The sequence below is a fragment of the Pseudonocardia alaniniphila genome, from assembly GCF_022524485.1.
GTDB lineage: Bacteria > Actinomycetota > Actinomycetes > Mycobacteriales > Pseudonocardiaceae > Pseudonocardia > Pseudonocardia alaniniphila.
Map to the genome: position 1 here is coordinate 57,672 of NZ_JAKXMK010000004.1, position 57,671 is coordinate 115,342.

Annotated in this window: 42 protein-coding genes (1 of these 42 only partly in view); 22 read left to right on the forward strand and 20 right to left on the reverse strand. The window is 71.1% G+C overall.

Annotation, left to right across the window (positions count from 1 at the left end; genetic code table 11):
* The first annotated feature begins 22 nt into the window (after positions 1-22).
* The gene (locus MMF94_RS05140) at positions 23-871 is read left to right on the forward strand and encodes an MBL fold metallo-hydrolase (protein ID WP_241035098.1); all 849 of its coding nucleotides are present in this window, start codon (positions 23-25) and stop codon (positions 869-871) included.
* Positions 872-902: 31 nt separating this feature from the next.
* Here the strand turns inward: MMF94_RS05140 and MMF94_RS05145 are convergent, their stop codons facing one another.
* The 4 genes from MMF94_RS05145 to MMF94_RS05160 form a co-directional block, all read right to left on the reverse strand.
* Positions 903-1,652, reverse strand: a complete 750-nt coding sequence (locus MMF94_RS05145) for an SDR family NAD(P)-dependent oxidoreductase (RefSeq protein ID WP_241035099.1) — start codon at positions 1,650-1,652, stop codon at positions 903-905.
* A gap of 89 nt (positions 1,653-1,741) precedes the next feature.
* On the reverse strand, positions 1,742-3,835 hold the full coding sequence (locus MMF94_RS05150; RefSeq protein ID WP_241035100.1) for an iron ABC transporter permease: 2,094 nt from the start codon (positions 3,833-3,835) through the stop codon (positions 1,742-1,744).
* Between the two features lie 4 nt (positions 3,836-3,839).
* A complete protein-coding gene (locus tag MMF94_RS05155) occupies positions 3,840-4,835 on the reverse strand; it encodes an ABC transporter substrate-binding protein (RefSeq protein ID WP_241035101.1) in 996 nt (331 codons plus the stop codon).
* The gene (locus MMF94_RS05160; RefSeq protein ID WP_379660260.1) at positions 4,832-5,719 is read right to left on the reverse strand and encodes an ABC transporter ATP-binding protein; all 888 of its coding nucleotides are present in this window, start codon (positions 5,717-5,719) and stop codon (positions 4,832-4,834) included. The genes MMF94_RS05155 and MMF94_RS05160 overlap by 4 nt, the downstream gene beginning before the upstream one ends.
* A gap of 97 nt (positions 5,720-5,816) precedes the next feature.
* Here MMF94_RS05160 and MMF94_RS05165 point away from each other — a divergent pair, with 97 nt between their 5' ends.
* The 6 genes from MMF94_RS05165 to MMF94_RS05190 all read left to right on the forward strand — a co-directional run bounded on the left by MMF94_RS05165 (position 5,817) and on the right by MMF94_RS05190 (position 14,521).
* On the forward strand, positions 5,817-6,431 hold the full coding sequence (locus tag MMF94_RS05165) for an MSMEG_1061 family FMN-dependent PPOX-type flavoprotein (protein ID WP_241035102.1): 615 nt from the start codon (positions 5,817-5,819) through the stop codon (positions 6,429-6,431).
* A gap of 44 nt (positions 6,432-6,475) precedes the next feature.
* Positions 6,476-7,981, forward strand: coding sequence for an amidohydrolase (locus MMF94_RS05170; RefSeq protein ID WP_241035103.1), 1,506 nt, complete (start codon positions 6,476-6,478; stop codon positions 7,979-7,981).
* 142 nt (positions 7,982-8,123) lie between these two features.
* A complete protein-coding gene (locus MMF94_RS05175; protein WP_241035104.1) occupies positions 8,124-10,049 on the forward strand; it encodes a molybdopterin oxidoreductase family protein in 1,926 nt (641 codons plus the stop codon).
* Positions 10,050-10,052: 3 nt separating this feature from the next.
* Positions 10,053-12,002 carry an NAD(P)H-dependent oxidoreductase subunit E gene (locus MMF94_RS05180; protein ID WP_241035105.1) on the forward strand — a complete coding sequence of 650 codons (1,950 nt, stop codon included), beginning with the start codon at positions 10,053-10,055 and terminating at the stop codon, positions 12,000-12,002.
* Positions 11,999-12,952 carry a 2Fe-2S iron-sulfur cluster-binding protein gene (locus MMF94_RS05185; RefSeq protein ID WP_241035106.1) on the forward strand — a complete coding sequence of 318 codons (954 nt, stop codon included), beginning with the start codon at positions 11,999-12,001 and terminating at the stop codon, positions 12,950-12,952. Before MMF94_RS05180 ends, MMF94_RS05185 begins: the two co-directional genes overlap by 4 nt.
* Positions 12,953-13,075: 123 nt before the next feature.
* Entirely contained in the window at positions 13,076-14,521 is a 1,446-nt protein-coding gene (locus MMF94_RS05190; RefSeq protein ID WP_241035107.1) for an FAD-binding monooxygenase, read from the forward strand.
* 19 nt (positions 14,522-14,540) lie between these two features.
* Here MMF94_RS05190 and MMF94_RS05195 read toward each other — a convergent pair whose 3' ends face one another.
* Positions 14,541-15,197 carry a hydrolase gene (locus tag MMF94_RS05195; protein ID WP_241035108.1) on the reverse strand — a complete coding sequence of 219 codons (657 nt, stop codon included), beginning with the start codon at positions 15,195-15,197 and terminating at the stop codon, positions 14,541-14,543.
* Between the two features lie 656 nt (positions 15,198-15,853).
* Here MMF94_RS05195 and MMF94_RS05200 point away from each other — a divergent pair.
* The 3 genes from MMF94_RS05200 to MMF94_RS05210 all read left to right on the forward strand — a co-directional run bounded on the left by MMF94_RS05200 (position 15,854) and on the right by MMF94_RS05210 (position 20,820).
* A complete protein-coding gene (locus tag MMF94_RS05200) occupies positions 15,854-17,812 on the forward strand; it encodes an ABC transporter ATP-binding protein (RefSeq protein ID WP_241035109.1) in 1,959 nt (652 codons plus the stop codon).
* A 183-nt stretch (positions 17,813-17,995) separates the two neighbouring features.
* Positions 17,996-19,060: an alkene reductase gene (locus tag MMF94_RS05205; RefSeq protein WP_241035110.1), complete on the forward strand. Its 1,065-nt coding sequence runs from the start codon at positions 17,996-17,998 to the stop codon at positions 19,058-19,060.
* A gap of 131 nt (positions 19,061-19,191) precedes the next feature.
* The gene (locus MMF94_RS05210; RefSeq protein WP_277398652.1) at positions 19,192-20,820 is read left to right on the forward strand and encodes an MFS transporter; all 1,629 of its coding nucleotides are present in this window, start codon (positions 19,192-19,194) and stop codon (positions 20,818-20,820) included.
* Positions 20,821-20,878: 58 nt separating this feature from the next.
* Here MMF94_RS05210 and MMF94_RS05215 read toward each other — a convergent pair whose 3' ends face one another.
* On the reverse strand, positions 20,879-21,553 hold the full coding sequence (locus tag MMF94_RS05215; protein ID WP_241035112.1) for a TetR/AcrR family transcriptional regulator: 675 nt from the start codon (positions 21,551-21,553) through the stop codon (positions 20,879-20,881).
* A gap of 181 nt (positions 21,554-21,734) precedes the next feature.
* On the opposite strand from MMF94_RS05215, the gene MMF94_RS05220 reads away from it, so the two are divergent.
* From MMF94_RS05220 to MMF94_RS05230, 3 genes are all read left to right on the forward strand, one after another.
* Positions 21,735-22,763, forward strand: a complete 1,029-nt coding sequence (locus MMF94_RS05220) for an aldo/keto reductase (RefSeq protein ID WP_241035113.1) — start codon at positions 21,735-21,737, stop codon at positions 22,761-22,763.
* Between the two features lie 60 nt (positions 22,764-22,823).
* Complete coding sequence (locus tag MMF94_RS05225) at positions 22,824-23,234, forward strand: carboxymuconolactone decarboxylase family protein (RefSeq protein ID WP_241035114.1); 411 nt, start codon at positions 22,824-22,826, stop codon at positions 23,232-23,234.
* A gap of 504 nt (positions 23,235-23,738) precedes the next feature.
* Positions 23,739-25,142, forward strand: coding sequence for an FAD-binding oxidoreductase (locus MMF94_RS05230; protein WP_241035115.1), 1,404 nt, complete (start codon positions 23,739-23,741; stop codon positions 25,140-25,142).
* Positions 25,143-25,224: 82 nt separating this feature from the next.
* Here the strand turns inward: MMF94_RS05230 and MMF94_RS05235 are convergent, their stop codons facing one another.
* The 3 genes from MMF94_RS05235 to MMF94_RS05245 form a co-directional block, all read right to left on the reverse strand.
* Positions 25,225-25,731, reverse strand: coding sequence for a hypothetical protein (locus tag MMF94_RS05235; RefSeq protein WP_241035116.1), 507 nt, complete (start codon positions 25,729-25,731; stop codon positions 25,225-25,227).
* 332 nt (positions 25,732-26,063) lie between these two features.
* Positions 26,064-26,960: an alpha/beta fold hydrolase gene (locus tag MMF94_RS05240; protein ID WP_241035117.1), complete on the reverse strand. Its 897-nt coding sequence runs from the start codon at positions 26,958-26,960 to the stop codon at positions 26,064-26,066.
* Between the two features lie 205 nt (positions 26,961-27,165).
* A complete protein-coding gene (locus MMF94_RS05245) occupies positions 27,166-28,161 on the reverse strand; it encodes an aldo/keto reductase (protein ID WP_241035118.1) in 996 nt (331 codons plus the stop codon).
* A 125-nt stretch (positions 28,162-28,286) separates the two neighbouring features.
* Here MMF94_RS05245 and MMF94_RS05250 point away from each other — a divergent pair, with 125 nt between their 5' ends.
* From MMF94_RS05250 to MMF94_RS05265, 4 genes are all read left to right on the forward strand, one after another.
* On the forward strand, positions 28,287-29,186 hold the full coding sequence (locus tag MMF94_RS05250; protein ID WP_241035119.1) for a helix-turn-helix transcriptional regulator: 900 nt from the start codon (positions 28,287-28,289) through the stop codon (positions 29,184-29,186).
* Positions 29,187-29,290: 104 nt separating this feature from the next.
* A complete protein-coding gene (locus MMF94_RS05255) occupies positions 29,291-30,262 on the forward strand; it encodes a helix-turn-helix domain-containing protein (protein WP_241035120.1) in 972 nt (323 codons plus the stop codon).
* A 203-nt stretch (positions 30,263-30,465) separates the two neighbouring features.
* The gene (locus MMF94_RS05260) at positions 30,466-31,155 is read left to right on the forward strand and encodes a hemerythrin domain-containing protein (RefSeq protein WP_241035121.1); all 690 of its coding nucleotides are present in this window, start codon (positions 30,466-30,468) and stop codon (positions 31,153-31,155) included.
* 169 nt (positions 31,156-31,324) lie between these two features.
* Positions 31,325-32,179 (forward strand): LLM class flavin-dependent oxidoreductase, encoded by an 855-nt coding sequence (locus MMF94_RS05265; RefSeq protein WP_241035122.1) that lies wholly within the window; start codon positions 31,325-31,327, stop codon positions 32,177-32,179.
* Between the two features lie 23 nt (positions 32,180-32,202).
* On the opposite strand, the gene MMF94_RS05270 is transcribed toward MMF94_RS05265, so the two are convergent.
* Both MMF94_RS05270 and MMF94_RS05275 read right to left on the reverse strand, forming a co-directional pair.
* Entirely contained in the window at positions 32,203-33,600 is a 1,398-nt protein-coding gene (locus MMF94_RS05270; RefSeq protein ID WP_241035123.1) for an MFS transporter, read from the reverse strand.
* A 197-nt stretch (positions 33,601-33,797) separates the two neighbouring features.
* Complete coding sequence (locus MMF94_RS05275; RefSeq protein WP_241035124.1) at positions 33,798-34,574, reverse strand: IclR family transcriptional regulator; 777 nt, start codon at positions 34,572-34,574, stop codon at positions 33,798-33,800.
* Between the two features lie 86 nt (positions 34,575-34,660).
* On the opposite strand from MMF94_RS05275, the gene MMF94_RS05280 reads away from it, so the two are divergent.
* Positions 34,661-35,428, forward strand: a complete 768-nt coding sequence (locus tag MMF94_RS05280; RefSeq protein ID WP_241035125.1) for an SDR family NAD(P)-dependent oxidoreductase — start codon at positions 34,661-34,663, stop codon at positions 35,426-35,428.
* Positions 35,429-35,631: 203 nt separating this feature from the next.
* Here the strand turns inward: MMF94_RS05280 and MMF94_RS05285 are convergent, their stop codons facing one another.
* The 3 genes from MMF94_RS05285 to MMF94_RS05295 are packed head-to-tail and all read right to left on the reverse strand — an operon-like array spanning position 35,632 to position 39,500.
* Positions 35,632-35,910: a hypothetical protein gene (locus tag MMF94_RS05285; protein ID WP_241035126.1), complete on the reverse strand. Its 279-nt coding sequence runs from the start codon at positions 35,908-35,910 to the stop codon at positions 35,632-35,634.
* Between the two features lie 54 nt (positions 35,911-35,964).
* Positions 35,965-36,750: a thioesterase II family protein gene (locus MMF94_RS05290; RefSeq protein ID WP_241035127.1), complete on the reverse strand. Its 786-nt coding sequence runs from the start codon at positions 36,748-36,750 to the stop codon at positions 35,965-35,967.
* A 14-nt stretch (positions 36,751-36,764) separates the two neighbouring features.
* Positions 36,765-39,500 (reverse strand): helix-turn-helix transcriptional regulator, encoded by a 2,736-nt coding sequence (locus MMF94_RS05295; protein ID WP_241035128.1) that lies wholly within the window; start codon positions 39,498-39,500, stop codon positions 36,765-36,767.
* A gap of 347 nt (positions 39,501-39,847) precedes the next feature.
* Between MMF94_RS05295 and MMF94_RS05300 the strand changes: the two genes are divergently transcribed.
* Positions 39,848-40,447 carry a TetR/AcrR family transcriptional regulator gene (locus MMF94_RS05300; RefSeq protein WP_241035129.1) on the forward strand — a complete coding sequence of 200 codons (600 nt, stop codon included), beginning with the start codon at positions 39,848-39,850 and terminating at the stop codon, positions 40,445-40,447.
* A gap of 6 nt (positions 40,448-40,453) precedes the next feature.
* Here the strand turns inward: MMF94_RS05300 and MMF94_RS05305 are convergent, their stop codons facing one another.
* A complete protein-coding gene (locus MMF94_RS05305; protein ID WP_241035130.1) occupies positions 40,454-41,002 on the reverse strand; it encodes a TetR/AcrR family transcriptional regulator in 549 nt (182 codons plus the stop codon).
* Between the two features lie 157 nt (positions 41,003-41,159).
* Between MMF94_RS05305 and MMF94_RS05310 the strand changes: the two genes are divergently transcribed.
* From MMF94_RS05310 to MMF94_RS05320, 3 genes are all read left to right on the forward strand, one after another.
* The gene (locus MMF94_RS05310) at positions 41,160-43,376 is read left to right on the forward strand and encodes an MMPL family transporter (protein WP_241035131.1); all 2,217 of its coding nucleotides are present in this window, start codon (positions 41,160-41,162) and stop codon (positions 43,374-43,376) included.
* Positions 43,377-43,469: 93 nt separating this feature from the next.
* The gene (locus MMF94_RS05315) at positions 43,470-44,792 is read left to right on the forward strand and encodes a glycosyltransferase (protein ID WP_241035132.1); all 1,323 of its coding nucleotides are present in this window, start codon (positions 43,470-43,472) and stop codon (positions 44,790-44,792) included.
* Positions 44,792-46,225, forward strand: coding sequence for a DHA2 family efflux MFS transporter permease subunit (locus MMF94_RS05320; protein WP_241035133.1), 1,434 nt, complete (start codon positions 44,792-44,794; stop codon positions 46,223-46,225). Before MMF94_RS05315 ends, MMF94_RS05320 begins: the two co-directional genes overlap by 1 nt.
* 72 nt (positions 46,226-46,297) lie before the next feature.
* On the opposite strand, the gene MMF94_RS05325 is transcribed toward MMF94_RS05320, so the two are convergent.
* The 5 genes in view from MMF94_RS05325 to MMF94_RS05345 are tightly spaced (at most 29 nt apart) and all read right to left on the reverse strand, a layout consistent with a single transcriptional unit that may run on beyond the window.
* Positions 46,298-46,579 carry an acyl carrier protein gene (locus MMF94_RS05325; RefSeq protein WP_241035134.1) on the reverse strand — a complete coding sequence of 94 codons (282 nt, stop codon included), beginning with the start codon at positions 46,577-46,579 and terminating at the stop codon, positions 46,298-46,300.
* Positions 46,576-48,351 carry a fatty acyl-AMP ligase gene (locus tag MMF94_RS05330; protein ID WP_241035135.1) on the reverse strand — a complete coding sequence of 592 codons (1,776 nt, stop codon included), beginning with the start codon at positions 48,349-48,351 and terminating at the stop codon, positions 46,576-46,578. Before MMF94_RS05330 ends, MMF94_RS05325 begins: the two co-directional genes overlap by 4 nt.
* Positions 48,352-48,380: 29 nt before the next feature.
* Positions 48,381-49,571, reverse strand: a complete 1,191-nt coding sequence (locus MMF94_RS05335; protein ID WP_241035136.1) for a cytochrome P450 — start codon at positions 49,569-49,571, stop codon at positions 48,381-48,383.
* Between the two features lie 23 nt (positions 49,572-49,594).
* On the reverse strand, positions 49,595-54,481 hold the full coding sequence (locus MMF94_RS05340) for a type I polyketide synthase (protein ID WP_241035137.1): 4,887 nt from the start codon (positions 54,479-54,481) through the stop codon (positions 49,595-49,597).
* Positions 54,478-57,671, reverse strand: partial view of a type I polyketide synthase gene (locus MMF94_RS05345; RefSeq protein WP_241035138.1) — the 3' end only. 4,330 nt of this gene lie beyond the right edge of the window; 3,194 of the gene's 7,524 nt are visible here — the last part of the coding sequence; the start codon falls outside the window, past its right edge — the gene reads right to left on this strand; it ends in the stop codon at positions 54,478-54,480. The genes MMF94_RS05340 and MMF94_RS05345 overlap by 4 nt, the downstream gene beginning before the upstream one ends.

Genomic DNA, 57,671 nt, shown 5'->3' on the forward strand with positions numbered 1-57,671 from the left:
CGCGTTGGGTAGGTTCGGGCAGATGTTGTGGAATGTCGACGGCGTCCGGATCACCCGAGTGGTCGAGCACGTGATGCCGTTCGCGGTCGACTTCTTCGCCGAGGCCACACCGGCGCACGTTGCTGCGGAGCCGTGGCTGGTGCCCGACTTCGTCGATTCCCGCGGCTGGTATCTGATGAGCTTCCACACGTTCGTCATCGAGGCCGGCGGGCGTTGCATCGTCGTCGACACCTGCACCGGCAACTCCAAGGACCGCCCGCTGATCCCGGAGTTCGACCACCAGCGTCGCCCGTTTCTCGCGGACCTTGCCGCGGCCGGCTTCGTCCCGGAGTCCGTCGACATGGTGGTCTGCACGCACCTGCACGTCGATCACGTCGGCTGGAACACCTGCCTCGAGGACGGCAGATGGATTCCGACGTTCCCCCGTGCGCGTTATCTGTTCGGAGCTGCTGATATCGATCATTGGTCGAATTCGGAAGATCCTTTGCATGCGTCCGCCTTCGCCGACTCGGTGCAGCCGGTGATCGATGCCGGGCTGGTCGAGCCCGTGGTGGCGGACACGAGTCTCACCGCCGAGGTCCGGATCCGGACATCACCGGGACACACGCCGGGGCACCTGAGTGTGTGGATCGGCGACAGCTGTGTGATCACCGGCGACGTCGTGCACCACCCGATTCAGCTCCGCTATCCGGAGTGGACGGCGAGCGGCGACCTCGACCCGGACGCCGCCCGGGCGACTCGCAGGGAACTGCTGGCCGCGGCGGCGTCGACGAATGCGCTGGTGCTCGGCACGCACTTCGCCGGCACCAGCGCCGGGCGGGTGCTCCTCACCGAGGACGGCTACCGCTTCGCGCCCGAAACCGCCGGCTGACCCTGTGCGGAGCACCTGGCGTCGGTCCGGATCAACGAAGGTAGAGCCCACCGTTGACGTCCCAGCAGGCGCCGGTGACCGAGGAGGCGTCCCGGCTCGCGAGCAGGGCGACGACCTGCGCGACGAAGCCGGGCGAGCCCAGCCGGCCGACCGGGATCGTGGCGATCAGCGACTCCATCCGCTCCGGCGGGACGAGACGGTGCACGACCGGCAGGTCCAGCGGGCCAGGAGCGACGGCGTTGACCGTCACACCGGACGCCGCGAGTTCGCGGGCGAACACTTTGGTCAGCGTGTGGATGCCGCCCTTCGAGGCTGCATAGTGCGCGCCGGTGGCGGTGCCGCCGTTCTGCCCGGCCAGTGAGCCGATATTGACGATCCGGCCGTAGCCGCGCTCGGCGAGGTGGGCGCCGAGGATCTGGCAGGCGTTGAAGGTGCCGGACAGGTTCACCCCGACGACCGAGTCGAACTCCTCGGCACTGATCTGCATGACCGGCGTCGCCTGAGTGCCGGCGGCGTTGTTGACCACGACGTGCAGCCCGCCCCAGACGGCGACGACGCCGGCCAGGAGATCGTGGAAGGAGGCGCGCTCGCGGACGTCGAGGGCGAACGCGCGCGCCGTGGCACGTGACGGATCGAGGTGACGCGCGACCTCGGCCGCCTTCTCGACGTCGACGTCGGCGAGTGCGACCCGCAGGCCGTGGCCGTGCAGCCGAGCCGCGATCACCGCGCCCAGCCCCCGAGCGGCGCCGGTGACGACGGCGACGTCGCTCTCGGCGGTCACCTCACGGACGTCCTTTCGACGAGAGGCGTGCCCATCCGCGCCTCGACCGACGGGATCGGGCGGACCAGGCGCCCGGCTCGCCCGAACCGTCAGCTCGAGGGGTGTTGGGAGCGCCAGAGTAGCCACGCGAAGTACGGCGTGCCGATCAGCGATGTGAGCGCGCCGGCGGGTAGTTGGGCCGGCGCGATGACACTGCGGCCGATGGTGTCGGCGAGCCCGACGAGCAGTGCGCCGAGCAGAGCGGCGACCGGGAGCACGCGGGCGTGCCGGGCACCGACGAGGGCGCGCGCGGCGTGTGGCGCGACGAGGCCGACGAACGCGAGCACCCCGATCGCGGCGACGGCGGTGGCGGTGAGCAGCGCCGCGGCGGCGAGGAGCAGCACCCGGGTCTGCGTGAGCCGGATGCCGAGCACCTGCGGGGTGTCGTCGTCGACCGCGAGGAGGTCGAGTTCGTTGCGCCTGCCGACGAACAGCGCGAGGGCGAGCAGCAACGCGCCGACCACGGGCAGCACCTGCGGGAACGTGCGCCCGTACGTCGAACCGGCCAGCCAGGTGAGCGCCTTCGTCTCGTTGAACGGATCGGTGGCCACGACCATGACGGTGATCAGCGCCATGGCCCCGTACGAGACCCCGACACCGATCAGGACGAGCCGGTCGGACGCCATGCCGCCACGCACGGCCAGCCCGAACACGAGGGTGGCGGCGAGCAGCGCCCCGAGCGCGGCGCTGCCGGCGAGCGCCCAGACCCCGACGGCCGGGACGAACGTGATCACGGCGACGGCCGCGACCCCCGCACCGCCGCTGACACCGAGGAGCGCGGGTTCGGCGAGCGGATTGCGGCAGACCGCCTGCACGGCCGTGCCGGCCACCGCGAGCGCGGCTCCCGCGAACAGGGCCGCGATCACCCGCGGCACCCGCGTGTCCAGCACGAACGTGGTGATCGGGCCGGCGCGGCCGGTCAGCCAGTTGAGGACGTCGCCGGTGAGCAGCAGCGTGTCGCCGAGCAGCAGTCCGGCGACCGCCACGGCCGTGGTGGCGGCGAGCGTCACGCCCGTCACGACCAGGAAGCCCCTGCGGTCGCGCAGCCGCCCCGAGTGCGCGGCGGCAACCTGTCGCGCCGGGCCCGACTCACGGAACCGGCGGGCCACGGCCACCAGGACGACCGCGCCGAACACGGTGGTCACCACCCCCGTCGGTACCTCGACGCCTGCCTGCCCGCCGAGCACGAGCCGGACCAGCACGTCGGCGGCGAGCACCACGCCGACCCCGGCGAGCGCGGACATCGGCAGCAGCACCCGATGCCTGCGCAGTCCGGGGACGAGCGGCGCGACGAGCCGGAGAGCGGCGGGTGCGCACAGGCCCACGAACCCGATCGGGCCCGCCACCGTCACCGCCGCCGCGGAGAGCAGCACCGCGAGCACGATCACGAGCAGACGCGTGCTGCGGACCGGGACGCCCAGTACCGACGCGGTGTCGTCGCCGAGGCCGAGGACGTCGAGACGGCGGCCGAGCACGACGAGCCCTGCGACGGCGAGCAGCACGAGCGGGCTCATCCGGGCGACCGCCTCCAGCCCGATCTGGGCCAGCTGACCGCTACCCCACGCGTAGAGCCCCGTGGTCTCCTGCGAGAACAGCAGCAGGAGCACGCTTGTGAGCGCGAAGAACGCGAGCGCCACCGCGGACCCTGCGAGCACGAGCCGGGTCGGGCCCGTGCCGCCGCCCGACAGCGCGAAGACGAGCGCCGCGGCGGCGAGGCCTCCGGCGAACGCCAGCAGGGCGGACAGCTCGACGGGCACGGCCAGGCCGAACGCCGCCGCGGCGACGACCGCGAAGTATGCACCGGCGTTGACGCCGAGAGTGTCCGGTGCGGCGAGCGCGTTGCGGCTGACGGACTGCAGCGCGGCACCGGCCACACCCAGCGCCGCCCCGACCACGAGGGCGGCGAGCAGCCGCGGCACGCGCGAGGCGACCAGCACCGCGGCCGTCCCGTCGGCGTCGGACCCGGTCAACAGGCCTAGTAACTGGTCGATACCGACACCCGACGTGCCTTGCGTCAGGTGCACGGCGGCGAGCAGCACCACCCCGCCGACACCCAGCGCTGCGGCGGCAGCGACGCGCGACGGCGCAGCACTCGACGTCGTGCGCGGGACGGCGGAGACCTCCGAGACCCCGGCCTCGCTCACCGCCTCAGCCGGCCAGAGCCGCGGTGACGGCGTCGACGTACTGCACCATCGACGCCGGCCCGCCGAACATCCAGATCCCGTCCGGAAGCCGCGTGACGTTCTGGGCCTGCACGAACGGCAGCGATGCCCACACCGCGTTTCCCGCGAGCCCGTCGACGAAGGGATCAGGGCCGTCGGCGTCGTTGGCGTAGTAGACGAACTCGACGTCACCGAGCGTCGTCAGCCCTTCGACGTCGGTGCTCGCGAGGCCGTAGTCGCTGTCGCCGGTGAGCGGCCACGCGTTGACGAGACCGAGCTCCTGCGACACCGACTCGACCAGCGACCCTTCGGTGAACGGCCGGATCGAGAGGCGGCCGCCGTCGAGGTAGCCGTCGGCGAAGGCAAACCGGCGCCCGTCCAGCCCGGCCGCCGTCAGCCGCGCGGCGCCGTCGGTGAGGGTGGTGTCGAAGTCGGCGAGCAGGCGCTGCGCGGCGGCCTCGGCACCGGTCAGCGTGGCGACCAGTTGGACGTTGCGGCGCATCTGCCCGATGCCGTCGGAGGCGTCGGCCGCACGCACGAGCACCACGGGCGCGATCGCCTCCAGCTGTGTGACCGCTCCCTCGGGCAGGTCGGTGGTGGCGAGGACGAGGTCAGGGCGCAGGGCGGCGATCGCCTCGACGCTCGGCTCGCCCCGCACGCCGACGTCGGTGACATCGCCCGGGAGCGGCGCGGCCTTCACCCAGTTGCCATAGCCCTCGACGTCCGCCACGCCGACCGGCCGCACACCCAGCGAGACCAGGTGTTCGACGACGTTCCACTCGAGCCCGACCGGCCTGGTCGCCGGACCGTCGAGGGTGATCTGCCGGCCGCGCGCATCGGTGACGGTGATGGGCGCGCCGCTGCCGGCGGTGGGTGCGGCACCAGGGTCGCTCGGCGCCTCCGTGGTGCCACAAGCGGCGAGCAGCAGGGTGACCAGGCCGGTCACCGCCGCCCATTGACCGCGCCGCCTGGATCGTCTCATCTCGACTCCTCCGCACTTGCCGTCACCACTGTTTGCTTTCTGCGCCTGCTGTGCCGGCCCACCGGCCGGATGCGCAGGGACTCCGTCACGGGGTCGTGGTCGACCGCGACCTCGATCCCGTACGCCGCTGTGAGGATCTCGCCGGTGAGCACGGCCTCCGGCGGGCCGACGGCGCGCACGCGCCCGTCGGCGAGCAGCGCGACCTCGTCGGCGACGGCCGCGGCGTGCTCCAGGTCGTGCAGCACCACGCCGACGGCAACCTGGTCGTCGTCGGCGAGATCGCGCAGCAGTTCGAGCATCTCGACCTGGTAGCGCAGATCGAGATGGTTGGTCGGCTCGTCGAGCAACAGGACGCCCGTGTCCTGGGCCAGGCAGCAGGCGAGCCAGACGCGCTGCAGTTGGCCACCGGACAGCTCGTCGACCGGGCGGTCGGCGATGTCCGCCACCCTGGTTGCCTCCATCGACAACGCCACGACGGCCGGCCCGTCGACGTCCTCGCGGCCGAACCGGCCCCGGTAGGGGTGGCGGCCGAAGCCGACCACGTCGCGCACCGAGAGCCCGACCGGTACCGGCCGGCTCTGCGCGAGCAGCGTGACGCGACGGGCGAACTCACGGCGGGTCAGGGCGAGCGCATCCAGCGCTTCGGCGGTCCCGCCGCGCTCATCGAGAGGGCCGCCGATCAGGATCTGCCCGTTCCGTGGACTGTGCAGCCGAGCGAGCGCCCGCAGCAAAGTCGATTTGCCGCTGCCGTTCGGTCCGACCAACGCCGTGACGAAACCGGAGCGCAGCCGGACACCGGCGGCGTGCACGACGTCGACGCCGTGGTAACCGAGGTCCAGGCCGACGCCGCGCAGCTCGGTTGCCGGCCGGGGAGTGGGGAGCACGAACGGAGGATAGGCTATCTTTACTTCGTGGCAAGGGGTCGATTACACAACTGCACCGTCACGTACCGGCGGACGATCACGTGAGGACCTGACAGGGATGCGCACGATCTGCGATGAGTCCGAACTCCGCGAGTACGTGCAGGCCCCCTCGGCTGCGATCGCCGAGAAGGCGATCGATCACATCGACGAGGTCTCCGCGCGGTTCATCGCGGCCAGCCCGCTGTTCATGCTCGCCACCAGTGGGGCCGACGGATCGTGTGACGTCTCGCCGCGTGGCGACCCTGCCGGCAGTGTGCTCGTACTCGACAGCAGGACGCTGGCCTTCGGCGACCGCAAGGGCAATCGGCGCCTGGACAGCATGCGCAACATCCTCGGCAACTCGGCCGTGGGAATGCTCTTCATCGTGCCCGGGGTCGGCGACACACTCCGGCTGAACGGCACCGCCCGGGTGGTCGCGGATGCCCCGTACCTTCCGCGGCTGACGGTCTCGGGAGTCACCCCGGACCTCGCGATCGAGGTCATCGTCGAGGAGCTGTTCCTGCACTGCACGAAGGCATTCGCGCGCTCGGCGCTCTGGGATCCGGCCACGTGGCCCGCAGCGGACGGGGTGCCCTCGGCCGGGGAGATCGTGCGAGGCCAGCACGGCACTCCCGTGCCCGCCCATGTCATCGACGAGGCATTGCGCCACGACGCGCGTGTCAACCGCTACTGAACGCATGCGCGCCGACAGGATCTCCTCTCGTGATGGCCGAATCGATGTCTGACCACGCCGGCGCGGGGCGGGGCGAGCTTGTGCTGCGCTCGGCCCGGATGGGCGGCCGGATCGTGGACATCACGATCGAGGCCGGCGTCGTGACCGCGATCGGTCCGGAGCTGACCGCGTCCCGTGATGCCGAGGTGGTGGCGCTCGACGGCCGGAGCGTCCTGCCCGGCTTGTGGGACAACCACGTGCATTTCGATCAGTGGACGCTGGCGCGCAAGCGACTCGATCTCGGCTCGGCGCGGTCTGCCGACGAGGTGGTGGCGCTGGTAGCCCGGCGAATGCGCACCGATCCGCCTGCACAGGGCGCCGCACTCGTCGGTGCCGGGTTCCGGGATGCGCTCTGGCCCGACGTCCCGCACCGCGACCTGCTCGATCCGGTGACCGGTGGCACGCCGGTCGTTCTCGTCTCCGCTGATCTGCACTGCTGCTGGTTGAACTCTGCCGCCGCGCGGACGTACGGGTGGGCCACTCATCCCACCGGCGTGCTCCGGGAGACCGACTGGCATCCCATCATGGAGGACACCAGGAAGGTGCCGGTGACTCAGCTCGATGTCTGGGCGGGTGAGGCCGCGCAGGCGGCATCGGCGCGAGGGGTTGTCGGCGTCGTCGACTTCGAGGCACCGTTTCAGCTCGACGCGTGGGCCGGCCGGATCTCCCGCGGCTGCACCGCCCTGCGCGTCGTGTCGTCGGTGTGGCCGTCTCATCTCGATCAGGCGATCTCCCGCGGACTGCGCACCGGCGACCCGATCCCCGGAACGGCCGGACTCCTCACCATGGGTCCGCTCAAGGTCGTGAGCGACGGGTCCCTCAACACGCGCACCGCCTACTGCCAGGACCCCTACCCCGGGCTCGAGGCAACGGCGCACCCGTGCGGCGTTCTGCTCGTCGCGCCCGAGGACCTCGTGCCGCTGCTGCGCAAGGCCGCTGCCGCCGGGATCGACGCCGCGGTGCATGCGATCGGCGACAAGGCGAACACGTTCGCGCTCGATGCATTCGCCGCCAGCGGCGTACGTGGCCGTATCGAGCACGCCCAGCTGTTGTCCGAACCGGACGTCGCCCGGTTCGCCGAGCTCGGGGTCGTCGCGAGTGTGCAGCCCGAGCACGCCATCGACGATCGTGACGTCGCCGACCGCTATTGGAAGGGGCGGACCAGCCGCGCTTTTCCCTACCGTTCGCTGCGTGATGCCGGCGCCGAGCTCGTGCTCGGATCGGATGCCCCGGTCGCCCCACTCGACCCGTGGGTCAGCATCGCCGCCGCTGTCCGTCGCAGCGCGGACGATCGCCCCAGCTGGCACGGTGAGCAGGAGATCCCCTTCGACGTCGCGCTCGCCGCGTCGGCCGGGCCGGACGGTCCGATCCGCGTCGGCAGAAGGGCCGACATGATCGTCACCGAGGACGTCCCCGCTGAACTGGATCCCTTGGCCCTCCGTACCTTGCCGGTGGCGGGGACGATGGTCGGCGGCCGCTGGACCCATCGAGCGGGCCTGGGGTCACCGTGATCCGGCGGGCAGCCTCTCGCCGGGCGTGCGGCGGTGTACTGTATACACGGACGTGATATGATCGTCTTTCAAACTTTCGCCTGTCACCAACGGGTCGTATCGTAAGTCTGTTGCGATCTGTGGGTAACGGAAGGAGACGCCGATGCGAGGCCTGCGCACGCCGAGGCACGTTCGGCTCACCGAGCCGCTGGTCAGGGACGGGGGCCGGTTGCGGCCCGCCACCTGGGACGAGGCGCTCGACCGGGCAGCCGCCGGCTTCGCGCCCCACCGCGGCGACGCGTTCGGCATGTTCAGCTGCTCCAAGGCGACGAACGAGATGAACTACGCCGCCCAGAAGTTCGCCCGCGTGGTGATGGGCAGCAACAACGTCGACTCCTGTAACCGAACTTGACACGCTCCCTCCGTCGTCGGTCTGACGACAGTGTTCGGTGCGGGTGGCGGCACCTCGGCGTACGTGGAGGCCGAGCACGCTGACCTGTTGGTGCTCTGGGGCTCCAACGCGCGTGAGACGCACCCGATCTTCTTCCACCACGTGCTGCAGGGACTCAAGTCGGGTACGCGGATGTACTCGGTCGATCCGCGGCGCACGTCCACGGCGCAGTGGGCCGACGCATGGCTCGGCCTCGACGTCGGCACCGACATCGCGCTGGCCAATGCGATCGGCCGGGAGATCATCCACGCCGGGCTGGTGAACGAGCCGTTCGTCCGCAGGGCGACCAACGGCTTCGAGGACTACCGCGCGTCCGTCGAGCCCTACACGCTCGAGCGGGCCGAGGAGATCACCAAGGTCCCGGCAGCGCTGATCCGCGAGCTGGCGCACGCCTACGCCCGCGCCGATCGCGCGCAGATCTGCTGGACGCTCGGGATCACCGAGCACCACAACGCGGCCGACTACGTGTTCGCGCTGATCAACCTGGCGCTGCTCACGGGGCACGTCGGCCGCTACGGCTCGGGCCTGGTCCCGCTGCGCGGGCAGAACAACGTGCAGGGCGGCGGCGACATGGGCTCCATCCCGGCGAAGCTGCCCGGTGGCTACGACCTCGGTGACGACGAGGCGCGGGCCCGCTTCGAAGCCGTGTGGGGCGCCACGATCTCGCCGAAGCCAGGGATGCATCTCTCGGAGATGTTCGAGGCCATGCAGGCGGGCACGCTGCGGTCGCTGTACTGCATCGGCGAGAACCCGGCGGAGTCCGAGGCCAACGCCACCCACGCCCGGCACATGCTGGAGGGCCTGGAGCACCTCGTCGTCCAGGACATCTTCCGAACCGCCACCGCGGAGCTCGCCGATGTCGTGCTGCCCGCGGCGGCCGACTGGTGCGAGTACGAGGGCACGGTCACCAACTCCGAGCGCCGTGTGCAGCGCGTGCGCAAGGCGATCGACCCGCCCGGACTGGCACGGCCGGACACGCACATCATCTGCGATATCGCCAACCACATGGGCTACGGCTGGGGCGAGCCGACAGCCGAGCAGGTGTGGGACGAGCTGCGGTCGGTGTCGCTGAACTGGCACCACGGCATGTCCTACAAGCGGCTGGACGAGCTCGGCGGACTGCAGTGGCCGTGCCCGGACGAGGAGCACCCCGGCACGCCGCTGCTGCACGACCGGCTGTGGGCGGACAACGAGGCCGAGCGCGGCGTGCCCGCGCCGTTCATGCCCGTCGAGCACGTGCCGCCGGTGGACGTGCTGACCGAGGAGTTCCCCATCCGGCTCACCACGGTGCGTGTGCTCGACGGCTACAACTCCGGGGTGCAGACCGGCGGGTACGCCTCGCCGCTGCGTCGCCGGGAGTCGCTGCGGATGGACGCCACCGACGCGGCCGAGCTCGGCATCGCCGATGGCGAGCGGGTGCGGGTCACCTCGCGGCGTGGGTCGGTCGAGGCCCCGGTCTGGTTCGACCCGTCGCTGCGTCCGGGCCTCGCGTCGTTCACACCGCATTTCTCCGAGGAGGTCGACGTCAACGTTCTGACCAACGACGCGTGGGACCCGAAGTCGGGCACGTCGGAGTTCAAGGCGACTGCCGTGCGGATCGAGAAGCTGCGGGTGCCCGCGGCGGCGGCAGGGGAGTAGCGCGTGGATCTGCGCCTGTCGAACGCCGAGGCGTCGCCCGCCGAACAGGAGGCCGTCGCCGCCGTGCTGCGCGAGCACGGCCGGGTCACCGGCGACGAGATCCGCGAGCACGCGTACTTCGCCGACTCCGGGCACGCCGCTCGGGGACGGCGGCACCTGCTGCTGCCCGCCCTGCATGCGGTGATGGAAGAGGTCGGCTGGATCAGCCCCGGCGCGCTCAACCACGTCGCGCGTGTGCTGTCGGTCCCGCCCGCCGACGTGTACGGGGTGGCCACCTTCTACGCGATGTTCGCGGTCGAGCAGCGCGCGCCGGACGTCGTGCACGTCTGCGACGACATCGCCTGCGGCCCGCGGGGCGGCGAGGAGATCGCCGCCCGGCTCACCGATGAGCTGGGCCCCGAGGGCAAGGGCGACGACGCCTGCTGGGTGCGCAGCCCGTGCCTGGGCCTCTGCGAGCGGGCACCCGCGGTGCTGTTGCAGCGGACCCGCCGCCCGGACGTCAGCCTGGCGCCTGCCACGGCAGAGGCCGTGGCAGGCGAGCTGGCGCGGCCCGTCGGCGCGGACACCGGGGTCGCGGCGGACCTGCCCGCCGACCTCGCCTTCGCCGACACCACCGTGAGCGCCCCGCAGACCGGCGGCGACCGCGTTCTCGCCTCAGGCCGGCAGGGCAGGGCAGGCCTGCGCCTCCTGCGCCGCGTCGGGCTCGTCGACCCGGAGAGCCTCGACGACTACCGCGCCCATGGCGGCTACACGGCGCTGCGCCGGGCAATCGAGTTCGGGCCGACGCGGGTGATCAAAGAGGTCACCGACGCATCGCTCACCGGCCGTGGCGGGGCCGCGTTCCCCACCGGCGTGAAGTGGGACGGCGTCGCGCGTGCGCCCGAGCGGCCGCACTACCTGGTCTGCAACGCCGACGAGTCCGAGCCGGGCACGTTCAAGGACCGCGTGCTCATGGAGAGCGATCCGTTCGGCCTGATCGAGGCGATGACGATCGCCGGGTACGCCAGCGGCTGCGAGCGCGGTTACCTCTACATCCGCGGCGAGTACCCGCTCGCCACACGCAGGCTGCAGCGCGCGATCGAGGCCGCCAGGGCCCGCGGGTACCTCGGCGACGACGTGCTCGGAGCGGGCTTCGCGTTCGACATCGAGCTGCGCCGCGGCGCGGGCGCCTACATCTGCGGCGAAGAGACCGCGCTGCTCAACTCGCTGGAGGGCCTGCGCGGCGAACCGCGCAACAAGCCCCCGTTCCCCAGCGTCAAGGGCCTCTTCGGCAAGCCCACCGTGATCAACAACGTGGAGACGCTCTACAACGTCCTCGAGGTCCTCGCGATCGGCGGCCCGGCGTTCGCGTCGATCGGCGGGCAGCGCTCCACCGGCACGAAGCTGTTCTGCGTCGCGGGCGCGGTGCAGACCCCAGGCGTCTACGAGGTGGACTTCGGCACCACCCTCCGCGAGCTGCTGATGCTCGCCGGCGGGGTGCGCGGGGAGCTGCGTGCGGTGCTTCTCGGCGGCGCGGCCGGCGGGTTCGTGCTGCCCGACCGGCTCGACGTGCCGCTCACTCTGGAGGGCACCCGTGAGATCGGGTCCACGCTCGGGTCGGGCGTCGTGCTCGCCATCGACACGTCGGCCGACATGCCGGGGATGCTGCGGCGGATCGCCGCGTTCTTCCGCGACGAGTCGTGCGGGCAGTGCGTGCCCTGCCGGGTCGGCACCGTCCGACAGGAAGAGGCGCTGGCCCGGCTGGCCCGCGGTGTGCCGCTGGGCTCACGGGAGACCGAGCTCGCCCTGATCGACGACCTCGCCCGAGTCATGGTGGACGCATCGATCTGCGGGCTCGGGCAGACCGCGCCCTCGGCCGTCCGGTCGGCGCTCGACCTCGGGTTGCTCGACGCGCCGATGAGCACTAACGGGGCGAACAGCAACGGGGCGAGCAGGAACGGGAGAGCAACATGACCACCACCGCGGAACCGGTGCTGCTCGGCGGCATCCGCAGGCTCGTCACGCTGACCGTCGACGGCGAGGAGGTCCGGGTCCCGGAGGGCGCCACGATCCTCGACGCCCTGCACGACATGGGCGGTGCCCAGGCGGACACCCCCACGCTGTGTTGGGGCGCCAACCTCACCCCGATCAACGCGTGCCGCGTCTGCGTCGTCGAGGTCGAGGGCAGCCGGGTGCTCGCGCCGTCGTGCGCGCGCAAGGCCGAGGACGGCATGGCGGTCCGCACCGACACCGAGCGCGTCCGGCACAGCAGGCGCATGGTGCTGGAGCTGCTCGCGTCCTCGGCCGACCTCTCGCAGGCGAGCGCGGACGTGCAGCGCTGGATGGCCGACTACGGCGTCGACGCCGACCGCTACGGCCCGCCCGCGCCGCCGTCCACCGACCGCGACACCCGCCACCCCGGCCACCACCACGCCCCGGACGGATCCACTGCGGAGACCGTCGCGCAGCCGGTGAAGGTCGACAATGACCTCTACGTGCGCGACTACGGCCGCTGCATCATGTGCTACAAGTGCGTCAAGGCGTGCGGCACCGACGCGCAGTTCACGTTCGCGATCTCCGCCGCCGGGCGCGGGTTCGACGCCCGCATCGCCACCGAGCTGAACAACCCGCTGCCCGACTCCGCTTGCGTCTACTGCGGCAACTGCATCGGGGTGTGCCCGACGGGCGCGCTGAAGTCCGTGCGGGAGCACGAGCTGCGCGAGGCGGATGAGTGGAAGCCGGAGGACGAGACCGTCACCACCACGATCTGCTCGTTCTGTGGGGTCGGCTGCAACCTCGAACTCCATGTGCAGCAGGGGCAGATCGTCAACGTCACCTCGCCCTCGGACCACTCCGTGACGCACGGACACCTGTGCATCAAGGGCCGGTTCGGGTTCCAGCACGTCCAGAACCTGCCCGACTGAACGCTCTGAGGAGCCTGCCACCGGCCCGCCGAACCCGCGGGTCCACGCGGGAAGAACCGGCTTTCTCGGCGTCTCGGGTTGGGCTGCTCCGATCGCGGCTGTAATCTGATTGTCGAGAATTCTGTGCCCGACCGCCTGTCGGAATTCGGCGAAATCGGGCATGTGCGACGTTTGCCGGTGTGCGCACAGCAGCGGGGCGCTGCGCACAGATCCTTGAGGGGTTCGATGGGATTGTCGCGTCAGCATGCCATTGTCATCGGTGCATCGATCGCGGGTCTGTGCGCGGCGCGGGCGTTAAGTGAGTTCTTCGAGCGCGTGACGGTGATCGATCGTGACGAATTGCCCGCGGAGCCGGTCGCGCGGCGCGGTGTGCCGCAGAGTCGTCAGCTGCACTTTCTGCTCGCCCGGGGTCGAGAGGCGTTCGACGAGCTCTTTCCCGGAATGAGCGATGAGCTGATCGGGGCAGGCGCGGTGGCTGCCGACATGCAGGCTGCTGTCAACTGGAACTTCGCCGGTCATCGGCTGCGGAAGGCGGAATCCGGTCTGATCGGGATCGGGTTGAGCCGTTCGTTGCTCGAGTTCACCGTGCGGTCTCGGGTCACGCAGCTGCCCCCGGTGACGCTGGTCGAGCGCTGCGATGTGATGGATCTGCTGGTCGATCCTGATCTGCGCCGCGTCACCGGGGTGCGCGCCCGGAGGCATGCGGACGGGAGCGTCGGCTCCGCGCTGGACGCGGACCTGGTGGTCGATGCCTCCGGGCGCGGCACGCGTGGCGCGACGTGGCTCGAGGCGCTGGGCTATCAGCGGGCACCCGAGGAGCGCCTCCGCATTCAACTCGCCTACCAGACGCGGTCCTACAGCCGTGAGCCCGAGGATCTCGCGGCGGACTTCGGCTCGGTCTATGCCCCTTATCCCGAGCAGACCCGCAGCGCGGCCATCAACGCTGTGGCAGTTGATCGCTTCATGGTCGTTCTCAGCACCTGCGGCGGTGAGGACCTGCCCGCCCGGGAGGAGGCGATGGTCGAGTTCGCCGAGAGCGTCGGCGGCCACGACATCGCCGAGGTCATCCGTACGGCGCCGCCACTGACGGAACCTGTGCTCATGCGCTTCCCGGAAAGCATCCGACGGCGCTATGAACAGCTCGATCGGTTCCCGGAGGGGTACCTCGTGGTCGGGGATGCCCTGTGCAGCTTCAACCCTCTCTACGGGCAAGGTATGACCGTGGCGGCGCTGGAGGCACTGCTGCTGATGAGCCTGCTGCGGGAGCAGGCCGACGATCTCGCTCATCGCTTCTTCTCGGCGGCGTCCGGCCTGCTCGACACTCCGTGGAACCTGACGACCTCGGGCGATATGCAGTTCGCCCATGTCGAGGGCGAGCCGAGCGCGGAGATGCTCGAAATGGAGGAGTACTTCCAGCGGTATCGGGAGGCGGCGGCCAACGACGCCGTGCTCACCGGCGCGTTGCTGCGAGTCTTCAACCTGCTCGACGAGCCGTCCCGGCTGTCCGAGCCCGATCTCAGAGCGCGAGTGCTGCAGGCGACCGGACGGGCCACCGCCCCTTCCTCGTGAGGTCATCGACTGTGACGGCCTACTTCATCATCGCCCGAACGTAGTTCACCCCTTGTCCCCAGGCCCCCATGTGCTCGCGGATGATCTCGTTGACCGGGCCGTAGGTCTCCTCGCGTGCCCAGTCGCGCTGCCATTCCGAGAGCAGGTTGGCGACGCTGACCGGCACAACGCCCTTCTGCGCCATCCGGACGACCGCGGCGTCGTGTGCTGCGGTGCTGGATCCGGCTGAGGCGTCCACCACGGCGAACACGTCGTAGCCGGCCTCGATCGCCGAGAGTGCGGGGAACGTCAGGCAGACCTCTGTCCACAGCCCGGCGATCACGAGCCGGCGACGGCCCGTGGCCTCCACGGCTCCCCTGAACACGCCGTCCTGCCAGGCGTTGATGTAGCTACGGTCGATCACCGGTGTAGCCGGGAACACGTCCGTGATCTCGGGGATGAGCGGCCCTGCGAACGAGGTTGCGGCAATCGACGCCAGCACCGTCGGGATCTCGAACAGCTTGGCGAGCTTGGCCAGTGCGGTGACATTGTTGATCACGACCTGCGGATCCGCACTCCGCGCCCCGAAAATCATCTGGGGCTGGTGGTCGATCAACAGGACCGCTGTGTCCGTGGCGGTGCTCAGCGCCTTGATCTCGCTGTCCGCCAGGTCCGGCAGCTGGCGTGGCTGTGTCATTTTCTCTCCCTTGTGTGTGTTTCCCGGGTGCGCGCCGACTGAGCCAATTGCGCGGTCCACCTCGGAGCAGCACCTGATGCACGCCCGATCCCTGTCCGGGATTTCCGGGCGGGACTCGTCGCTCATGCTGTTTCGGAATTCGGACGACCCTGCGCTTGTCGCACGATACGAGTTCGTATGATCACTGAAGCTGATAGTCAGTTGATCTGACAATGTGAAAGTAGTCAGTTGCGCAGTCGGAAGCAACCGGCTCGGAGCTGAGATCTCGATCTCGTTGCGTGCGTGGCCGGGCGAAAGGTCGGAATCGTCCTCCAGGTGCACTGCCCGGTCTTCGTGATCCGGCCGGTGGCTTCGCGCGCTTGCCGTTGTTGTCTCGGTCGGGCTAGCCTGAGATCTCGTCACTAAGCATGACAATCATCATCAGTGGTCAGTTTCTCGGGCAGATGGGGAAAGTGACGCTGCACGCGGCTGCCGGGACAACTCGGTGTCGCTCCGCCATCCGGCCGCCTGCCAACAGGCCGGCCCGCGAGTCCCCGGTGGAGCTGCCGAACAGCCCGACGCCGGCCACCCATCCAGCGTCCGGGCCGTCGCCACCACCACCGCCGGGCGGGCGATCAACCCGCCGGCCATTGACGCAGCTCATCCGAGGAGGAGCGATGACGAGCACGGAGTCCGACCAGCTGGGTCGGCGGGTGTGGTCGCTCTTCACCCCCTACCGCACGAGTCTGGTGGTCATCGCCGTTGCTGTTCTGCTCAGCAGTGGGCTGGGGATCATCACCCCGTTCCTCACGCAGGCCGCGTTCGACCAGGCGTTGTTCCCGGCGGACGGCAGCGGTGTGCACATCGAGCTGCTGGCGTGGCTGGTGGGTGGGATGGTGGCGGTGCCGGTGGTGTCGGCGCTGATCGGGGTGTATCAGACCTACCGCACCACCTTGCTGGGCAACCGCGTGATGGCTGACCTGCGTGGGCGCTTGTTCGAGCACCTGCAGCGGATGGACCTGGCCTTCTTCACCGCCACGCGCACCGGGGTGATCCAGTCGCGGCTCGCCAACGACGTGGGCGGCGTGCAGTCGGTGCTGTCGGAGACTGCGAGCTCGATTCTCGGCAACGTGGTGACGGTCGCTGCCGCCCTGATCGCGATGGTGGTGCTGAGCTGGCAGCTGACGCTCGTCGCGGTGGCGATGACGCCGCTGTTCCTGCTGCTCCAGGTTCGGGTGGGCCGGGTCCGGCGCAAGCTCGCCGCGCGCACCCAGGAGTCGCTCTCGGACATGACGGCGATCACCGAGGAGTCGCTGTCGGTGTCCGGGGTGCTTCTGGCCAAGGTCTTCAACCGGCAGGCCGACGAGGTGGCCCGTTACCGCGAGGAGAACAGCCGCCAGGTGGATCTGCAGGTACGCCAGGCGATGTCGGGGCAGTCGTTCTTCGCCGTGGTGCAGACGTTCATGGGCATCACCCCGGCACTGGTGTATCTGGTGGCGGGATTCCTCATCGCCGCAGGGATCGGGGTCAGCGCCGGCACCATCGTCGCGTTCAGCACCCTCCAGTCACGGTTGCTCTTCCCCACGGTGAACCTGCTGCGCGTCTCGCTGGACGTGCAGACCTCGCTGGCGCTCTTCGGCCGGATCTTCGCCTACCTGGACCTGCGGCCGCGGATCGTCGACGCACCGTCCGCGCGCACGCTCGAGACCGCCACCGTCACCGGGCGCGTCGAGCTGGATCGCGTGTGGTTCGCCTACCCACCTGCGCCGGAGCCGGCTGCCGTGCCGGACGGCACCGAGCCGGTGGCGGAGCCCGCGCCGGGCGACGGGTCCGGCGGGGACGGCGGCGTGGCGTGGGCCGTGCGCGACATCTCGTTCACCGTCGAGCCGGGACAGCTGGCCGCGATCGTCGGGCCGAGCGGGTCGGGCAAGACGACGATCTCCTACCTCGTCCCACGGCTCTACGACGTCGACCGCGGCCGCGTGCTGATCGACGGACGTGACGTTCGCGGGCTCACGCAGGCGTCGGTGGCGGATGCGGTCGGGATGGTCACGCAGGACACGTACCTGTTGCACTCGACCGTCCGTGACAACCTGCGGTACGCGAAGCCCGACGCCGATCAGGCCGAGATCGAGGAAGCCGCCAAGGCGGCCAACATCCACGACCGCATCCTGTCTTTCGCCGATGGCTACGACACGGTGGTGGGGGAGCGGGGTTACCGGCTCTCCGGCGGGGAGAAGCAGCGGCTCGCGATCGCACGGGTGCTGCTCAAGGATCCGCGCATCCTCATCCTCGACGAGGCCACCAGCGCGTTGGACACCACCAGTGAGCGGCTCGTGCAGCAGGCCCTGGAGAACGCGACGAGGCGGCGCACCACGATCGCGATCGCACACCGGCTCTCCACCATCCTCGGCGCCGACCTGATCCTTGCCGTGGAGGCGGGGCGGGTGGTGGAGCGCGGTACGCATACCGAGTTGCTCGCGAAGGGCGGGCTGTACGCGCGCCTCTACACCGAGCAGTTCGCCGGTGGGAAGGTCGAGTGCCGCTGCGCCGACGGCGTGCGCTTCAGCGACGGGGCAACGCTTCTCACCGGACACGCCGACGGCCGGGCCGTTACCGGAAGGGACGCCGCATAGCTCACGCCATCGATGCTCGATGGTCTTCCTCGCCGGCTTCGCGCAAGCCTCGCGTCATCCAGTGTTCGTGTAGCGCTGGTCACTCCACCAGGCTCGGCGTCGCCTCGATGTAGTAATAACTAGTGATAGTCCGCTTGGCTGACTAATTCTGCGGACTGCCGCCACAGTCGAGGAGAAGCGTCCATGCCCAGCCCGTTCGATCCCGTCACCGTCGGCGGCCTCGTCCTGCCGCACCGCATCGCGATGTCCCCGATGACGCGCAACCGCGCCCCGGGGCAGGTTCCCAACGACCTGATGGCGCGGTACTACGCACAACGGGCCGGCGCCGGGCTCATCATCACCGAAGGCACCCAGCCATCCGTCGTCGGACAGGGCTACTTGAACACCCCGGGCATCCACAGCACCGAACAGATCATCGGTTGGCGCAAGGTCACCGACGCCGTGCACGAGCGCGGCGGCCGGATCTTCGTCCAACTCATGCACAGCGGCCGGGTCGGACACGCCAGCCTGCTTCCCGCCGGCATGCGTTACGTCGCGCCCTCGGCGGTACCCGCCGACATCCAGATCTTCATCGGCGACGGCATGGGCGACGCGCCCGTGCCCGTCGAACTGACCGAAGACGGCATCGCCGCCACGATCCAGGACCACGCACAGGCCGCGGCCAACGCGATCGACGCAGGCTTCGACGGCGTGGAACTGCACGGCGGCAATGGCTACCTCATCCACCAGTTCCTCTCGACCAATGCGAACCTGCGCACCGACCGTTGGGGCGGCTCACAACACAACCGCGCCCGATTCGCGGTCGAGACCGCCAGAGCGGTCGCCGAGCGGATCGGCGCACACCGCGTCGGCCTGCGTATCTCTCCCGGGGTGACCAACAACGACATCCACGAGGACGACCCCCACGACACCTACGCCGCCCTCGTCGACGGCCTGAGGCCGATCGGCCTGGCCTATCTGCACATCTTCGAAGGCCCCTACCGGGACATCACCCTCCATCTGCGCAAAGAGTTCGACGGCGCATTCATCCTCAACCCCTCCACCCCAGGCTCCTTCACCAACAGGGAACAACTGGGTCTGATCGAGGACGGCACCACCGACATCATCACCTTCGGCGCTCTGTTCCTCGCCAACCCCGACCTGCCCGCCCGCCTGGCCGGCAACGAACCCCTCAACACCCCCGAGCCGGCCACCTTCTACGGCGGCGACCACCACGGCTACACCGACTACCCCGCACTCGAGGACTGACAACCGCAGCCCGACCGGGCTTTCGGGGCGGCCGCGTTACGCGGCTCGCGGCAGCGCGGCTTTCACGCCATTTCCGGCAACAGCGCCGCCCGGTCGGTTCCGGTGAGCGCACACGTCGTTGGGACTCATCAATGTCTTCCACCAGCCCGTCCACGGAAACAGTGCCACCGACGCCGGGGTCGGCGTGGGCTCCGTTCCGCCATCGCGCATTCGCCGGGATGTGGAGCGCACAGTTCGTGAGCAACGTCGGCGGCTGGATGCAGACCGTCGGCGCGCAGTGGCTGATGCTCATGCTCACGGGTTCGGCGACCTATGTCGCGCTGGTCCAGACCGCGTCGAGCCTGCCGGTGATGTTGTTCGCGGTGTTCGCCGGGGCGATCGGCGATGTCGTGGATCGGCGGCGGTTCCTGCTGGTGTCGCAAGCGTTCATGCTGCTCGCTGCGGCGGCGCTGGGCGTGCTCGCGCTCGCCGGCCTCGTCACGCCCTGGCTGCTGCTCGCCTTGATCTTCGCGGTGGGCAGCGGCGGGGCGATGACCGCGTCCACCTGGCAGACGCTCCAACCCGAGCTCGTCTCCCCGGCCGAACGCCCTCAGGCGATCTCTCTCGGCGCCGTGAACCAGAACCTCGCCCGCGCGGTGGGTCCGGCGATCGGCGGCATCGTGCTCGCGGCGTCGAGCGCAGGCACCCTCTTCCTGATCAATGCGGTCACCTTCGTCGCCGTCATCGGAGTCATCGCATGGTGGCGCGGTGACAAGCCCTCCACCCATGTGCTCCCGCGTGAGCATGTCGGCGAGGCGATCCGGGCCGGTGCCCGCTACGTCATGGCCAGCCCGACGCTGCGCGTCATCCTGCTTCGTGCGGGGCTGTTCATCTTCTTCGCCAGCTTGATCTGGGCCCTGCTCCCGCTCGTCGCGCAGTCGGAGCTGCGGCTCGGTTCGGGCGGCTACGGGCTGCTGCTGGCGTGCGTCGGCGTCGGCGCAGTCGTCGGTGCCGCCGTGCTGCCACACCTGTTGCTTCGGACGAGCGCGGGTTTCCTGTTGGCAGCCGCTTCGTTCGGCCTCGCCGCCGTGGCGATCGTCCTGGCCTATGTGCCCCTCGTCGCGCCTGTCGCCGTTGCGCTCGTGATCGGTGGGTTCGCCTGGATTCTTGCGCTGTCGGTGCTGAACTCGGCCTACCAGCTGATGCTGCCCGATTGGGCGAAGAGCCGTGGAATGGCGTACTACCTGGTTGTGTTCCAGGGCGGCAACGCCGTCGGCAGCGCGATCCTCGGGGTCGTCGCCCAACGTCTCGGGTTCTCGTCCACGCTGCTCGTCGTCGCCGTGGGATTGGTGTTGGGCGCGCTCGTCGAACTGCGCCACCGATTTCAGACCATTCCTCCGGAAGAGCTCGTGTCGGCAGACGAGTGGTCCCAGCCGACACTGACGACCGCGGCGCTCCCCGGCGGACCCGTCATGGTGACCATCGAGTACCGCCCTTGTGACGGAGCCGATGCGGAACTGCTCGCGGCTCTCCGGGACGTCCGGTTCAGTCGGCGGCGCAGCGGAGCGACGTCATGGCGGGTCTGGCAGGACGCGGCCGAACCACACCGGATCGTCGAGCAGTTCGTCGTCGCTTCCTGGGAGGAGCATCTTCGCCAGCACGAGCGGGTCAGCGAGCGGGATCAGAAACGGCTGGCCAGGATCTGGGCGATGACCGACCCCGATCGCCCACCGACGGTGACGCACTGGCTGGCCGCGCAACCGGGCCGAACCGCCCGGTGAACAGGATCGTGGGATGCGTTCGGTGCAACTCCCGGAGTTGATCGGGAACCGACGCTGGTCAACGATTGACGTGTGCGCGGGCGAGTAGGCCGGCGAGCGTGGTTTGAAGGATCTCGCCGTACATGGCGGCGAACTCCACCCGGGAGCCCGCGAGCCGGGCGTCGGCGGTGGCTTCGAGGAGCGTCGGGGTCGGGTTGCTGAACGGCCACAGGCCCACCAGCGAGACGACGGCGTATCGCGTCAGCGTGAACGCGTCGTCCGCGCCGAGGGCCGGCACTCGGTCGCTGATCAGGTTGGCCAGTGTGGTGCGCTGTTCCAGGTCGGTGAGTTTGTAGGCGCGCACGGTGTCGGCCGAGACGTTCCGCTCCAGGACGCTCGGCAGCAGGCTCCACAGCTGGCACAGAACCGGCCGTGCGGCGAGGGAGTCGGCCCAGGCCTGCATCACGTGGTCGGGCTCGCAGGGCGGGCTCGGCCACTCGTTCACCAGAGCCTCGATCCAGGACAGCCGCTGCCGATTGAGGAGCTCAAGGAAGACGCCCTCGCGGCTCTCGAAGTACCGCACCACGTGCGTCTTGGACACGCCCAGGCGGCGCCCGAGCTCTCGGAGGCTGATCTCCTCCGCTGGCATCTCGGCCAGCAGATCCTCCGCGGCGTCCAGGATCTTCTGCCGGCGCAGGTCTCGCTGCTCGGGCCGCCTGGCCCGCTGGAAGGCCGGCACCTCTACGTCGTCCATCGACCCTCCTCGCGCGCCGTTGCGCAGCCCGCTCCAGCGTATCGGCCCACCGGACACTTGATAGGTGTCCGGCGGACCGATACGGTGGGCAATAAAGGTCCAGTGGACACCAATTATTCGGTCGCCTGCGGATCGCGGCGCCGGCGACCACCGCCATCCGAGATCTCAGAGTAGGAGCACCGTGCGGGAGGCCCGTGTCGCTCTCGGACACACCGACATCTCCGTCCGGCCGATCGGCCTCGGTTGCATGGGGATGTCCCAGTTCTACGGCGACGCAGACGAGCACGAGTCCGTCGCCACGATCCACGCCGCCATCGACGCCGGCACCGACTTCTTCGACACCTCCGACATCTACGGCGCGGCGGGTGCGGCCACCGGCCAGCCCCAGAAGGGGTTCGGCCACAACGAGGAGTTGCTCGGTCGCGCCGTTCGCGGCCGGCGCGACCAAGTGGTCCTGGCCACCAAGTTCGGTGCGCGGCTCGCCCCGGAGGGCGGGGTGGCCGTCGACGGACGCCCGGAGTACGTGGCCGCCGCCTGCGACGCCAGCCTGCGCCGCCTCGGAGTCGACCACATCGACCTCTACTACTGCCATCGCCTGACGCTCGACCCCGCCGTGCCGATCGAGGTCACCGTCGGCGCGATGGCCGACCTGGTGACCGCAGGGAAGGTACGCGCGATCGGGCTCAGCGCGGTCGGGCCGGACCTGCTGCACCGGGCTGCCGCGGTGGCGCCGATCTCGGCCCTGCAGAGCGAGTACTCGCTCTGGGCCCGCGAGGTGGAGCAGGAGGTGCTTCCCACCTGCCGTGAGCTCGGCATCACCTTCGTCCCGTACAGCCCGCTGGGACGGGCCGCGCTCGCCGGCCGCTTCACCAGCGCCACGTCGTTCACCAGTGACGACTTCCGCGCCACGCTCCCCAAATTCCAAGAAGAGAACTTCGCGGAGAACCTCCGCCTCATCGAGCGGCTGAAGGAATTCGCCGACGAGCGGGGCCACGCCCCGGGGCAGATCGCACTGGCCTGGCTGCTCGCTCAGCCCTACGACATCGCCCCCATCCCCGGCACGAAGCGGGCGGAGTACGCACGTCAGAACGCCGCCGCCACGGCCGTTCCGCTCAGCGCGGACGACGTCGCCTTCCTCGCCGACCTGTTCGACCCCACGAGTGTGCGCGGCGGGCAGTACGGCGTCATGAATGTTCGCCCCCAACGGTAACCCCCGCGTTCACGGCATCCGAGCATTCCTCCGGATCGAAAGGCGAATGAGGAACCGCCAGTGACCGGCAACGAGGAGAAGGAACCGGGCTACGCAGCCGCACTCGACATCGCCGCTCGACTGCGCGGCAGCCGGCTGGAACAGATCCTGGAACCCAGCCGAGGCGAGCCCGCCAACGCCGCGGACTTCAAGCGCCTGGCCACAGTGCACACCTTCGGTGATACATGGTCACGCACCGACGTACTCGACACGCGTACCCGCTCTCTCATCTCCGTGACGATCGCCGCCACCTTGGGCGCACACCTGCGCGGGCAACTCCACATCGCACTCAACAACGGAGTGACCCCTGAAGAGATCGTCGAGACGTTCATCCACATCGCGGCGTACGCCGGCGCAGGTCGTGCCTTCGATGGTTATCAGGTCGCCCAGCAGGTCTTCCAGGAGACCGACACGGCCGAAGAATCCCGGTGAGAGCGAGGCGTTTCCCGTGGTGGGAAAGGAGGCGCGCCGTCGCCTCCCTCCGACTCAGTGTTTGATCGCCCTGTCCGGCGACGCCGAGGCGGTGTCGCTGCCGCGCGGGCCGCGGCCGCCGGGTCCGACGGCGCCGGTGTGGGCAATAGTGCTAGTGCTGATGATGTTCCTGGCACCAACTCGTCGGGTATATCCGCGGAATGCATGCCCGTATCGTGACCAGTCGCTACGCCGCTCGCGGCAGGTCGCTGCCGTCGCTGTCCGGTCACCTGGACCATTTCCCAACCTTTGTCGCAAATTCCGAGTCCGGTGGGCGCCGCAAGCGTGAGCCCCCTCCCAATTGACCCTGGACTCCGGCCTGTCCCGGGGCGGCTGCGCACGTTTCATGTCGGAGCGATTACGAAGACCATGGAATGAGCAGGATGTAATCTGGGGTAGGTTCGACTGATCCGACAAGGATGTCGCCGACCGCAAACAATTTGTGTACGACGGAGGTCCTCGTAGATGTCCAGCACAATCGCCGGCGACGTCACCGCTCTGCGCGCCACGTTGGCCGGATCGCTCATCACTCCCGAGTCGCCCGACTACGACGAATTCAGACGCGTGTGGAACGGCGACAAGGACGGACACCCGGCGGTGATCGTCTGCTGCGAGTCCGACGCGGACGTGGCTGCCGCCATCACGTTCGCCCGCGACGCCGGATTCGAGATCGCGGTGCGCGGGGGCGGCCACAGCTTCGCCGGCCTCTCCGCCGTGGACGACGGGCTGGTGATCGACCTGCGACGGATGAACAGCGTGCACGTCGACCCGTCGGCCCGGCGCGTGAAGGTGGGCGGAGGCGCCCTGCTGAGCGACATGGACGTCGCCACCCAGAAGCACGGGCTCGCCACACCGGCCGGGATGATCAGTCATACCGGTGTGGGCGGGCTGACCCTCGGCGGCGGCATCGGCTGGCAGGCGAGGAAGTCAGGGCTGGGCCTGGACAATGTGGTGTCGGCCCGCGTCGTCACCGCCGACGGGCAGGTGCGACGCGCCGCCGACGACGAGAACCCGGACCTGCTCTGGGCGATCCGCGGCGGCGGCGGCAACTTCGGAGTGATCACCGAGTTCGAGTTCCGGCTGCACGAGGTCGGCCCCACCGTCCAGTTCGCCTTGCTGTTCTACGGCCAGGACCAGGCCGTCGAGATGTTCCGGCTCGGCCAGGCGCTGCTCGAGGAGCTGCCCCGCCAGTTCGCTCTGGCGATGGGCGCCATCACGGCTCCGGACGCCCCGTTCGTGCCCGAGCAGTACCAGCACCAGCCCGGCTACGTCCTCATGCTCGCCGACCTCGGCCCCGAGGACGCCGGTGGCGAGCTGCACGCCCAGCTGGTCGAGCGGATCAGCCGGCAACTGCCGCCCCTGTTCGACACGGTCACCCCGACGCCCTTCGTCGAGCTGCAACAGCTCTTCGACGAGGCAACTCGATGGGGCCTGCACTGCTATGAGAAGGGCACCTACATCGAGGAGCTCACCGAGGAGGTCATCTCCGTCCTCGTCGAGCAGGCGCCGCTGCGCACGTCACCGCACTCCGTGATGCTGTTCCTTCGGATGGACGGCGCCTACTGCGACACCGCCGACGCCGACACCGCGTTCGGCGGGGCCCGCGTGCCCCATTTCGCCTTCTTCATCACGGCTGTGTGCGAGGCCCCGGAGCTGTTGGCCGCCGAACGGGACTGGGTACGGAACTTCTGGCATGCGCTGCAGCCGTACTCCATCGGCACCGGCAGCTACATCAACGCGATGTCGGAGGTCGAGGACGACCGGGTGCGGGCGACCTACGGTGAGAAGTACCCGCGGCTGGCCCGGATCAAGGCCGAGTACGACCCGCAGAACCTGTTCCACCGCAACCTCAATATCCTTCCCGCCTGACCACGGGCTCGGCAGCGCCCGGCACCACCTCCCGGGCGCTGTCGAGCCGCAGCCGTGCTCCCCCGCGGAACGGTTCGCGGGCCTAGGTGGCGTTTTCAGAACCCGAGCCGAACGTGGCCGTGTCGGTCGTCTTCCGGCGGGTTGCTGCGGCGTGCCGCGCGGCGAAGATGAGTCTCGGGCGCGTCGCGGTGATCAACGCGAACGCGAATATCGCGAGAGCTCCGATCCCGTGCAGGATGCCCAGCACGGGAAGGCCGATGGGGAAGGTGCCCAGGTAGATCTGCACTGCCACCGTGGCCGCCAGCGCCGCGGTCCAGATCACTCCGCGTCGCACCGCCGTGAAGAACGAACAGATCAGCAGCAGGATCGCGATCAGTGGTATGACGATCTCGCCGTTCTTCTGGTGCAGCAGGAACCCGATCTGCCCGGTGTACGCCGGTTCGCCACGCAGGGAACGCCCTTCCAGCGTCCCGCCGTCCACGATGACCCAGTTCCGCAAACCGAACACCGCGAATGCGATCACCGAAGCCTGGAAGACCACCGCGAGCACCATCAAGTACGCCAGAAAGCGATAGACGGATATCATCATTCATAAACTCCTCATCACCGCAGAGATCGTTCGAAACGACGATCACGCGCAGCTCCGCTGCCGGGACGACACCTGGTTCGGGACGGCCCGGGTGATTCGTCGTGTCCCCCGCGGCGCTGCGGCGGAACGCGAGGCTCGTTCCCCCGGCACCCAGCCTAGCGATCCGTCGGCCAGGGTTGGGAAAGCTGTCGAGATCTCGCGTTCCGCGGGAAAGGGTGAGGAGTGTCCGAATGTCGATAAGGTCGGGTATCGTGGTGCATCGGGCTATTGACGCCGGCGGCCGGATTGCCTGCGGCGCCCCAGGGGCCAGCGCCTCGCCGGCGACCGTCCGGCTACCCGGCAGTTCCAGGCCGACCGTCGAGGAAGTCGTTCACGACCCGAGCGAATTCCTGGGGATCCTCGAGGTGTGCCATGTGGCCGCTTTCCTCCAGGATGACGAGGGTGGATTCGTTGATCTCCTCATGTATTTCCTGGGACCAGCGTGGTGGGGAGACGACATCGAAGCGACCAGTCGTGACGAGGGTCGGGGTGACGATGGCGGAGAGCTGTCCGCGATAATCGTTGGGGCGTCCGTCGTCGATGACGTATGCGCGCCGCGCCTCCTGGCGGAGCGGGCCGAACTCGTGCTCGCATCGCCAGTAGTCGGCGAAGTAGATGGGGAGGACCTGGCGGAAGATCGCTGTCACGGACTCGTCGTCATGAGTGCTGGCGCCGCCCCTGTAGCCCTGCATGTACGCCTGCTTGACGTCGTCGAGATCGGGTGCGTCCGAATGCCTACGGAGAAACTCCTGAAAATTGGGCTCGACTTCGGCGTAGAAGTCGTCGCCGTCTGTGGTCACGGTGGCGTAGAGGATGAGGCCGCTGAGCTTTTCCGAGCGGGTCAAGGCGTATTTCTGTGCTATCAGACCACCGTATGAGTGGCCGAGCAGGATCACACTGCGTTGGCCGATATCGTCGATGACCCCATCGATATGGGCGATGTAACGGTCGATCGTGTAGCCATGTGGATGCTGAGGCAGCCTACCTGACTTCCCGGTTCCGATCGGCTCGACGTACACCATCGTCAGAAATTCTTCCAGGTGTGGCATGCGCAGATACTCCCACTCGACTCCCGGCCCTCCGGAGTGTGCAATGCACACCGGTCCGGAGCCGGCAACGTGGTAGTGCTGTGGCACGCCGTGGATATCGACGATGTGCTCGCCGGGACTGGGCACACTCAGGGAATTCATCGGTGCTTCTCTCATGAAGGTGTGGGTGCCGCTGAGCTTCCCTGCAACGTACTGCCGAGCTTGCGCCGTGGACTTGTCGGATGAGTCACATCGAAGACAAGGAAGATGTAGCCGCCTCCAAGTTTTCGATCGCTGCCATGGAAAAGTCCATTGGTTTGTATCCGGTCTACGGCGTATGCGCCGCAGGCCGATTCACGTGCCCCGCTCAGTTCCTTACGCCGAGGCTGGACATGAACGCCGGCGGGTAACGGTCACCGCGCGCGGCTCCTGCCGGCACGGCCTTCTCGATCTCGGCGAGGTCGTTCGCGGTGAGGTCCAGCTCCGTCGCGGGCAGCGCCTCGGCCAGCCGCTCGCGGGTGCGGGCGCCCACCAGCGGCACGATGTCGTCGCCCTGCGCGGCCACCCAGGCAATGGCCAGTTGGGCGACCGTGCAGCCCTTCGCGTCGGCGACCCGGCGCAGCGCCTCCACCAGAGCGAGGTTGTGCTCCACGTTCCCGCTCGAGAACCGCGGGCTGAAGCCGCGGAGATCGCCGGGGCCGCCGACGTGGCCTGCGCTCCAATGACCCGAGATGAGGCCGCGGCCGAGGACCCCGTACGCGGTCAGTCCGATGCCCAGCTCCCGCAGCGTCGGCAGAATGTCCGCCTCCACCGCGCGAGACAGGAGCGAGTACTCGATCTGCAGGTCAGCGATCGGGTGCACGGCGTGTGCCCGGCGGATCGTCGCGGCGTCGACCTCCGAGAGGCCGACATGCCGCACGTACCCTGCTTCGACCATCTCCTTGATCGCGCCCACCGTCTCCTCGATCGGCACCGCGGGGTCCAGCCGGGCCGGACGGTAGATGTCGATGTGATCGGTGCGCAGCCGGGTCAGCGAGTACGCGAGGAAGTTCTTCACCGCCTCGGGACGAGCGTCGACCCCGCCGAACTCGGGGCCCGGGCCTCGCAGCATGCCGAACTTGACGCTCAGCACGTAGCTGTCCCGATCTCGGCCGCGCAGCGCCTCGGCGAGCAGTACCTCGTTGTGGCCCATGGCGTAGAAGTCGGCGGTGTCGATCAGCGTGACCCCGGCCTCCATCGCGGCGTGGACGGTGGCGATGCTCTCCGTACGGTCGGTCGCGCCGTAAGCGCCCGACATGGCCATCGCGCCCAGGCCCAGCGCGGAAACGGCCGGGCCGGTGTTGCCCAGGGTTCGTGTGTGCATCACGTTCTCCTTCGTCGTCGATCTGTCAGCCACTCTGACCCGCGCCACGACGTGCGGGAGCGGAGCGTTGATCGTGGGAGAGCCGCTCCCTGGATCGGCCCGCCGACCGCGAGGAACATGTGGTCATGCAGCGTGACCAGCTCGCCGACTTCCTGCGCCGCCGTCGCGCGGCGATCGGCCCGGCCCAGGCCGGCATCGCCGACGGCCCGCGCCGCCGTACCTCCGGCCTGCGCCGCGAAGAGGTGGCCATGCTCGCCGGCATGTCGGTCGACTACGTCGTACGTCTCGAGCAGGGCCGCAGCAGCCAGCCCTCCACTCAACTGCTCGGCGCCCTGGCCCGTGCCCTGCGCTTATCCGACGACGAGCGCGACCACTTGTTCCACCTGGCAGGCCACCAGCCCCCGCCGGCCGACGGGGTGGCCCGCCTGGCCCGCGCCGGCCTGCTGCGCATGCTCGACCGGCTCGGCGACACCCCGGCCCTCGTGCTGTCCGACCTGGGCGAGGTCCTCGCCCAGAACTGGGCGGCCGTGCTGCTGACGGGCGACCTCACCGACTTCTCCGGCGACCGGCGCTACGTCGTGCACCGCTGGTTCACCGATCCTGCGGCCCGCGCCGTCTGCCCGCCCGAGGAGCAGGAGTACCACGCCCGTCAGCTCGTGGCCGACCTGCGCGCGGCCGCAGGCCGCCGGTCCGGCGACCCCACGGTCGCCGGGCTCGTCCACCGGTTGCGGGCCGCGAGCGCGGACTTCCGCCGGCTCTGGGCCGAGCACGAGGTGGCGGTCCGGCGGGCCGACCGCAAAACTTTCGTGAACCCGCGGGTGGGTCGTCTGCTGATGGACTGCGAGACTCTGGTCACTCCCGATCACCGGCAGCAGCTCCTGGTGCTCACGCCGGCCGACGACGAGGCACGCGAGCGGCTGGAGCTTCTGCGGGTGCTCGGCGTCGAGGAGTTCCCCTCGCGGGCTACGGGCGCGCCCGACCACGAGGGCGCGGAGAAGTCATCGCCCGAGGGCATCGCCGGGTAGCCCTTGCAGGTGCGCCGATCACCCGGTCGCGTTGTACCAAGCCCGCGACATCAGCCGGATGGCACGCCCCTACCTGGGCGGATGGCCACAGCTAGCCTCGGGTCGTGCGGATCCACGAGTACTCCGGCGCGGAGCTGGAAGATGTCGCCGGTGAGGTCTTTGTGCCGATGATCGCCCAGACGGCTCCCGGCTATCGCGGGCGGATGGCGCTCCACGAGCTCGGCGACACCATGGCGCTCTCCCGGTCGCACTGGGGACCGATGTCGGCGGTCCGGACCGCCCAGATGGCGGCGAGGGCGTCGGAGGACGATCTGATGCTCTTCTGCATCCAGACAGCGGGTGAGTGCAACGTCTACCAGAACGACCGCTTCGTCGCGGTGACCGCAGGAACGGGGCTCCTGGCCGAGGCGTGCAGCCCCTCCGAGCGGGTCTCGTCGACCGAGACCCGGACGCTGACCTTGCGATTCTCACGCGGGCTGCTCCCGCTGCGTGCCGCGGAGATCACCGAGGGATGCGCACGCCGTATGCGCCCCACGGCGCCGGCCATGCAGATGCTCTCCGGCTACCTCGGTCGACTTTTCACGGTTGCCGACGACCTCACGGCGCCGCAGCGGCTCGACGCGGGGCAGGCCGCCATCGATCTGCTCGCGATGGTGCTGCGGGACATCGCACCCTCCGTGCCGAGTGGGAACGGATCCGGGGGCGTCTTGCTCGACATGATGCAGGCGCATGTCCGTGAACACCTGGCCGACCCGAATCTGGGGGTCGAAGAGCTGGCGCGCCGCCACCACATGTCGGTCCGCCGTACGTACACCCTGTTCGAACGGATCGGGACGACGCCCGGTGCCTACCTTCGCCAGCAGCGGCTGCTCGCGGCCCAGGTGATGTTGTCCGATCAGAGGTACGCGCGCGTGGGGATGTCGCGCATCGCGGCCGCCGTCGGGTTCCTCGACCTCAGGACGTTCGAACGGGCGTTCCTGCGGCTGTACGGGATGACTCCGGCCGGCTGGCGGCGCGAGCACAGCCGTGCCGGTGCCGCCCCTGTACCCGTGCCGCAGGAACTGCCTCCACGGTGAGCAGGAATCACCGTGTCCCGCTGGGGGTCCGGTGCGGTCGACTGGCTCGGCACAGCGACTCCGCAGAAAGGGAACCATGCCGCCGGACCGATGGACCCGTTCGTTCTCATCGTCTGTCCGGTTCGTCCCCGGAGGCGGAGAACGGAGCGCGTCGCTCCGTGCCCTGTGGCTTCTTGACGTTCATCTCGCGAAAGGTTCTGGAAATGGCAGGCGCCGGGCAGTTCTTCGACGCGCGCGAAATGTACACGTTGCACCGGATGTTTCGGCGCGAGTTCTCCCTCATGCCCCAGGTGGTCCAGTCCACAGGAAACAGCGGTCGGGAGCGCGTGGAGACCGTCGCCCGCCATATCGACTTCGTGACCAATGCCCTGCACGGTCACCACGAGTTCGAGGACGCGCAGGTCTGGCCGATCCTGCGGGAACGCGGTGCGGCCGACATCGTGCCGCACGTGCGTCACGTGGAGGAGCAGCACGAGGAGATCGACCGGGCTGCTGCGGAGCTCGAGGAATCGGTCACGTACTGGCGAGGCGACGCGACTGCCGGTGCACGCGAGCGGGTGAGCGCCGCCCTCGACCGCATGCTTCCCGTGCTCCTGGAGCACATGCGCTTCGAGGAGGAGAACGTGGTGCCGGTCATGGAGAAGTGCATCACGCTCGCCGAGTGGAACCAGATGATCCAGGCCTCGGCGGCCGAGCACCTGGCCCCCACGGAGATGCCGCTCATGTTCGGCATGACGATGTACGAGGGTGACCCGGAGATCGTGGACGCCGCCATCTCCAACATGCCCGCCGAAATAGGTCCGATCATTCGACGGACGGCAGCGCAGGCCTTTGCGATGCACGCCGAGAAAATCCACGGTATGGCCACGCCGCCGCGCAGTACCCAAGTCTGAGCCAAGAGCGCGTTCGAGAAGTTGATGCCGGTTCTGAGAAGTCGCGTCGTGGACGTCCGATCCAGCGGCGTCGACCTCGCAGGCGAGGAGTCGTGCGCTGGGGCGGCTAGGATTTCGTCGGTGGCCCGCCGGCCCTTGCGCACTTTATGATCTGTCATAGGAGATCTGCATGAAAATTGGTATCGGGCTCCCCAACCAGGTCCACAATGTCCGGCCCGAGATGATTCCGCAATGGGCGGCCAAGGCCGAGGAGGCCGGGTTCTCCTCGCTCGGCACCGTCGGTCGTTATGCCTTCCCAGGAGTGAGCGACACGGTCGCGCTCGCGGCGGCGGCGGGTGCCACCAGCAGGATCGGGCTGCTCAGCCACGTCATGCTCGCGCCGGTGTGGCCCGGGGAGCTGTTGGCCAAGGAGCTTGCCGGCATCGACGGCGTGTCCGGCCATCGGCTCACGGTCGGGATCGGTGTCGGTGGGCGCCCTGACGACTTCGTCGTGGACGGGTTCGGTGTGGCCGGCCGCGGCAAGCGGATGGACCGCGATCTCGAGGTCTACCGCAAGATCTGGAACGGTGAGTCCGTCGGAGGCGGGACCAACCCCGCCGTGCCCGCCGGCACCCGCCAGGTGCCGATGCTCTTCGGAGCCAACAGCGCGCCGGCGTACGCCCGCATGGCGCGCGAAGGGGTGGGTTACGTCGGCGGTGCGGTTCCGGCGCCCATGGTCGCCCCGTTCTTCGACGCGGCTCGGGCCGCATGGAAGGACGCGGGCCGCGAGGGTGACCCGCGGCTCGTTGCGCTCGGCTACTTCGCCCTCGGCGACGTGGAGCAGGGGCGCGCCAACGTCAAGCACTACTACGACGTCACCGGTGAGGACTTCGCGAAGATCGTCGTGGACGGCGTGAGCGGCTCACGCGGAGCTGTGAAGGATGCCGTGCAGGCCTACACCGACCTCGGCGCCGACGAGTTCATCCTCATCGGCTCGACCGACGATGTGGACGAAGTCTCCCGCCTGGCCGAGATCGTTCTCTGAGTCGTCGAGGGGGATCGGTCGGCTCACCGGCCGGCAGTCGCGGCGTCGATATTGCACGCCTCGCGCGAGACCAGGGCGCGGTCGCGGTGTTTGAAGATGCCGATCGTCTCCCGGGTGAACAGCGCCATCAGGATCGCGGCCAGTAGTTGCAGGGCGGCGAGGAAGTAGAGCCCGTAGTCGAACCCTCGGGCGCTGGCGAACCCCCCGCCGACGCCGATCAGCCAGCCCAGCAGGATCGGGGACAGGCCGCCGATTCCCTGGCCGACCATCTGCAGCCCGTTGCCGATCGCGACCGCGCCCTTCTCGCTGGAGTCGGACGACAGCGCGTACAGCACCGGGTAGATGCCGTTGGTGGCCATGCCCAGAAACAGCTGCACGCCGATGAGCCAGCCGAGGCTGATACCGATCTGCTGCAGCAGGATCAGCGCCACGGTCAGCCACAGGAAGCAGATGATCAGCGTGTATTTGCGCCCGATGCGGTCGGAGACGGTTCCCCAGAGGATCTGGCCGATCCCACCGGTGATGGTGAACATCACGCTGTAGGCGGCCACCTGGGCGAAGTCGTAGTGGGCGACGAACGCGAGGTAGAGCGGGATCCAGAAGTTGATCCCGGTGTAGATCGCCAGGCCGAGCCCGGACGCTATCGCGCTCACCAGCACGTTCGGGTTGCGCAGCGCACGGCCGACTGCCCCTGGCGCGGATCCGGCTGCATCCCGGTCGGCCGTGTCGCCTGCGACCGGGACGGTGAGGCCACGGCCGCGGGTGTCCGCGACGAAGGCGTCGAACCGGCCCTTGCTCGAGACCACCCAGTAGAAGATCAGAATCGGGATGGTGGCCAGCGGCAGCAACAGGAACACCAGGCGCCAGTTCGAGCTGCCGAAACTGGCCAGGATGGCGGCCACCGCCCAGCCGCCGATCAGCGATCCCCACGGGAACGCCGTGTGGTGCAGGCCCTGGGCGAACCCGCGGCGTTCCACCGGCCACCATTCCGCCACCGCGGTGACCTCGAGCGACTCGCCCGCCCCGCTGAATGCGTTCTTGACCGCCTGCAGGGTGAACAGGCTGACGAAGCTATGGGTCAGCCCGCCGATCCCGGTGAGCAGCGAGAACACCAGATAGCCGAGGGCCACCGGCAGCTCGCGGAACTTCCGCGCCCAGCCGTGCCCACCCCGGTCGGACCAGATCGACAGGGGGAGGACCAGGACGGCCTGGGCAAGCGTGAGGAATCCGGTGAACAGCCCGAGCTCGCCGGGTGTGATCCGAAATTCCTGGACGATGGACGGCTGGACGGCGAACACCAATTGGCGCATATTGCCGTTCATCGCGTAGACGAGCCACAGTGCGACCAGTGCGAGCCACGAGTATTTGAAGCCGATCCTGCCGCGACGCCGGCGCGGAGGTGCGAACTCGTCAAGTGCCATGCATGCAACCCCAATGTGACATGCCGCGGACAACCCCCAGCTCGAGCCGGGGTCGGAGAGTCACTGCGACGTTGGGCTCAAACTAAGCGAGGCGATCCGCGAATTGCAATCCTGTGCCGTATAGCGAAACGAGCTCCGGAAATGAGTGAACCACTGGCCACGCTCCGCAGCCGGGGGCGCCAGGTTCTCGGCGAGTGTCAGCCGGCTGCCGTGACGGGCCGCCAGCCGAGATGATGGCTTGCGCGATCGGCCACCGCGCACACGGTCTGGCTGAGTGTCTCCACCCCGGTCTCGCGCAGGCGCAACTCCGGCAGCATCACCGACAGGGCGGCCACCGCTTCGCCGGACGGCTTGCGCACCACCGCGCCGATCGCGCAGACGCCCGGGCGGAGGTAGTTGTCGTTCACCGCGTAGCCGACCCTGCGTGTCTCGACGAGGACGTCCCGGAGCGCCGAGGGATCGGTGATCGTGTCAGGTGCGTGACTGGTCAACGGTTCGGCCAGGTACTCGTCACGCAACTCGTCGTCCTCTGCCAGGATGGCCAGCCCTCCGGAGACCGCGTGCGGCGGCCAGACCGTGCCGATCTGCGCGACGCTGACGACCGCATGGCTCGACGGAATCGAGTCCAGGCAGACCGCGAACCGGCCGGCCATGACCGTCAGCAGGACCGTCTCCTGGGTTCTGGCGTACAGCTCTTCCTCGGCCCCGCGCAGTTCCTGGCGCAGGTCGATCTCGCTGGACACCCGGGCGCCGAGGACCAGGCAGCGAGGGCCGAGCCGGTAGCGCGCGTCCTCCAGCTGTTCCAGGTAACCGTTGGCCTGCAGAGTGCGAGCGAGGCGGAACGCGGTGGCCTTCGAAGTGGTGAGCCGTGCGGCGAGCTCGGTGGCCCCCAGGGGCGGCCCTTCCGCGACGGCTTCGAGTAATCGGAGGGCGCGCCCCACGGACGACAGGCCCGACTCGGTCGATGGTGGCACTTGTCAAGAATACGTGGCGCGGCAGGGGTAATTGCTAAGCTGCGCGAGGCGCATTTAGCATACCGAAATATGTGAAAGTGGGAGCAATGGACGATTTGCGACAGCTCGTCGGAAAGCGCGTGGTTCTCACGGGTGGCGCGACGAACATCGGCCGGGCGACCGCATTGCTGTTCGCCGAGCACGGAGCGCGCCTGGTGATCGGTGATCTCAACGCCGAGGGGGCTGACGAGACCGTCCGTGCGATCACCGACAAGGGTGGCGAGGCATCCTTCGTGCACACCGACGTCGCCGACGAGGAGTCGGTGGCCCGGCTGATCGAGACGAGTGCCGAGCGTCTTTCCGGTGTCGACGCGGCCTTCTTCAACGCGGGACTGCAGCGTTCCGGCCCCGTGACGGAGTTCAGCACCGACGACTGGGACGCCCTGTTCCGGGTCAATCCGCGACACTGCTTCCTGGGCGCCAAGTATGTGACGCCCCACCTCGAGGCAGCGGGCGGCGGCGTGATCGTCTTCACGGCCTCGCTGGCCGCGGTGAAGGGTGGTCCGGGGCTCACCGCGTACTCGGCTTCCAAGGGAGCGATCGTCGCCTTCGGCAGGGCTCTGGCAATGGAGCTCGCCCCGGCAGGCATCCGGGTGAACACCATCTGCCCCGGTTGGGTGGACACCCCGTTCAACGATCCGGCCGTCGACTTCATGGGCGGGCGCGAGGCCCAGGACGAGCTGGTCCGGCGGATGGTGCCGCTGGGCCGGCAGGCGACGCCGGAAGAGATCGCGTCGAGCGTGCTGTACCTGGTCTCGGATGCGTCCTCGTACATGACCGGCCAGATCCTGCTGGTGGACGGCGGCGTGGCGTAGCGGCCCCCACCCTCCGGGGATCGGGGCGGTGTCGTTTGTCCGGTGTTGATCATCACGCGGCCACGTCAACGCCACGGCATACCGACGTGACGGCTGCGAGAGGCAGACGGCGCGCCGGAACGCCGGTCAGCGCGACGTGGTTCGACGTCCGGCGACCAGCTCACGAGCGGCGGCGGCAAGGCTCGCGAGGTTGCACGGCCACCTCATCCATCCGGCCTGCGGCGTTGCCACCGTGTCAACACCGCGCCGGGCACCAGGCCGGGCAGGATCGCTGCTTGCCCCGGGAAGTCGCTGATGTCGGCCAGCCGCTCCAGCTCGACGAGCTGCGCCCGTGCCTGCTCCCAGGTGATCGGCTCGCGGCCTGGGGTGGCCTCGCCCAGATCGATGTCGGTCAGCGCCAGCTCGACGGCCGGCACCCCGGACCACGCCTGCTCCAGGTCCCGGTCGCCGACCGTGTCGGGGAAGCTCGCGCGACTCTCCAACCGGGCCACCCGTCGCCCTCGCCTACGCCCCCGTCGTGACCGGAGAGCCACGGCTCATGTCGATGAACGGGGAGGGATGCGATCGCTCGGCGCCCGCGAGAAGAGCTCGTGCCTGATCGCGGCGAGGACCTGGTCTGTTCGCGAGTCGAGGTAGAAGTGGCCGCCCGGATGCCGGGTGAGGGTGCAGATCCCGGTCGTGTGCGCGGCCCAGGCGCGCGCCTCGTCCTCCGTCACCCGGGGGTCGTCGTCGCCGACGTGAACGTGCAGCGGTGAGCTGATCGGTCCGCTGCCCCGCCAGCGGTAGGTCTCCGCGGCCCGGAAGTCCGCGCGCACCGCCGGCAGGGCCAGGCGCAGGAGCTCCTTCTCGGCCAGTACCCGCGGGTCGGTGCCGCCGAGCTTCCCGATCTCGGCGACGAGCGCGTCGTCGCCGAGGCTGTGCACGCTGTCGTCACGGGGCCGGGAGGGGGCCCGGCGACCGCTGACGAACACCGCGAGCGGCGCCCGGCCGAGTCCCTCCAGCCGGCAGGCGACCTCGAACGCGACCGACGCGCCCAGGCTGTGGCCGAACAGGGCCACCGGCCGGTCGTCGGCTGCCGTCATCGGCCCGACGACCGCATCGGCGAGCTCGTCGACCGAGGACAAGCAGGGTTCCCGGAAGCGGTCTTGACGGCCGGGGTACTGGATGGCCGTCACCTCCACAGCGGGCGCCGAGGCCCGCGCGAGCGGGCCGAAGTAGCTCGCCGTCCCGCCCGCGTGGGGGAAGCAGACGAGACGCACGGGTGCGTCCGGCGCGGGGTGGAACACCCGGGCCCACTGTCGCCGCTCGGCGTCCTGCGGCATCACACGCTCCCGTTCTACGACGTCAGGCTGAGCATCGCGGTGGAGCGGCAGAGCCTGGCCAGCTCGCGCCGCCGCTTGACCTCCAGCTTCCGGTACACGCTGGTGAGGTGCTGTTCCACGGTGCTGACCGTGACGAACAGCCGGTCGGAGATCTCGCGGTTGGTGCGGCCCTGCACCACGAGCTCCACCACCCGCGACTCCGCCCAGGTGAGCACCGCTGTGCCGCCCGACGGCGTGGTCATGCTGAGGATCTCCGGTTGCTGCTCGGTGCTGGGGGCGGGCGTGAGCTGCTCGACGAGCTGCCGGGCGCCGCACTCCTGGGCGAGCCGTCGTGCACGAGACCGCTTATCCCTGGCCGCGCCGCTCTCACCACGGCGTTCGTGGCACTCGCTGATCCGGGCCAGCGTGCGGGCGGACTCCAGGTCGTTGCCGGCCTCGTCGAACAGGGCGAGTGCCTCGTCGAGCAGCCGAAGAGTGGTGTCGGAGAAGGTGAGCGACGCCGTCAGCCGCAGGGCGAGCCCGCGGGCCACGCCGCTGTCGGAGTCGTCGAGCTGCTCGCGCAGCAGCGCGCGCGCCTCGGCCTCGCGGCCCAGCGCCAGCAGGGCCTGCGCCGCGCCGTACCGCCAGGCGACCCCGTCGTGGTTCAGGCCCCATCGGGCGATGAGCCGGCCACAGGTGCGGAAGTCCTCCAGCGCCGCCGCGCACTGCCCCAGCGCCAGCTGGTGGCCGCCCCGCGCGAACAGGTAGGCCAGGCCGAACACCGACTCGTACAGCGCGTCGGGCACCGGGACGGCGGCCAGCTCCGCGGCCGCGGCGTCCCGGCCGGCCTCCGTGGTGGCCCGGATCAGGGTGGCCAGCGGCCGCCCGATGCCGACCCCCCACGCATCGGTGGGGACCGCGTCGAGCGCGTCGCGCGCGTCGCGTTCGGCGTCGGCGATCCGGCCGCGGCTCAGGTGGGAGTCGGCCCGGGCGGCCAGGAACACGGCTGTCTGGCCCGGGGAGCTGCGGGCCGTGGCGGCGTCGACGAGCCGGTCGAACACCGACGGTGACGGGAGCCGGTCGGCCCATGCCATCGCCGTCAGCGCGACGAACACGGCGCGGGCGTCGCGGGCGGGCAGCACGGTCGGCCGCAGCAGCAGGTTGTGCGCCATCTCGGCCGTGGCGGCCGTCCAGCCCTCCTGGAGCAACGAGTGGGCGAAGGCGAGCATCTCCACCCGGAAGCGCGCGGGGAAGCGGCGGGGACCGAGGTCCGGTCCGGGGCCCGCCACGCGGCCGGGTTCACCGGCGAGATCGGGGAAGACGGTGGTGAGCAGCATGCGACAGCTGTCCAGCTCGACTGCGCCGCGCCCGGTGGCGGCGGGCCCGCCCGTCACCCGGTTCATCAGCTCGCTGCACGCCTCGGGTCCACCGTGCCAGCCGATGATCTCCACCAGCTCGGCGATCTCGTGCGGCCGCAGCCGGCGCTCCAGTATCGCGGAGGTCACCGAGGGGAGCCTCCGGACCGCCGACGCCGGGACGACCTGCAGCTCCACGCGCATCAACGCGAGGTCGATGTCGGCGCGCAGGTCGGGGTCCCGTGCCCAGCGGCGGGCGAGGTCCAGGCACCGTCGCGCCTCGTGGGTGTCGTCGTCGGCCAGGTGCTCGGAGGTCTCCACCAGTGCCTCCACCATCTCGCGGTCGGGGGCGCGGCCGGCGCGCATGGCGTGGCCGGCCACGGCCGAGGCCGGTGCCCGCCGCCGCAACAGGTGACGCGCTGCCCGCAGGTGCCAGTCGACCTGCTCCTCCTCGTTCATGTCCGCCTCGACCTCGTCGCGCACGGTCGCATCGCGGAACGCGCCGGCGCGGAGCAGCCCGACGCTCTCGAGGTCGTCGACGACCCGGCCGAGGGAGGCGGGCGGGACGCCCAGCATGTCCGGCAGGTCGGCGACCTCCAGGTGGTCACCCAGCACGGCGGCCGCGCGCAGCACGTGGACGGTGGGCGGGTCCAGCGATCGGAGCATCCCCCGGACGACGGCGTGGAACTCGGGCGACGGCCGGTCGTCGCGGGCGGCGATCGAGGGGGCCAGCGCCCGGAGCAGAAGGGGGTTCCCCGCGGTGACCCGCCAACACTCCTCGACGCCCGGGGCGTGCGGCGGCACCCGGTACTCGACGTCGAGCAGCTCGCGGACGGCGTCGCGGGAGAGGTTGGCCGTGCCGACGGTGCGGGCGCCCGAGCTGTGGAGGAGCTCGTCGAGCAGTTCGGAGCGGCGCCGCCCGGTGGCTGTGCGCTCGGTCAGCACCACGAGGATGCGGACCCATGGCGCCTGGCTCGCGATCCGCAGCAGGTGACGTATCGACCACTGGTCCGCGCGGTGGACGTCGTCCACCGCGATCACGACGGGCCGAACCCGGGCGAGTGCGGTGATCGCTCCGGCCGGGATCGTCACATCCGGCTCGGCCGGAGCCCCCCCGACGTCGTCGTCGGGTTCCGGATCGACCCCTGCCGGCAGGTCGTCCCAGACGCCGGCCTGCGCCGACCTCAGCAGGCGCCCCATCGCGGCCAGTGGCATCTCCTGTTCGGCTCGGGTGCAGGACACGGAGAGCACCGCGGCCCCCGTGGCCTCGGCCATGGCGCAGAACTCCTGCAGCAGCGCCGACTTCCCGCTCCCCGCGGGTCCGTGGACGTGGACGACACCCCCGTTCCCACCACGGCATTCGTCCCACAGCGCCCGAAGGCGATCGGTCTGTACGGTCCGTTCGAACAGAATCATCGTCTGCCCGTTCCTGGTGTGGCCCCCACGAGCCGGCACGTCGGTGACGTGCCGGCTCCCATCGGATCGATCGGACCCGTGCCCAGCCCCCTGGCGCGGGCGTCGTGCCGGCTCGGTCGGGGTGCAGCACGCCGGTCGGTCGCGTCGCCCGTGGACTTCGGCGGTGATCACGGGGAACGCGCTTGCCGGGGGCTCCCACTGCGCTGTGAGCGTCTCGACCGTGGTCCGGATGGTTTCAGGTAGTAATGTCCGTTCTGCCCGAAAAATATGAGGGCAGCCTCGCATCTGTCAACGTCATCCCGGTCACGTATCAGGACCGGTCAGGCGGCCCGTACCCCGGAGGTCCGATGCGCAAGACGCCGAGTCAGGCGCGCGGGCGCGAACGGGTGGACCGCATCCTCGTCGCGGCCGCCGAGGAGTTCGCGGTCAACGGGTTCGACGTGGCCACGGTGAGCGCGATCGCGACCAGGGCGGGCGCGTCCATCGGCTCGGTGTACCAGTTCTTCGGCGACAAGGAGTCGATCCTCGACGCGCTGCTGCAGCGCTACCGCGCCGATCTTTCCGAGATGGGCGCCGACGTCGCCGCGGCCGCAGCCGCAAGGCAGGCTGCCGGCACCGGTGAGGGGCCCGGCCTGGAGGAGAGCCTCGGTCCCGTGGTGGATCGGCTGGTGTTCTATTGCCGCCGCAACCCGGCGTTCCCGACGCTGCTGGCGCGGGCGTCGCGGCACACTCTGGCGGGGGAGAGCGTGCACCGAACCTTGCGGGACGTGGTGGCCCGGATCCTGGCGGTGAAGCAGCCGGACCCGCAGGTGGTCGCCCGCATGGCGGCGGTGTTGACCGACATCGTGGCGGGCCTGCTGCCCTCGGCGACGGCGGACGACGAACTGGTGCTGCACCTCAAGGCGGCGATGGTCGGCTACCTCGGGCAGATCACCGCGGGGGATTGATCGCCGTCAGGCGGGCGCCGGTACCGCCGCGGCGAGGTGCCCGAGCAGGTCGTCGACGAGCGTGGCCGGCTCGGCCCCGCCCTTGCCGTCGGCCGCGAGGTGTCCGGACAGTGCCAGGTCGACGGCCCCGTGGGTGAGTGAGCGGAGCAGCGATGCCATCCGCTCCGGGTCGCCGGGCGGCAGGGAGCCGCTGCGCTGGGCTGCGGCGACCACGTCGACCAGGCCGCTCCAGCCAGTGCGTGCCTCGTCGGCGAGCTCGTCGCTCGCGACGCTCCATGATGAGAAGACGAGCTTGAACCGGGCCGGATGCGCGAGTGCCCACTCGATGTAGCCGTGCAACAGGAGCCGTACGGCGTCGACGGAACCGGTGGCCGCGCCGATGCCCGCCTGCATCTCGCTCAGCCGTCGCAGCTCGCGTGCCGCCACCGCGGCCAGCAGGGCTTCCTTGTCCGCGAAGTGCTTGTAGGGCGCATTGTGTGACACGCCTGACCGGTGTCCCACCTCGCGCAGGGTGACCGCGTCCACGCCCCCGGAATCGAGCAGTGTGGTTGCCACGTCGATCAACGTGGCTCGGGTCCCTGGCGGCATCACTCCACGATAACGGCAGTGGACGCCGTCAACCAGGCGCCGCCGGTTCTGGTTGACGATGTCAACTCGACGTTGATAGCGTCGCGTTGACATCGTCAACCCCAGCTTCGGGAGTGCACCTGCCATGTTCGCCGCCCTGGGCCGCTTCGCCTTCCGTCGACGTCGGGTTGTGCTCGGCCTGACGGGGCTGTTCGTCATCTTTGCGGTGGTCTGGGGGTCAGGTGTCTTCGGCGCGCTCGGTAGCGGTGGCTACACCCCGCCCGGTGTGGAGGCGAACCGCACCGAGGAGCTGCTCGAGTCCGCCTTCGGCCGGGACGCCGAGGACGTCGACGCGATAGCCGTCTACGTGAACCCGGCGGGCGTCGGTAACGTCGAGGACCCGGCGTTCGCCGGCCCGGTCACCGCGGCACTCGACGGACTCGACGACGCCGACGTGCTGGCCGTGTCCAGCTACTGGACCCCAGGGCTGCGCCCCGCGGAGCGTGCCGAGTTCGTCTCGGCCGACGGCAACGCCACCTACGCGGTGATCACGTTGGAAGGCGCCGACCAGACCGCGCGGCTGGCCGCCTACGAGCGGGTGACCGAAGGGTTGCGTGCCGGCGGCGGGGTGCAGACCTACCTCGGAGGCGGCTTCACCAGCGAGAGCCAGTTGCAGGCGCTGGCCACCAGCGATCTCGGCACGTCACTGGCGATCTCGCTGCCGCTGCTGCTCATCGTCCTCGTGCTGGTCTTCCGCGGGCTCGTGGCCGCGGCCATCCCGCTCGCGCTGGGGATCCTCGCGATCCTCGGGTCGCTCGTCCTGCTCCGGATGCTCACCGCCGTCACCGAGATCTCGATCTTCGCGCTGGAGATCTCCGCGTTCCTCGGACTCGGCCTGGCGATCGACTACGGCCTGTTCATGGTCAGCCGCTACCGCGAGGAGCTGCGGCGGACCGGGGACCCGGAGGCCGCGCTCGTCGCGACCACATCCACGGCGGGCCGCACCGTCGCCTTCTCCGGGCTCACCGTGGTCGTCGCGCTGACCGGGCTGCTGCTGTTCCCCCAGCCCGCTTCGCACTCGTTCGGGCTGGGTGGCATCACGGTCGTCCTGTTCAACACACTCGGCGCGATCGTCGTGCTGCCGGCCATGCTGGCGGTGCTGGGCCACCGCATCGACGCGTTGCATCTCCCGGGCCGTCGGCGCGAGGAGACCGCCGGGGACGTGGGCTTCTGGGCCGGGCTGAGCCGCGCGATCATGCGCCGTCCGCTGCCGTGGCTGGGCGGGGCGGCACTCGTCCTGGCCGTCGCCATCGCCCCGATCGCCGGGCTCGCGCCCGGGCTGACCAACCACCGCTACCTGCCCGACAGCAACGAGGGCCAGGTCGCCCTGCGCATGATCAACGAGGAGTTCCCGGCCGGTGGGCCCGCCGCCACGCGGATGAACATCGCGGTCGTCGGCGACGTCACGCCGGCCGACCTCGACGCCTACGTCGCCCAGGTGGCCGCCACCCCCGGCGCGCAGGGCGCTGAGCTGCGTCGCGCCCAGCCCGGCCTGGCCCACGTGACCGTCGGCTGGGCCGGCGAGGTCGACGACCCGCAGAACCTCCGGCTGGTGGAGCTCCTGCGGGCCCAGGGGCCGCCGCCGGGGGCGGAGTCCGTGCTCGTCGGCGGCTGGGGCGGCCCCGCGCTCGCACTGGACGCCAACGCCGCCACGCTGGACCGGCTCCCGCTCGTCATCGGGTTCGTCGCGGTCGTGACGTTCCTGCTGCTGTTCCTGGCCTTCGGTTCGCTCGTGCTGCCGCTCAAGGCGGTGCTCGTCGCGTTCCTCTCCCAGGCCGCGGCCTTCGGCATCATCGTGTGGGGGTTCCAGGAGGGTGGCCTGGCGACGATCATGGGCTTCACCCCCACCGGCACCACCGACCTGTGGACCCTCGCGCTGATCTCGGTCATCGCGTTCGGGCTCGTCACCGACTACGAGGTCTTCATCGTCAGCCGGATCCGGGAGGCCTACCTCGCCACCGGCGACAACGAGACCGCCGTGGCCACCGGCCTGCAGCGCAGCGGCGCCCTCATCACCCGGGCCGCCGTCCTGATGATCGTCGTGGTCGCGACGCTCGGGGTGGTGGCCAACTCGCTGTTCCTCGCCACCGTCGGGGTCGGGCTCACGCTCGCCGTCGTCATCGACGCCACGCTCGTGCGCGGCGTGCTCGTGCCCGCCATGATGCGCCTGGTCGGCGACGCGAACTGGTGGCTGCCGGGGCCCCTGCGCGCGCTGCACAGCCGCATCGGGTTCACCGAGGGCGGCCCCGTCGATATCCGCCCGGACATCGACGAGCACCGCGAGCGCGTCTCCGCGCGCTGACACCCGTCACACCTCCCGAACGGCCACTGACGCCCGTCACCCCACACCCGAACGGCCCGATCACGGGGATCACCGCCAGGAGAGGACGACGTCATGACCCGGGTCCTGATCACGACCGTGCCCGCCGCCGGGCACGTCCGGCCCACCGTCCCGATCGCCCGCCATCTCGTCGCCGCCGGCCACGAGGTGGTCTGGTACGGGGGCCGCCGGTTCCGGCCGATGATCGAGCGGACCGGGGCCCGGTTCGTCCCGATCACCGCCGACCTGCGGTTCGACCCGGACGGGGACGCTCTGGAGAGCACCGACGGCGACCGCACCGGCGGCGGCATCCGCGGGCTGCGGGCCGTGGTGCACGACATCTTCGTCGCCTCCATTCCCGCCTACGCCGCGGATCTCGAGCGACACATCGACGCCGTGGCGCCCGACGTGGTGCTCACCGACCACACCTTCATGGCCTCGCCGCTGCTCGCGCGCCGTCGCGGGATCCCGACCGTGGTGTTCGCGCTGGGGCCCCTCGCGGTCTCCAGCATCGACACGGCGCCGTTCGGCACGGGCCTCGCGCCGTCGTCGTCGACGCTGGGGCGCCTCCGCAACCGGGCGCTCGCGCTGCTGGTGCAGCAGGTGCTGCTGCGCCGCGCGCAGTCGGCGGCGCGGCGCATCGTCGCCGGCATGGGCGCGGGCCCGTTCCCCGGCTTCTTCGCCGACTGGAGCCTCTACCTCGCCGACCGCTACCTGCAGGCCGGGGCGCCGGAGTTCGAGTACCCCCGCAGCGACCTGCCGCGCCCGATCGACTTCATCGGGATCACCGACCAGAAGGGCGTGGACCACTTCGAACCGCCCGCGTGGTGGACCGACGTCGAGCGGGCCAGGGCGAGCGGCGTGCCGATCGTGGTCACCACCCAGGGCAGTGCGTCGACCAAGCACGGGCAGCTGCTGCTGCCGGCGGTCGAGGCGCTCGCCGGGCGCGACGTCCTGCACGTCGCGACCACCGTGACCCGCGAGCCCGCGGACGTCCTGCCCGCCGACCGGCGCCCGGTGAACCTGCGCCTGGAGCGCTTCGTGCCGTTCACCGAGCTGCTTCCGCATGCTGACCTCCTCGTCACCAACGGTGGGTACGGCGGCGTGCAGACGTCGCTGTCGTTCGGGGTGCCACTGGTCGTGGCCGGGCGCACCGAGGACAAGATGGAGACCGGTGCCCGCGTCCGCTGGAGCGGCACCGGCGTCTCCGTCGACGCGGACCAGCCCTCGCCCGCGGCGCTGGGCAGGGCGGTCGACCGGGTGCTGGCCGACGGATCGTTCCGGACCCGCGCCAGGCGGTTCCGCGACGTCTACGCGAGGTACTCCGGTGCGGCCACGGCGGCCCGCATCATCGTCGACACCGCGACGGCCGCCGGGCACCGCAGGACGGTCGCCTGATGACCGGCGTGACCGCGCGTGCCGCAGTCACGCCCACGCCGCGGCGCCGGACCGCGGCGCTGGTCGCCGTGCTGCTCGGCATGTTCATGGAGGTGCTCGACAGCAGCATCCTCAACGTCGCGCTGCCCACCGTCCGCGAGGACCTGGGTGCCACCGAGTCAGAGTTGCAATGGGCCGTGGCCGGGTACGCGCTGCCGTTCGCGCTGGCGATGATCACCGGCGGCCGGTTGGGTGATCTCTACGGCCGCCGCCGCGTCTTCCTGATCGGGGTGGGCGCGTTCGTCGTCACCTCGGTCCTGTGCGGGCTGGCGACCTCGGCGGAGATGCTGGTGGTGTGGCGCATGCTGCAGGGGCTGGCCGCCGCGCTGATGCTGCCGCAGACCATTGCCACGATCCACGTGATGTACCCGCCCCGGGAACGCAGCGGCCCGCTGGCCGCCACGGGCGCGCTGTTCGCCGCGACCACCGTGCTGGGGCCGATCCTCGGTGCCGTGCTGACCGAGCTCGACATCGCCGGCTCCGGATGGCGCGCCGTCTTCTTCGTCAACGTGCCAATCGGGATCCTGACGGTGGTGGCCGTGCTGCTCGCTGTGCCCGAGTCCCGCTCGAGCACCGCGGCGCGCCTGGACGTCGGCGGCCTCGTGCTGGCCACGCTCGCGCTGGTCGCGCTGCTCGTCCCGGTAGTGGCGGGTCGCGAGGCGGGCTGGCCGCCCTGGACCATCGCCATGCTGGTGGCGTCGCCGCTGTTGATCAGCCTGTTCGTCGCCCACCAGCGCAGGCGAACCGAGTCCCCGCTGGTGGAGCTCTCGCTGTTCCGGCGCCGCTCGTTCACCGCGGGCCTCGTGGTGATGACGCTGGCGATGGGGGCGATCGTCGGCTTCTTCTTCGTCGTCACCATCGACCTGCAGTCCGGCCGGGGCTTCACCCCGCTGGGATCGGCGCTGACGGGGATCCCGTGGGGCCTCGCGTCCGCCGTCTTCGCCGCGCTCGCGATGCGGTGGCTCGCGCGCAGGCTCGGCAGCCGGGTCGTCGGGATCGGGCTGATCGTCACGGTGGTGGGCCTGGTGTACGCGCTGCTCGTGCTGCGGGCGACCCCGGTCGGGCTGGACGGCTGGGCACTGACCCTGCCGCTGATCATCGGCGGCGCCGGGATGGGGTGCTCGGTGGTGCTCGTCTTCGACTACGCCCTCGCCGACGTCCCCGTCGACGACGCCGGCTCGGCCTCCGGGGTGCTCAACACGTTCCAGCAGATCGCGGGGGCCGTCGGGGTGGCGCTGGTCGGCACACTCTACTTCGCCCTCGCCTCGACCGGTGCCGACGCCCTCGCCGGCACGTTGGTGCTCCCGATCGCGATGGTGCTGGTCGCCGCGGTCACGAGCCTGTTCCTGCCCGTCCGGCTCGCCGCGCGCGAGGTGGAGAGCGCGGCGCCGTAGCGGCCCGTCCGGCCCGGCACGAACGGAAGGGGCGCCACCGGTCGTGGCGCCCCTTCCGTCGTGCCGCTCGACCTACAACGGCAGCGGCCTGGGCGCGAGCGCCGCCACCTGGCGGGCGGCGTCGCGGACCGTCGGGCATTCGTAGACGAGAGTCGCGGGGATCGGGAGGCCGCTCCAGCTCTCCAGGTCGGCGGCGAGCTCCACGGCCTGGATGGAGGACAGGCCCAGCTCGCCGAGCACCGCGTCGGCGTGCACGGCAGCCGCTGGTACCTGCAACAGGACGGCGATGCGCGAGGTCATCCACCGGCGGACGGCGTGCTCGCTGAGCGCGATCGGGGCGGGTTGGATGGTCATCGGTGGGTGCTCCTGTCGGTGTCGGTGTCAGTGCCGGGGTCGGCGTAGTGGCCGTCGAGGTAGGCGTCCCGGCAGGACCGGCGGCGGATCTTGCCGCTGGAGGTGCGGGGTACCGCGTTGGGGGCGACCAGCACGACGTCGGCGACGGGCACCCCGTGGGCCGCCGCGACCGCGGCCCGGATGCGGTGGCGGATCTCTGCGGCCTTGGCCGTCGCCACGGCCGAGCTGCCGGTCGCGCCCTGCCCCACTCCGACGACGAGCACCACCGCCTCGCCGCCGTCGGTGGTGACACCGAACGCGGCCACGGCGCCGGGCCGCACCGCGGTATGGGCGTCCTCCGCCGTGGCCTCGATGTCGGGCGGGTAGTGGTTGCGGCCGCCCACGATGATCAGGTCCTTGGTGCGGCCGGTGATGAACAGCTCGCCGTCGTGGACGAACCCGAGGTCGCCCGAGCGCATGTACGGGCCGTCGCCGTCGGTGGTGACGGCCTGGAAGGACTCCCGGGTGGCCTCGGCGTTGCCCCAGTACCCGACGGGCAGCGACGGGCCGCCGATCCAGACCTCGCCGACGCGGTCGGCGTCGGCGGGGGTGCGGGTCTCCGGGTCGACGATCCGGACGGTCCGTTCGCCGCGGACGATCCCGCTGCTCACCAGCTCGCGTCCGCCCGCGTCCTCGACGATCCGGCCGGCTGCCAGTGCGTCGGCATCGACGGTCAGCTCGCGGTGCGGGGCGTCCGCCCGGCTGCCGGTGACGAGCAGCGTCGCCTCGGCCATCCCGTAGCAGGGGTAGGCGGCGGCCGGGTCGAACCCGTGGCGCTCGAAGCGGCGGGCGAACTCGGCGATGGTGGAGGACCGGACGGGCTCGGCGCCGTTGAAGGCGACCCGCCAGCTGCTCAGGTCGAGGCCCTCGCACGCCTCCTCCGGGATGCGGCGGGTGCACATGTCGTAGGCGAAGTTGGGGCCGCCGCTGGTGGTGGCCCGGTAGGTGGAGATCGCCCGCAGCCAGCGGACGGGCCGCTTGATGAACGACAGGGGCGACATCAGCACGGCCTGCCGGCCCATCCACAGCGGGTGCAGCACGTTGCCGATGAGGCCCATGTCGTGGAACAGGGGCAACCAGCCGACGAGGCTGAAGCCGTCGCGGTGCCCGAAGGCGTCGGCGATGAGCTCCTCGTTGTGGGCCAGCGCACGGTGAGTCACGGTGACGCCCTTCGGCATCGCCGTCGAGCCGGAGGTGAACTGCAGGAATGCGATGTCGTCGGCGTCGGCGCGGTGGGCCGGATCGCGGCCCGCCCCGGCCGCGATCAGCTCTTCGACCGACGTGTACCAGGTGTGCGCGAGCTGCGGCACGGCGGTGCGTACGGCGGCGGTGAGCTCGGGGGCGCCGATCGACACCACCGCCGACGGGTCGCAGGCGGCCACGATGGACTGGAGGGTGCGCACGCGCTGGGCGGACTGCACCGGAATCGGTGGGTACGCGGGCACTGCGATCACCCCGGCTGCCAGGCAACCGAGGAAGGCGGGCACGAAGTCCAGCCCCTCGGGCAGCAGGAGCATCGCGCGGTCGCCGGGGCGCAGCCGCTCCCCGAGCGCGGCGGCCACGGCGCGGCTCGCCCGGGAGACGTCGCCGAACGTCAGCTCGCGTGCGGGGGCGGCGTCGTCGTCGCCGAGGAAGGTGAACGCGGGCGCCGAGGGGTCGCGGTCGGCGTGGGTGTCGAGCCGATCGAGCAGCGTCGGGAGGGTCGACGTGGTGGAGGTGCTGAGCACTGTCATGGGTTCTCCCTGTTCCAGGGGACGGGTCGCTACTGGGAGACGATCAGCGGCATCCGGGCGAGGCCGTAGGAGCCCTGGCGCGTGCGCAGCTGCGGTGGGTCGGCCGGGTCGAAGGAGAACCGGTCGATGCACTCGTAGTAGGCGCGGAACGACCGGTCCGCTAGCAGCCGCGACAGCGCGGCGCCCGGGCAGAAGTGCGGGCCGGCCCCGAAGCCCATGTGGGCGGCGTTGCCCGGGCGGTTGATGTCGAACACGTCGGGCCGGTCGAACCGCCGCGGGTCACGGTTGGCCGAGCCGAGCAGCACGTGGATGAGTGCGCCCCGCGGGATGTGGACGCCGTGCCGCACGATGTCCTCACGGGTGCGGCGCAGCAGCCACTGGGTGGGCGCGTAGAAGCGCAGGTACTCCTCGATGTAGTCCCTGGTCCGGTCGGGCTCGGCGCGCAGCCGCGCGGCGAGCGCGGGGTCGTCGAGGAGCATCTTGAAGCCGCCGCCGAGCAGGTTCATGGTCGTCTCGTGACCGGCCGCGACGAACGACCAGGCCATCGTCACCATCTCGTCGCGGGTGAGGTTGCCCTCCTCGTGCTGCACCACCAGCTCGCCGAGGATGTCGCCCTTGTTGGGCTGTCCCTTGCGGGCCTGGGCCATCTCGCCCATGTAGTTGCCGAAGTCGACGAGATCCTCGAAGAAGCCGGGTGCCTCGTCGGGGTCCATGCCCGCGGCCACGGCGAACATGTTCATGACGGCGCTCGACCAGCGCCGCAGGCTCGCCTTGCGGTCCAGCGGGATGCCCAGCATGCCGCCGATGACGCGCAGCGGCAGCTCGGTGGTGTACGCCTCGACGAACTCGACGCGGGGCTGCGAGAGCACGTCGGCGATCAGCTTGTCGACGATGTCCTGCACCCAGTCGCCGAGGGTGCGCACCAGCCGGGCGTTGAACGCCTGGTTGGTCATGTGCCGCAGGCGGGTGTGGTCGGGGGCGTCGCGGTTCACCAGCATCGGCAGGTTGAGGTAGTCCTCCTGCCGGATCTGCGAGGAGTACAGCTGCTTGTCGCGCAGCGCCTCGGCCACATCGTCGTAGCGGCTGTACATGTAGAAGTCGGTGCCGTCCCACGCTCCGCCGCGGACGTGGTGGACGGGCGCCTCCTCCCTCAGCCGCTCGTAGAGCGGCCACGGGTCGGTGCGGTAGTCCAGGGCGGTCAGGTCGATGGCGATGGTCATGGCGCCTCCACGGATCAGGTCGGTCACAACTGCGCGGGCGGGTCGACGAATCCGGCGGTCACGAACGAGCGCAGGACGGTGCCCACCAGATCGGCATCGATCGGCGGGCAGATGACGGCCTCGCCGAGAGCGCGGCGGGTCTCCTCGGACGTGGAGACCGGGAGGCGGACGTCGTCGGCGGTGTCCTCGAGGAACGGCGCGAGACCGAGCAGCGCGAGCGTGCCGGAGCTGCGGTTGGTGATCGTGGTGCGCCACTCGTCGAAGGGCAGGCGCCGCATCGGGTAGCCGTGCTGCTCGACCAGGTCGAACAGGGCGGTCCAGCTGATCGGCCGGTCGTGGACGAGGTGGAAGGTCCGGGCTTCCGGTGCGTGTGCCTGTGCCGACAGCGCGACGACGCCGCGCGCCACCACGTCGATCGGCGCAGGCTGCACCGGCATGGCCATCGTGTCGGGGGCGAGGCCGGCCTCCATGCAGCCCTTCAGGATCATCATCAGGTGATCCATCCGGTTGAACGCGCCGGTGGTGCTGTGCCAGCCGGTGTTGATGCGGTGGATCGTCACCGGCAGGCCGCGTTCGGCCGCCGTGCGCACCATCCGCTCCGCCACCCACTTGCTCTGGGCGTAGCCGACGACCAGGGGGCCGCTGTTCTCCAGCGGTTCGTCCTCGCCCACCGACCCCGGCTCGTACTCGGTGGAGGAGAAGACGCCGACGGTGGAGATGAAGTGCACCGGCCGCGGGTCGCCGAGCGTGGCCAGCCGCAGGACCTCCCGGGTGCCGTCGACGTTGGCCGGGGCGAGGCCGCGGTAGGGGTAGGTCCACTTGACCATCCCGCCGCAGTGCAGCACCGAGCCCACCTGCTCGTGCAGCGCGGTGAAGGCGTCCTCGGTCAGCCCGAGCCGGGGCTCGGCCAGGTCGCCGAGTACCGGCCGGATCCGCCCCGCCGCGTCACCGACGTCGATGCCGTAGCGCTGCAGGTTCGACGTGATACGGGCGGTCGCCTCCTGCTCGTCGGCCGCGCGGACGTGGCACAGCACGTCGGCCCCGTCCCGGCGCAACAGCTCGTCGAGCAGGAACGCGCCGACGTAGCCGGTGGCGCCGGTCAGTAGCGTCGCCGCCGGTGCGGGGGCCGAGGGCGCGCCGCGCGCGGTGATCGCCGGGTCGAGCTCGGCCAGCGCGAGCATCTCGTCCACGGTCATCCGACGGGTCCGGGAGGGGGGCCGCCGCGGTGCCGTCGTCGCCTCGTCCGGGGTGGTGCCGGGCCCGGTGATCTGCGGCGCGAGGGTGCGCGCCAGGTCGTCGACACCGGTGCTCCGGAACAGCGTCTCCAGCGTGATGCGCACGCCCGTGGAGCGGTGGGCAGCGCTCTCCAGCTCGGCGAGCATCAGCGAGTCGGCCAGATCGACGAGCGGTACGTCGCGCGCGACGTCGTCGACGGCCGAATGGCGGACCGCGGCGAGCAGCGCGGCCAGGTGGGCGGCCAGCAAGGCCTCGCGCCCGGCGGCGTCCGCGGCGTCGAAGGCGGCCCGGTCGAGCTCGGCGACATCCGTGGTGGTCATGGTGCCGGTGGTGCTGACGCGGTCGAGCGCGTCGGGGGTGACCGGCCGGAACGCGACGCCGAGCAGCTCCGCGGCCACGGTGCCGTCCGGGGCGCACAGCACCAGGTCGCCGACGGCCCCGCCCGCGGCGGGGGCGGTGTCGCGCAGCGTCGCGGTGCCGCGCAGCGTCGGGTGGTCCAGCGACCCGTGCACGACGAGGCGCTCGAACCCGGTGCCGAGGTGCACGGGCCCGGATCCGCCCGCGCCCGGCCGGGCCGCACCGACGAGCTGGACCGCGGCGTCGAGCCGCAGCAGCTCCGGCCGGATCCCGGCGGCGAGGCCGGCGGCGTGGGCGGGGGGCTCGCCGATGTCGCCCACGGCCACTCCGTCGCGGCGGCCGTAGCGGGTGACCACCCGGAAGCTCTCGCCGAGCCGGAAGTCCGGGTGCCAGGCGTCCCGGTAGAACTCCTGCCCGTCCCCGGTGAGCTCCGGCCACGGCCCCGCGCTCACCGCCGGTGCGGCGCCCCCCTCCGGACCACCCGCGGCGACGGAGCACCGCAGGTGCCGGTTCCACCCGCCGTCGGGGGCCGCGCTGAAGACCTGCACCGCGGCGCGGCCGTCCGCCGGCGGGTCGAGCACCACCTGCAGGGTCGCGGTCTCGTCGTCGGCTAGGACCAGGGGACGCTGCAGCTCCAGGTCGCCGAGTGCGGCCTCGCCGCCGAGCACCTCGGCGGCCGTGCGCAGCACCAGCTCCAGGAACACGACGCCGGGCACGACGATGCGCCCGTGCACCCGGTGCTCGTCCAGGAACGGGACGGTGGCCAGGGACACCGCCGTCTGAGCGACCGCCGGGCCGGTGGCCGTGCGCAGCAGCGTCGGCGGCAGCCAGCCGGGTGGGCGTGACCGTCGGCGCCCCTCGCCGGTGATGGCCGCGGTGGCCGCGTCGGTCCAGTGCGTGCGGCGCTGGAAGGCGTAGCCGGGCAGGCGCGGCAGTGCGGCCGGCCGGGGACCGTTCACCCGGGTCCAGTCGAGCTGCCCGCCCGCGACCCACAGCCGTGCGACGGCGGTCTCGAGCCCGGCCGGACCGCCGACCTGCGCGGCACTGGGCCCCGCGACCAGCGTGTGGGGCCGGCCCTCCGGTGTCGCCTCGACCTCGGCGGCCGGGCGCGGCCGGCTCGCCCGCGCGCTCCAGTACTCCGCCGACGCCGGCCCGAGGCGCAGGACGTCGGCCGGAGCGTCGGTCACCAGCTCGGCCTGCGCGGCGGCGAGCGTGGTCGTCGCCAGCAACCCGGACGGGTGCTGCCCGGCACACTCGGCGGCGACCAGCCGGGCGGCGTCGCCTGCGCTCATGACGCCGGCGACGACGGCCGCGGCGTACGCGCCGACGCCGTGGCCGACGACGAGGTCCGGTCGCACCCCGACCGACTCCCACCAGCGCCCGAGCGCGACGCCGAGTGCGAATACGGCGGGTCCTGGGTCCGGCGCCGTGGCCCCGGCGTCGAGGAGCAGCTGTAGCGGCCCGTCGTCGACGGGACCGAGCACGCCCGCCAGTTCGTCCAGCGCCTCGGTGATCGCCTGCTCGGTTCCGTACCGCCCGGCGAGCACACCGGCGAGGCCGTCGGCGGATCCGGGCATGACCAGCGCGACCGACGGGGCCCGGCCCCCGCGGCGCCCCCGGAAGGTGGACGGGGGAGTCGCGTCGGCGGCGGCCACGGCGTCGAGGCCGACGAGCAACTCGGGCAATGACCCGGCGAGCACCACGGCCCGCTCGGCGAGATCCGCCCGGCCGACGCCCGCGGCGTGGGCGACCGCCCGCAGGTCGGGATCGGGGCTCGCGCGCAGGTGCTCGGCGAGGCGCGCCGCGGTCCGGCGCATCGCGGTCACGTCGCCACCGGCGATCTTGACCAGAACCGGGGCCGCGGTCGGGGCCGCAGCAGGCACCGCGGCCGGCGCGGGCGGCCCGCTCAGCACCACGTGGGCGTTGGTGCCCCCGAACCCGAACGACGACGTGCCCGCGATCCGCTCCGCCCCGGGCAGCCCGATCGGCGCCGTCGGGATCGTCACCGGCAGCTCGTCCCACCTCACGTGGGGGTTGGGGCGGACCAGATTGAGGTGGCGCGGCACCGTCCCGTGGTGGACGACGAGCACGGCCTTGATCAGCCCGGCGATCCCGGCCGCGGCCTCCAGGTGCCCGATGTTGGTCTTGACCGAGCCGACGACCACCGGCCGATCCGCCGGGCGCCCGGCCCCGAGAACCGCGGCGAGGGCCGTGATCTCGATGGGGTCGCCGAGCGGGGTACCGGTGCCGTGGCACTCGACGTAGCCGATGTCGGCGCCCGCCACCCCGGCCATGGCGAGCGCGCGGGTGATCACGTCCTGCTGGGCGGGCCCGCGCGGCACGGTGAGCCCGGAGCTGGCACCGTCCTGGTTCACCGCCGACCCGCGGATCACGGCGAGGACGTCCTGGCCGTCGCGCACCGCGGCGTCGAGGCGACGGAGCACGACGACACCGCAGCCCTCGCCGCGCACGTACCCGTCGGCGCCGCCGTCGAAGGTGTGGCACTGACCAGTCGGGGACAGCATGTTGCCCTTCGCGAGGGCGACCGTCGACTCCGGCGACAGCAACAGGTTCACTCCGCCGACCAGCGCCGTGTCGCACTCGCCGAGCCGCAGCGCCTGGCTCGCCAGGTGCACTGCCACCAGCGATGACGAGCACGCGGTGTCGACGACGAGGCTCGGCCCCTCCAACCCCAGCGCGTAGGAGACGCGGTTGGCGGCCATGTTCCCGGAGCCGCCGGTGGCCGCGTAGCCGCCGAGGTCGGTGACGCCGCCCGCGGCCACGTGGAGCCGCTCGTAGTCCGAGCCGCCCATGCCGACGAAGACGCCGGTGCGGGTGCCCCGCATCCGGTCGGGGGCGAGCCCGGCGTGCTCGAGTGCCTCCCACGCCACCTCCAGCACCATCCGGTGCTGCGGGTCCATGCTGACCGCCTCGCGGGGCGGGATGCCGAACAGCTCGGCGTCGAACTCCCGGACGCCGTCCACGAACCCGCCGTGCCGGGCGTAGGAGCGGCCGGGCGCGGCGGGGTCGGCGGAGTAGTAGGCGTCGACGTCCCAGCGGTCGGCGGGCACCTCGCCGATGCCCGAGCGGCCCTCGGCGAGCAGTGCCCAGAAGCTGTCGGCGTCGACGACCCCGCCGGGGAGGCGGCAGCCCAGGCCCAGCACCGCGATCGGTGCGGTCGCGGCGGAGCGGGCCTCCTCGGCCTCGGCGCGGGCGGCGCGGATGCCCTCCACCGCGCGGCGGAGCAGGTCGGCGCGTTCCTGGTGGGTGGGGGCCGGGGGGTCGAGGTCGGGTCGGGCGGTGTCGATCGTCGTCATGCTCGGTTCCGTTCCAGTTCCTCGCCGAGGAGCTCCATCAGGTCGTGCTCGGACAGGGCGTCGAGGGCTCGTGCGGGTGTCCGGTGTGCCGGAGGGGCCGGTTCGGGCGTGGGTGCCTCGGGCCCGCGGCCGAACAGCGCGGACAGGTGGGCGGCGAGCGCGGCTATCGAGGGGTGTTCGAACGTGGTGGTGGCCTCCAGCGTCAGACCGAGCAACCCCTCGACCCGGTTCCTGAGCTCGACACTCATGAGCGAGTCCATGCCGGCGTCGAAGAAGCCGGCACCCGGATCGAGGACGGCGTCCTCCGGGCGCCCGAAGACCTGGTTGACGACGATCTGCAGCCGCTCCTCCAGCAGCCGCCTGCGCACGGCGTCCGACGAGCCGCGCAGCACGCCGAGCAGCTCCTCGTCCACGGCGGTGGACGCGGTGGACGGCTTCCCGGCCGCGGCGTCCATGAGCTTCAGCAGCGGGCGCGCCCGCTTCGCCTCCAGCACGCCGCGGAAGCGGGCCCAGTCGACGGGCGCGACGGTGACCTGCGTGCGCTCCTCCAGGAGCAGCCGGTCGAGCGTCGCGAAACCCTCCTCTGGCGAGAGCCCGTGCAGCCCCATGGCCTCGAAGTAACGGGTGTGGTCGGAGTCGACGAGGTCGCTGCCGGTGAACCACCCCCAGTCGACCGCGAGCGCCGGCAGACCGCGCCGGGCGCGGTCGTGGGCGAGCACGTCGAGGAAGTAGTTGCCGGCGACGTAGTGGCCCGACAGTGCCGAACCCCAGGTGGCCGACGCCGAGGAGTAGAGGACGAGGAAGTCCAGCGGGTGGGCCGCGCACAGGTCGTCGAGCACGAGGGAGCCGTCGACCTTCGCGCGCAGCACGGCGCGGAACCGCTCCCACGTCGTCTCGTGCACCGCCGTCGGCTCGAACAGCCCTGCCGCGTGCACGACCCCGCGCAGCGGTGGGCGCGGCCCGGCGAGCACCCGGGCCATCGCGGCCCGGTCGGCGACGTCGACGGCGGGCGTCTCCACCGTCACGCCGTCGGCTTCCAGCGCGGCCACGGCGGCCCGCACCTCGACGGTGTCCTCGGAGTGCGGACGCCGGCCGGTGAGCACGAGGTGGCGCGCGCCGCGCCGGGCGAGCCACCGGGCGAGACCGAGGCCCAGCGCACCGCGCCCGCCGGTGACCAGGTAGACGCCCTCGGCGTCCAGATCGGGGGAGCTGTCGGGCTGCGGCAGCACGGCGGCGGGGGTCAGGCGGGCGACGTGCCGCCGGGCGGCGCGGTAGGCGACCTGGTCCTCACCGTCACCGGTCAGGAGCTCTCCGACGACGTGCCTCGCGTCGGTGGCCACGGGAGCGGACCCGGACGGGTCCAGGTCGATCATGCCGCCCCAGGCGTCGGGCTGTTCGAGGGCGAGCACCCGGCCCAGTCCCCACACCGGGGCCTGCAGCGGGACGACCGCGTGGTCGACGGGGGCGGCGCCGCGGGTGACGATCCACACCGGCACCGGCCCCACCGCGGTGCCGGCGAGCCGGGCGGCGGCGAGCACCGGTGCGCACGTGCCGGCGAGCGCGTCGTCGACGTGGTGGAGCGGGTCGCCGTCCCCGGCGCCACCCTCCGCGTCCTCGGCCGCGACGTGCACGATCCCGGCCATCGGCCCCGAGGCGACGACGGCGGCGACGAGCGCGTCGACGGAGTCGGGCGCCGGGATCGCGGAGGCGTGGTGGCCGGCCCAGACCAGCTCCTCGGTCACCGACGTGGCGAGCTCGCCGACGCCCAGCACCAGCCAGTTCGCCGGTCCCCGCCCGCGGTCGTCCTGGAGGGGAGACTCGGGCCAGACCACCTCGTAGGTGTCGTCCGGGGTTGCCGCCGAGGCCCCGCCGGGCCGGTCGGGCAGCCAGTGCCGGGTGCGCTGCCACGGGTAGCGGGGCAGGTCGAGCGGCTCGGCGGCCGCCGGGCCGTACACCGCGTCGAGATCGACGGGGCGGCCGAGCACGTGCAGCGCGCCGACCACGCCCAGCGCGCTCTCCCGCAGTCCCGTCCCGGGGCGCATGGCGGCTAGCGCGGTGGCGGCCTCGGCGTGGCCGTCGAGCGAGCGCAGTGCCGCCGTCCCCAGCACGGGCCGGGCCCCGAGCTCGACGACCACGGTGTGGTGCGGCCCCTGCCCCGCTGCCCGTACCGCGTCGCGGAACCGCACCGGTGCCAGCAGGTTCTCGGCCCAGTAGCCCGCGTCGAACGCGTCGGCGGTGCAGGCGGTGCCCGTCACCGTCGAGTACGCGGTCAGCCGCGGGGTGCTCGGCGTGATCCCGTCGAGCCGTGCCAGCAGCTCGTCGCGGACCCCGAGCATGTGCGGGCTGTGGAACGCGTACTGCTCCTGGACGACGAACCAGGCGTGCCCGTGCCCGCGCGCCACCTGCTCGAGCGCGGCCATGTCGGCGTGGTTGCCGGCGACGACGGTCGCGTCCGGCCCGTTCACGGCGGCCACCACGAGCCGACCGTCGAACGGCGCGATCAGCTCCCGCACGGCGTCGGGTCCGGCCGCCACGGCGGCCATGGCGCCGAGGCCGCGGGTGGAGCCCATCACCGCGCCGCGGCGCACCGCGACCGTCATCGCGGTCTCCAGGTCCAGCGCGCCGCAGCCGTACGCGGCGCCGATCTCCCCGACGCTGTGCCCGAGCACCGTGTCGGGGACGACACCGTAGGACCGCAGCAGCTCGGTCTGCGCCACCTGGGCGGCGACGATCGCCGGCTGGGCGAACGCCGTGTCGTCGAGCCGGGACGGCTCGGCGCACATCTCCTGGAGCAGCGACCAGCCCCCCTCGCGGCGCACGACGGCGTCACATCGGCGCAGGGCGTCGGCGGCAACCGGCTCGTCGAGCAGTCCGACCCCCATCCCGGCCCACTGGCTGCCCTGACCGCTGTAGACGAGGACGAGCCGGGTCCCGCCCGGTGGTGGCGTCCCGTGGTGGACGGCGGGCACCTTGCCCGTACGCCTGAGGTGGTCGGCGGCCGCGGCGGGGGAGTCCGCGACGACGGCGGTGCGGTGCGGGTGCTGGGCCCGGCGGCGGGCGGCGGCGCGGGTGAGCGCTGCCCAGCCCGGACCGGCTGCCCGCCCACCCAGCCGCTCGGCCCACTCCTCGCCGGCAGCCGCCGCGGCGTCGGCGGTGCGGCCCGAGAGCAGGAGCAGCTCGGCACGCGGCC

Coding starts and splice junctions, on each gene's coding strand:
- MMF94_RS05290 (WP_241035127.1), bottom strand. CDS start 36,750: ATGCCGCAGGACGCCGAGCGGCGACAGTGGGCCCGGGTGTTCCACCCC.
- MMF94_RS05215 (WP_241035112.1), bottom strand. CDS start 21,553: ATGGACGACGTAGAGGTGCCGGCCTTCCAGCGGGCCAGGCGGCCCGAG.
- MMF94_RS05245 (WP_241035118.1), bottom strand. CDS start 28,161: ATGCACACACGAACCCTGGGCAACACCGGCCCGGCCGTTTCCGCGCTG.
- MMF94_RS05300 (WP_241035129.1), top strand. CDS start 39,848: ATGCGCAAGACGCCGAGTCAGGCGCGCGGGCGCGAACGGGTGGACCGC.
- MMF94_RS05335 (WP_241035136.1), bottom strand. CDS start 49,571: ATGACCATCGCCATCGACCTGACCGCCCTGGACTACCGCACCGACCCG.
- MMF94_RS05280 (WP_241035125.1), top strand. CDS start 34,661: ATGGACGATTTGCGACAGCTCGTCGGAAAGCGCGTGGTTCTCACGGGT.
- MMF94_RS05155 (WP_241035101.1), bottom strand. CDS start 4,835: ATGAGACGATCCAGGCGGCGCGGTCAATGGGCGGCGGTGACCGGCCTG.
- MMF94_RS05200 (WP_241035109.1), top strand. CDS start 15,854: ATGACGAGCACGGAGTCCGACCAGCTGGGTCGGCGGGTGTGGTCGCTC.
- MMF94_RS05325 (WP_241035134.1), bottom strand. CDS start 46,579: ATGACCATCCAACCCGCCCCGATCGCGCTCAGCGAGCACGCCGTCCGC.
- MMF94_RS05140 (WP_241035098.1), top strand. CDS start 23: ATGTTGTGGAATGTCGACGGCGTCCGGATCACCCGAGTGGTCGAGCAC.
- MMF94_RS05320 (WP_241035133.1), top strand. CDS start 44,792: ATGACCGGCGTGACCGCGCGTGCCGCAGTCACGCCCACGCCGCGGCGC.
- MMF94_RS05330 (WP_241035135.1), bottom strand. CDS start 48,351: ATGACAGTGCTCAGCACCTCCACCACGTCGACCCTCCCGACGCTGCTC.
- MMF94_RS05235 (WP_241035116.1), bottom strand. CDS start 25,731: ATGATGATATCCGTCTATCGCTTTCTGGCGTACTTGATGGTGCTCGCG.
- MMF94_RS05240 (WP_241035117.1), bottom strand. CDS start 26,960: ATGAATTCCCTGAGTGTGCCCAGTCCCGGCGAGCACATCGTCGATATC.
- MMF94_RS05270 (WP_241035123.1), bottom strand. CDS start 33,600: ATGGCACTTGACGAGTTCGCACCTCCGCGCCGGCGTCGCGGCAGGATC.
- MMF94_RS05250 (WP_241035119.1), top strand. CDS start 28,287: ATGCAGCGTGACCAGCTCGCCGACTTCCTGCGCCGCCGTCGCGCGGCG.
- MMF94_RS05230 (WP_241035115.1), top strand. CDS start 23,739: ATGTCCAGCACAATCGCCGGCGACGTCACCGCTCTGCGCGCCACGTTG.
- MMF94_RS05260 (WP_241035121.1), top strand. CDS start 30,466: ATGGCAGGCGCCGGGCAGTTCTTCGACGCGCGCGAAATGTACACGTTG.
- MMF94_RS05185 (WP_241035106.1), top strand. CDS start 11,999: ATGACCACCACCGCGGAACCGGTGCTGCTCGGCGGCATCCGCAGGCTC.
- MMF94_RS05340 (WP_241035137.1), bottom strand. CDS start 54,481: ATGACGACGATCGACACCGCCCGACCCGACCTCGACCCCCCGGCCCCC.
- MMF94_RS05265 (WP_241035122.1), top strand. CDS start 31,325: ATGAAAATTGGTATCGGGCTCCCCAACCAGGTCCACAATGTCCGGCCC.
- MMF94_RS05165 (WP_241035102.1), top strand. CDS start 5,817: ATGCGCACGATCTGCGATGAGTCCGAACTCCGCGAGTACGTGCAGGCC.
- MMF94_RS05295 (WP_241035128.1), bottom strand. CDS start 39,500: ATGATTCTGTTCGAACGGACCGTACAGACCGATCGCCTTCGGGCGCTG.
- MMF94_RS05195 (WP_241035108.1), bottom strand. CDS start 15,197: ATGACACAGCCACGCCAGCTGCCGGACCTGGCGGACAGCGAGATCAAG.
- MMF94_RS05310 (WP_241035131.1), top strand. CDS start 41,160: ATGTTCGCCGCCCTGGGCCGCTTCGCCTTCCGTCGACGTCGGGTTGTG.
- MMF94_RS05210 (WP_277398652.1), top strand. CDS start 19,192: ATGTCTTCCACCAGCCCGTCCACGGAAACAGTGCCACCGACGCCGGGG.
- MMF94_RS05170 (WP_241035103.1), top strand. CDS start 6,476: ATGTCTGACCACGCCGGCGCGGGGCGGGGCGAGCTTGTGCTGCGCTCG.
- MMF94_RS05205 (WP_241035110.1), top strand. CDS start 17,996: ATGCCCAGCCCGTTCGATCCCGTCACCGTCGGCGGCCTCGTCCTGCCG.
- MMF94_RS05315 (WP_241035132.1), top strand. CDS start 43,470: ATGACCCGGGTCCTGATCACGACCGTGCCCGCCGCCGGGCACGTCCGG.